47 protein-coding genes and 1 pseudogene are annotated in these 51,024 nt (G+C 73.0%); 31 read left to right on the forward strand and 17 right to left on the reverse strand.

Going from position 1 to position 51,024, the window contains the following annotated elements; genetic code table 11:
* The first annotated feature begins 12 nt into the window (after nucleotides 1-12).
* From Dsi01nite_RS05755 to Dsi01nite_RS05775, 5 genes are read left to right on the forward strand one after another with little or no spacing between them, the layout of a single operon-like run.
* Complete coding sequence (locus Dsi01nite_RS05755; RefSeq protein WP_203844977.1) at nucleotides 13-1,077, forward strand: ferritin-like domain-containing protein; 1,065 nt, start codon at nucleotides 13-15, stop codon at nucleotides 1,075-1,077.
* Nucleotides 1,074-1,562 (forward strand): hypothetical protein, encoded by a 489-nt coding sequence (locus Dsi01nite_RS05760; protein ID WP_203844978.1) that lies wholly within the window; start codon nucleotides 1,074-1,076, stop codon nucleotides 1,560-1,562. The genes Dsi01nite_RS05755 and Dsi01nite_RS05760 overlap by 4 nt, the downstream gene beginning before the upstream one ends.
* Entirely contained in the window at nucleotides 1,559-2,476 is a 918-nt protein-coding gene (iolE, locus tag Dsi01nite_RS05765; protein WP_203844979.1) for a myo-inosose-2 dehydratase, read from the forward strand. The genes Dsi01nite_RS05760 and iolE overlap by 4 nt, the downstream gene beginning before the upstream one ends.
* Nucleotides 2,477-2,478: 2 nt before the next feature.
* Nucleotides 2,479-3,489 carry a sugar phosphate isomerase/epimerase family protein gene (locus Dsi01nite_RS05770; RefSeq protein ID WP_203844980.1) on the forward strand — a complete coding sequence of 337 codons (1,011 nt, stop codon included), beginning with the start codon at nucleotides 2,479-2,481 and terminating at the stop codon, nucleotides 3,487-3,489.
* Nucleotides 3,489-4,316 carry an MBL fold metallo-hydrolase gene (locus Dsi01nite_RS05775; RefSeq protein WP_203844981.1) on the forward strand — a complete coding sequence of 276 codons (828 nt, stop codon included), beginning with the start codon at nucleotides 3,489-3,491 and terminating at the stop codon, nucleotides 4,314-4,316. Before Dsi01nite_RS05770 ends, Dsi01nite_RS05775 begins: the two co-directional genes overlap by 1 nt.
* 254 nt (nucleotides 4,317-4,570) lie before the next feature.
* On the opposite strand, the gene Dsi01nite_RS05780 is transcribed toward Dsi01nite_RS05775, so the two are convergent.
* From Dsi01nite_RS05780 to Dsi01nite_RS05795, 4 genes are all read right to left on the reverse strand, one after another.
* Entirely contained in the window at nucleotides 4,571-6,244 is a 1,674-nt protein-coding gene (locus tag Dsi01nite_RS05780; protein WP_203844982.1) for a hypothetical protein, read from the reverse strand.
* Between the two features lie 184 nt (nucleotides 6,245-6,428).
* Nucleotides 6,429-7,985 (reverse strand): CotH kinase family protein, encoded by a 1,557-nt coding sequence (locus Dsi01nite_RS05785; protein ID WP_203844983.1) that lies wholly within the window; start codon nucleotides 7,983-7,985, stop codon nucleotides 6,429-6,431.
* The gene (locus tag Dsi01nite_RS05790) at nucleotides 7,985-8,662 is read right to left on the reverse strand and encodes a DUF4956 domain-containing protein (protein ID WP_203844984.1); all 678 of its coding nucleotides are present in this window, start codon (nucleotides 8,660-8,662) and stop codon (nucleotides 7,985-7,987) included. Before Dsi01nite_RS05790 ends, Dsi01nite_RS05785 begins: the two co-directional genes overlap by 1 nt.
* Before the next feature lie 3 nt (nucleotides 8,663-8,665).
* A complete protein-coding gene (locus Dsi01nite_RS05795) occupies nucleotides 8,666-9,553 on the reverse strand; it encodes a polyphosphate polymerase domain-containing protein (protein WP_203844985.1) in 888 nt (295 codons plus the stop codon).
* A 456-nt stretch (nucleotides 9,554-10,009) separates the two neighbouring features.
* Here Dsi01nite_RS05795 and Dsi01nite_RS05800 point away from each other — a divergent pair, with 456 nt between their 5' ends.
* Nucleotides 10,010-13,006, forward strand: a complete 2,997-nt coding sequence (locus Dsi01nite_RS05800; RefSeq protein ID WP_239135716.1) for an RICIN domain-containing protein — start codon at nucleotides 10,010-10,012, stop codon at nucleotides 13,004-13,006.
* A 36-nt stretch (nucleotides 13,007-13,042) separates the two neighbouring features.
* Here the strand turns inward: Dsi01nite_RS05800 and Dsi01nite_RS05805 are convergent, their stop codons facing one another.
* Both Dsi01nite_RS05805 and Dsi01nite_RS05810 read right to left on the reverse strand, forming a co-directional pair.
* Nucleotides 13,043-13,699: a response regulator transcription factor gene (locus Dsi01nite_RS05805; protein ID WP_203845020.1), complete on the reverse strand. Its 657-nt coding sequence runs from the start codon at nucleotides 13,697-13,699 to the stop codon at nucleotides 13,043-13,045.
* Between the two features lie 8 nt (nucleotides 13,700-13,707).
* Nucleotides 13,708-14,904: a HAMP domain-containing sensor histidine kinase gene (locus Dsi01nite_RS05810; RefSeq protein ID WP_203844987.1), complete on the reverse strand. Its 1,197-nt coding sequence runs from the start codon at nucleotides 14,902-14,904 to the stop codon at nucleotides 13,708-13,710.
* Nucleotides 14,905-14,989: 85 nt separating this feature from the next.
* Here Dsi01nite_RS05810 and Dsi01nite_RS05815 point away from each other — a divergent pair, with 85 nt between their 5' ends.
* From Dsi01nite_RS05815 to Dsi01nite_RS05840, 6 genes are all read left to right on the forward strand, one after another.
* On the forward strand, nucleotides 14,990-15,535 hold the full coding sequence (locus Dsi01nite_RS05815) for a hypothetical protein (protein ID WP_203844988.1): 546 nt from the start codon (nucleotides 14,990-14,992) through the stop codon (nucleotides 15,533-15,535).
* Nucleotides 15,499-16,566: an efflux RND transporter periplasmic adaptor subunit gene (locus Dsi01nite_RS05820; RefSeq protein ID WP_203844989.1), complete on the forward strand. Its 1,068-nt coding sequence runs from the start codon at nucleotides 15,499-15,501 to the stop codon at nucleotides 16,564-16,566. Before Dsi01nite_RS05815 ends, Dsi01nite_RS05820 begins: the two co-directional genes overlap by 37 nt.
* 2 nt (nucleotides 16,567-16,568) lie before the next feature.
* Entirely contained in the window at nucleotides 16,569-17,246 is a 678-nt protein-coding gene (locus Dsi01nite_RS05825) for an ABC transporter ATP-binding protein (protein WP_203845021.1), read from the forward strand.
* On the forward strand, nucleotides 17,239-18,483 hold the full coding sequence (locus Dsi01nite_RS05830; RefSeq protein ID WP_203844990.1) for an ABC transporter permease: 1,245 nt from the start codon (nucleotides 17,239-17,241) through the stop codon (nucleotides 18,481-18,483). Before Dsi01nite_RS05825 ends, Dsi01nite_RS05830 begins: the two co-directional genes overlap by 8 nt.
* Nucleotides 18,484-18,529: 46 nt before the next feature.
* On the forward strand, nucleotides 18,530-18,829 hold the full coding sequence (locus Dsi01nite_RS05835; protein ID WP_203844991.1) for a YciI family protein: 300 nt from the start codon (nucleotides 18,530-18,532) through the stop codon (nucleotides 18,827-18,829).
* A 93-nt stretch (nucleotides 18,830-18,922) separates the two neighbouring features.
* Entirely contained in the window at nucleotides 18,923-19,402 is a 480-nt protein-coding gene (locus Dsi01nite_RS05840; RefSeq protein WP_203844992.1) for a peptidoglycan-binding domain-containing protein, read from the forward strand.
* Nucleotides 19,403-19,445: 43 nt separating this feature from the next.
* Here the strand turns inward: Dsi01nite_RS05840 and Dsi01nite_RS05845 are convergent, their stop codons facing one another.
* Both Dsi01nite_RS05845 and Dsi01nite_RS05850 read right to left on the reverse strand, forming a co-directional pair.
* Nucleotides 19,446-19,649 (reverse strand): hypothetical protein, encoded by a 204-nt coding sequence (locus tag Dsi01nite_RS05845; protein WP_203844993.1) that lies wholly within the window; start codon nucleotides 19,647-19,649, stop codon nucleotides 19,446-19,448.
* A 17-nt stretch (nucleotides 19,650-19,666) separates the two neighbouring features.
* Nucleotides 19,667-21,163: a VCBS repeat domain-containing M23 family metallopeptidase gene (locus Dsi01nite_RS05850; RefSeq protein ID WP_308442015.1), complete on the reverse strand. Its 1,497-nt coding sequence runs from the start codon at nucleotides 21,161-21,163 to the stop codon at nucleotides 19,667-19,669.
* A 413-nt stretch (nucleotides 21,164-21,576) separates the two neighbouring features.
* On the opposite strand from Dsi01nite_RS05850, the gene Dsi01nite_RS05855 reads away from it, so the two are divergent.
* The 8 genes from Dsi01nite_RS05855 (at nucleotide 21,577) to Dsi01nite_RS05890 (ending at nucleotide 30,148) form a co-directional block, all read left to right on the forward strand.
* Nucleotides 21,577-22,374 carry an AfsA-related hotdog domain-containing protein gene (locus Dsi01nite_RS05855; protein WP_203844994.1) on the forward strand — a complete coding sequence of 266 codons (798 nt, stop codon included), beginning with the start codon at nucleotides 21,577-21,579 and terminating at the stop codon, nucleotides 22,372-22,374.
* A complete protein-coding gene (locus tag Dsi01nite_RS05860) occupies nucleotides 22,371-22,967 on the forward strand; it encodes a methyltransferase family protein (RefSeq protein WP_203844995.1) in 597 nt (198 codons plus the stop codon). Before Dsi01nite_RS05855 ends, Dsi01nite_RS05860 begins: the two co-directional genes overlap by 4 nt.
* Complete coding sequence (locus tag Dsi01nite_RS05865; protein WP_203844996.1) at nucleotides 22,967-23,578, forward strand: nitroreductase family protein; 612 nt, start codon at nucleotides 22,967-22,969, stop codon at nucleotides 23,576-23,578. Before Dsi01nite_RS05860 ends, Dsi01nite_RS05865 begins: the two co-directional genes overlap by 1 nt.
* A complete protein-coding gene (locus tag Dsi01nite_RS05870) occupies nucleotides 23,575-26,181 on the forward strand; it encodes a PEP/pyruvate-binding domain-containing protein (protein WP_203844997.1) in 2,607 nt (868 codons plus the stop codon). Before Dsi01nite_RS05865 ends, Dsi01nite_RS05870 begins: the two co-directional genes overlap by 4 nt.
* Nucleotides 26,178-27,308 carry a cytochrome P450 gene (locus Dsi01nite_RS05875; protein WP_203844998.1) on the forward strand — a complete coding sequence of 377 codons (1,131 nt, stop codon included), beginning with the start codon at nucleotides 26,178-26,180 and terminating at the stop codon, nucleotides 27,306-27,308. Before Dsi01nite_RS05870 ends, Dsi01nite_RS05875 begins: the two co-directional genes overlap by 4 nt.
* Nucleotides 27,305-28,138: a UbiA prenyltransferase family protein gene (locus Dsi01nite_RS05880; RefSeq protein ID WP_203844999.1), complete on the forward strand. Its 834-nt coding sequence runs from the start codon at nucleotides 27,305-27,307 to the stop codon at nucleotides 28,136-28,138. The genes Dsi01nite_RS05875 and Dsi01nite_RS05880 overlap by 4 nt, the downstream gene beginning before the upstream one ends.
* The gene (locus Dsi01nite_RS05885; RefSeq protein WP_203845000.1) at nucleotides 28,135-29,148 is read left to right on the forward strand and encodes a polyprenyl synthetase family protein; all 1,014 of its coding nucleotides are present in this window, start codon (nucleotides 28,135-28,137) and stop codon (nucleotides 29,146-29,148) included. The genes Dsi01nite_RS05880 and Dsi01nite_RS05885 overlap by 4 nt, the downstream gene beginning before the upstream one ends.
* A gap of 67 nt (nucleotides 29,149-29,215) precedes the next feature.
* On the forward strand, nucleotides 29,216-30,148 hold the full coding sequence (locus Dsi01nite_RS05890; protein ID WP_203845001.1) for an exopolyphosphatase: 933 nt from the start codon (nucleotides 29,216-29,218) through the stop codon (nucleotides 30,146-30,148).
* Between the two features lie 13 nt (nucleotides 30,149-30,161).
* Here Dsi01nite_RS05890 and Dsi01nite_RS05895 read toward each other — a convergent pair whose 3' ends face one another.
* Both Dsi01nite_RS05895 and Dsi01nite_RS05900 read right to left on the reverse strand, forming a co-directional pair.
* A complete protein-coding gene (locus tag Dsi01nite_RS05895; RefSeq protein ID WP_203845002.1) occupies nucleotides 30,162-30,569 on the reverse strand; it encodes a nuclear transport factor 2 family protein in 408 nt (135 codons plus the stop codon).
* Between the two features lie 175 nt (nucleotides 30,570-30,744).
* The gene (locus Dsi01nite_RS05900) at nucleotides 30,745-31,194 is read right to left on the reverse strand and encodes a MarR family winged helix-turn-helix transcriptional regulator (protein WP_239135717.1); all 450 of its coding nucleotides are present in this window, start codon (nucleotides 31,192-31,194) and stop codon (nucleotides 30,745-30,747) included.
* A 70-nt stretch (nucleotides 31,195-31,264) separates the two neighbouring features.
* On the opposite strand from Dsi01nite_RS05900, the gene Dsi01nite_RS05905 reads away from it, so the two are divergent.
* On the forward strand, nucleotides 31,265-32,701 hold the full coding sequence (locus Dsi01nite_RS05905; RefSeq protein ID WP_203845003.1) for an MFS transporter: 1,437 nt from the start codon (nucleotides 31,265-31,267) through the stop codon (nucleotides 32,699-32,701).
* A 34-nt stretch (nucleotides 32,702-32,735) separates the two neighbouring features.
* On the opposite strand, the gene Dsi01nite_RS05910 is transcribed toward Dsi01nite_RS05905, so the two are convergent.
* Nucleotides 32,736-32,894: a hypothetical protein gene (locus Dsi01nite_RS05910; RefSeq protein WP_203845004.1), complete on the reverse strand. Its 159-nt coding sequence runs from the start codon at nucleotides 32,892-32,894 to the stop codon at nucleotides 32,736-32,738.
* Between the two features lie 191 nt (nucleotides 32,895-33,085).
* Here Dsi01nite_RS05910 and Dsi01nite_RS59265 point away from each other — a divergent pair, with 191 nt between their 5' ends.
* Nucleotides 33,086-33,475 carry a phosphatase PAP2 family protein gene (locus Dsi01nite_RS59265; RefSeq protein ID WP_505661187.1) on the forward strand — a complete coding sequence of 130 codons (390 nt, stop codon included), beginning with the start codon at nucleotides 33,086-33,088 and terminating at the stop codon, nucleotides 33,473-33,475.
* A 93-nt stretch (nucleotides 33,476-33,568) separates the two neighbouring features.
* Here the strand turns inward: Dsi01nite_RS59265 and Dsi01nite_RS05920 are convergent.
* Nucleotides 33,569-34,420 (reverse strand): annotated as a pseudogene (locus tag Dsi01nite_RS05920) (DMT family transporter); the annotation flags it as partial.
* 61 nt (nucleotides 34,421-34,481) lie between these two features.
* On the opposite strand from Dsi01nite_RS05920, the gene Dsi01nite_RS05925 reads away from it, so the two are divergent.
* The 4 genes from Dsi01nite_RS05925 to Dsi01nite_RS05940 all read left to right on the forward strand — a co-directional run bounded on the left by Dsi01nite_RS05925 (nucleotide 34,482) and on the right by Dsi01nite_RS05940 (nucleotide 37,532).
* Nucleotides 34,482-35,411: a LysR family transcriptional regulator gene (locus Dsi01nite_RS05925; RefSeq protein ID WP_203845006.1), complete on the forward strand. Its 930-nt coding sequence runs from the start codon at nucleotides 34,482-34,484 to the stop codon at nucleotides 35,409-35,411.
* 5 nt (nucleotides 35,412-35,416) lie between these two features.
* Nucleotides 35,417-35,980 (forward strand): RNA polymerase sigma factor, encoded by a 564-nt coding sequence (locus Dsi01nite_RS05930; protein ID WP_203845007.1) that lies wholly within the window; start codon nucleotides 35,417-35,419, stop codon nucleotides 35,978-35,980.
* Entirely contained in the window at nucleotides 35,977-36,708 is a 732-nt protein-coding gene (locus Dsi01nite_RS05935) for a hypothetical protein (RefSeq protein ID WP_203845008.1), read from the forward strand. Before Dsi01nite_RS05930 ends, Dsi01nite_RS05935 begins: the two co-directional genes overlap by 4 nt.
* A 77-nt stretch (nucleotides 36,709-36,785) precedes the next feature.
* Nucleotides 36,786-37,532, forward strand: coding sequence for a class I SAM-dependent methyltransferase (locus Dsi01nite_RS05940; protein ID WP_203845009.1), 747 nt, complete (start codon nucleotides 36,786-36,788; stop codon nucleotides 37,530-37,532).
* A gap of 14 nt (nucleotides 37,533-37,546) precedes the next feature.
* Here Dsi01nite_RS05940 and Dsi01nite_RS05945 read toward each other — a convergent pair whose 3' ends face one another.
* Nucleotides 37,547-37,975 carry a hypothetical protein gene (locus Dsi01nite_RS05945; protein ID WP_203845010.1) on the reverse strand — a complete coding sequence of 143 codons (429 nt, stop codon included), beginning with the start codon at nucleotides 37,973-37,975 and terminating at the stop codon, nucleotides 37,547-37,549.
* Between the two features lie 108 nt (nucleotides 37,976-38,083).
* Complete coding sequence (locus Dsi01nite_RS05950) at nucleotides 38,084-41,089, reverse strand: TIM-barrel domain-containing protein (protein WP_203845011.1); 3,006 nt, start codon at nucleotides 41,087-41,089, stop codon at nucleotides 38,084-38,086.
* A gap of 250 nt (nucleotides 41,090-41,339) precedes the next feature.
* Between Dsi01nite_RS05950 and Dsi01nite_RS05955 the strand changes: the two genes are divergently transcribed.
* From Dsi01nite_RS05955 to Dsi01nite_RS05970, 4 genes are all read left to right on the forward strand, one after another.
* On the forward strand, nucleotides 41,340-42,329 hold the full coding sequence (locus Dsi01nite_RS05955; RefSeq protein ID WP_203845012.1) for a LacI family DNA-binding transcriptional regulator: 990 nt from the start codon (nucleotides 41,340-41,342) through the stop codon (nucleotides 42,327-42,329).
* A gap of 106 nt (nucleotides 42,330-42,435) precedes the next feature.
* Nucleotides 42,436-43,347, forward strand: coding sequence for a LysR family transcriptional regulator (locus Dsi01nite_RS05960; RefSeq protein ID WP_203845013.1), 912 nt, complete (start codon nucleotides 42,436-42,438; stop codon nucleotides 43,345-43,347).
* 68 nt (nucleotides 43,348-43,415) lie between these two features.
* Complete coding sequence (locus Dsi01nite_RS05965; protein WP_203845014.1) at nucleotides 43,416-44,228, forward strand: GNAT family N-acetyltransferase; 813 nt, start codon at nucleotides 43,416-43,418, stop codon at nucleotides 44,226-44,228.
* 24 nt (nucleotides 44,229-44,252) lie between these two features.
* On the forward strand, nucleotides 44,253-45,836 hold the full coding sequence (locus tag Dsi01nite_RS05970; RefSeq protein ID WP_203845015.1) for an MFS transporter: 1,584 nt from the start codon (nucleotides 44,253-44,255) through the stop codon (nucleotides 45,834-45,836).
* A gap of 28 nt (nucleotides 45,837-45,864) precedes the next feature.
* Here Dsi01nite_RS05970 and Dsi01nite_RS05975 read toward each other — a convergent pair whose 3' ends face one another.
* Both Dsi01nite_RS05975 and Dsi01nite_RS05980 read right to left on the reverse strand, forming a co-directional pair.
* On the reverse strand, nucleotides 45,865-46,782 hold the full coding sequence (locus Dsi01nite_RS05975; protein WP_203845016.1) for a GH25 family lysozyme: 918 nt from the start codon (nucleotides 46,780-46,782) through the stop codon (nucleotides 45,865-45,867).
* Nucleotides 46,764-47,987, reverse strand: coding sequence for an MFS transporter (locus tag Dsi01nite_RS05980; RefSeq protein WP_203845017.1), 1,224 nt, complete (start codon nucleotides 47,985-47,987; stop codon nucleotides 46,764-46,766). The genes Dsi01nite_RS05975 and Dsi01nite_RS05980 overlap by 19 nt, the downstream gene beginning before the upstream one ends.
* Before the next feature lie 56 nt (nucleotides 47,988-48,043).
* On the opposite strand from Dsi01nite_RS05980, the gene Dsi01nite_RS05985 reads away from it, so the two are divergent.
* Nucleotides 48,044-48,994, forward strand: coding sequence for an ArsR/SmtB family transcription factor (locus Dsi01nite_RS05985; protein ID WP_203845018.1), 951 nt, complete (start codon nucleotides 48,044-48,046; stop codon nucleotides 48,992-48,994).
* 118 nt (nucleotides 48,995-49,112) lie between these two features.
* Here the strand turns inward: Dsi01nite_RS05985 and Dsi01nite_RS05990 are convergent.
* Nucleotides 49,113-51,024, reverse strand: a 1,912-nt coding sequence (locus Dsi01nite_RS05990) for a fibronectin type III domain-containing protein (RefSeq protein WP_203845019.1), incomplete at its 5' end; no start/stop codon positions are given.

Raw genomic sequence — 51,024 nt, forward strand, 5'->3', positions numbered from 1 at the left:
AAGTGAGGACGCATGACCGGGGACACGATCAAGAACCGGGACGACCTCATCGCCTACCTGGACGCCGCGATGGCCCTGGAGCACGCGACGATCCCGCCGTACCTCACCGCGTACTACTCGATCGACTCCACCACGAACTCCGACGCGGCCCACATCATCCGGGTGGTGGCGGTCGAGGAGATGCTGCACCTCACGCTCGCCGCCAACGTGCTCAACGCCGTCGGCGGGCAACCCGACCTGACCCGCGAGGGGTTCGTGCCGCGGTACCCGGCGCGCCTGCCCGACGGCGAGGACGACTTCTTCGTCGACCTGCGGTCGTTCTCCCCGGCGGCGATCGACACCTTCTGCCAGATCGAGCGGCCCGGCAAGGCCCCGGCCGCCGGTTCCCGCCTGGTGCGGACGGACCCGGGCAAGACCATGCTGGCGGCCAGCCCGACCGTCGACGGCATGCACTTCTTCAGCATCGGCGAGTTCTACGCCGAGATCATCGCGGGGCTCGAACGGCTGGCGAAGGCCGACCCGGGGCTGTTCCGCGGTGACCCGGCCCGCCAGGTCGGGCCCGAGTACTTCTACTCCGGCGGCGGCACGATCAAGCCGGTGCACGACCTCGACACGGCGCGCGACGCCCTGCAGTTCATCGCCGACCAGGGCGAGGGCTCCGACAGCGGCCTGTACGACGCCGACGGCGAACTGGCGCACTACTACCGGTTCCGGCAGCTGCAGCTGGGCCACTACTACCAGCCGGGCGACCACTCCGAGCGGCCGTCGGGCCCGCCGCTGAGCGTCGACTGGGACACGGTGTTCCAGGTCAAGACGAGCGCGCGGCTGGCGGACTACCCGCCGGACTCCGAGCTGCGCGCCGTGGCCGAGGCGTTCAACGCCGACTACGGCCGGTTCCTGGCGCTGCTGACCAGGGCGTTCAACGGCGAACCGCCGCTGCTGCAGGAGGCGGTCTGGCACATGTTCCGGCTCCGCGACGGCTTCAACCGGCTGATGCGCAACCCGCTGCCCGGCAGCGGCGGCCTGAACGCCGCGCCGACGTTCGAGGTGCCGGTGTTCGAGGCGGTGACGGCATGACCGCGCCCGCGCCATTGTTGGAGGACTTCCTCGCGCTGTCGGTCGACCTGACCGCATTTGCTGAGACCGACCTGCGCGGCACCGGCCTGAGCGAGCAGTACCTGGAGAAGGTCCGGGCCGCGTGCGGCGACGCGGTGGTCGCCGACCTCCTCGCGGCGCACCGGGCCGCCCGGGCCGACCCCGAAGGCTTCGACCGGGCGCTGCGGCACCAGGTGCTCAGCGACGACCGGCTGGGCCCGGTCGCCCGGGCCGTGATCAAGCTCTGGTTCGCCGGCATGTGGTACGGCCTGCCACCCGAGTGGACCGACCGGTTCGGTGCCCAGGCGGCGGCCGAGGCCTCCGCCGTCACCGCCGCCTCCTACCAGGAGGGGCTGCTGTGGCGGGCGATCGGGGCGAACCCGCCCGGCGCCAAGGCGCCCGGCTACGGGTCCTGGGCCGAACCACCCCGCATCGACGAGCGTTACCTGAAAGGGGCATCGAAATGACGGCAGCACTGGCCGAACGCCTCGGCCCGGACCGGGTGAAACTGGGCGTCTGCTGCACCCTGTGGTGGAACGACGACTTCCCGACCATCGACGCCGACATCTCCTTCGGCCAGGCCGTGAGCGAGATGGCCCTCGCCGGCTTCCAGGGCTGCAGCATCGGGCACAAGTACCCCTCCGACCCGGCCGCGCTCAAGGCCGCGCTCGACCTGCGGGGCCTGGAGATCTCCGAGCCGTGGACCAGCACCTACTTCACGATCGACGAGATGCGGCAGAAGACGATCGACAGCTTCGAGGACACCCTCGCCCGGATCAAGGCCCTCGGCGGGACCGAGCTGGTCGTGGCCGAGTTCGGGGCGTCCTCGCACCTGTTGCCGATCGACGTGTTCGCCAACCGGCCGGTGTTCACCGACGCCCAGTGGGACGCGCTCACCTCCGGCCTGGAACACCTCGGCAAGATCGCCAACTCGGCCGGGATGAAGCTCAGCTACCACCACCACATGGGCACCGGGGTCATGACCCGGGCCGACGTCGACCGGCTGATGGCCTCGACCGACCCTTCGCTCGTACACCTCCTGCTGGACACCGCGCACATCGCCTTCGCCGGCGACGATCCCCTCGACCTGGCCCGGGCGCACGCCGAGCGGATCGGCCACGTCCACCTCAAGAGCATCCGGCCGGAGGTGGTGAGCCGGGTCCGGGAGGAGGGCCTGTCGTTCCAGGAGGGCGTCGAGCTCGGCGTGTTCACCGTGCCCGGCGACGGCGCGATCGACTTCCGGCCGATCCTGCAGGTCCTCGCCGACGCCGACTACCAGGGGTGGCTGGTCGTGGAGGCGGAGCAGGACCCGAACAAGGCGAACCCGCTCGAGTACGCGAAGAAGGCCCGCGCGTATCTCACCGACGTCCTGGGGTGGTAACGATGGAACGACCGGAGATCTACTTCAGCTTCTTCATGTTCACGGTCGATGCCAGGCCCGACGACACGGCCTACACCAAGACCCTGATCAACCACATGCAGGCCCTCACCGACATGGGCTACGACGGCTTCGACCTGCACATCGCCGCGCAGCCGCCGAGCGTCGACCACAAGCTCGAGGTCGACAGCTACCTCGGCCTGAAGAAGGCCTTCGACAAGGCCGGCCTGCGGGACGCGAAGTTCACCACCAACGTCGGCACCACGCGGACCTTCGACCCGACCTCACCGTATGAGGAACAGCGCAAGGAGGCCCTGGCGTATCTCAAGTCGCGGGTCGACATCACCTCGGTCCTCGGCGGCGACTCGATCATGTCGGGGCCGTTCCTGTACCCGTACGGCGCCTTCCCGCTCACCGACAACGGCGACGGCATCTGGAGCGACGCCCTGCTGGACTGGATGGAGCCGCGGTTCCTGGCGGCGCGGTCCGTCTTCCAGGAACTGGGGGAGTACGCCGCGACGAAACACGTGAAGCTCGCCATCGAACCGGTGAAGAGCTGGGAGACGCCGCCGCCCAACATGGTGTCGGAGGCGCTGGACTTCCTCGACGGCGCCTCGGGCGCCGACCGGCTGCCGGGCGGCGTGACCATCGACACCGCCCAGGTGGTGATGGAGAGCCAGGGCCCGTCGGTCTTCAAACGCAACGTGGCTCGGGCCGTGCAACACGACCGGCTGTACTACATCCACATCTCCGCGCCCGACCGCGGCGCCGTGCACGACAGCTGGATCCCATGGGACGCCCTCCTGGGCGAGATCGAGCCGGTGTACGACGGGCCCTACCTGGTCGAGGTGTTCAACGCGATCCCGCCCCTGGACAGCGGCATGCGGATGGCCCGGCGGCGCTTCTGGCGGCCCGGCGAGGACGCCCCGGAGCCGGGCCGCCCCAGCGCCTACGACATCGCGAAGGCCGGCCTGGAGACGCTGCGCGAGCAGCTCGCCCGGTTCGGAGGTGCCTGATGCCGGCGCAGCTGTCGGACCCCATCACGATGGTCGTCAAGCGGGCCGGTGACGTGCGCATCCACACGTTCGTCGCGTCGTTCGAGGACGACAACATCGCCAACGCCACCCACATCGTCGAGAGCCGCAGCGGGCTGGTCCTGATCGACGCGCAGTTCCTCGCCCCCTACGCGCGGCAGTTCCGGGACTACGCGGACGGCCTCGGCAAGCCGATCGAGCGGCTGTACGTGTCGCACCGGCACCCGGATCACTGGTTCGGCTTGGGCACCGCGTTCGGCGACGTCCCGGTCTACGCCCTGGCCGAGACCGCGACCTTCATCAAGGACCACGGCGAGGACTCGAGGAACGACCACTGGAAGCTGGGCAACCTGGCCCCGGACACCGTGGTCGTGCCGCAGGAGCTCGTCAAACCCGGCGAGGACATCGTCGGCGGCGTGACCTACCTCTTCGAGGAGGTGACGGACACCGAGATCGACGCCATGCTCACCGTCAAACTGCCCGAGCTGGGCGTGCAGTTCGTCCAGGACCTGGTGTACAGCGGCACGCACCTCTACCTGACCAGCCACCTGCGCAAGTGGAGCCGGGTCCTGCGGGACATGCTGCTGTCGGACTACGAGCTGTTCCTGCCCGGCCACGGGCTCCCGGCGGACAAGAACGAGGTCGCCCGCAACATCGAGTATCTCGACGCGGCCGGCCAGGCGATCGCGAGCGGCCGGACCGGCGAGGCCTTCAAGGACTTCATGCTGCGCCGGTACCCCGAGCGCAAGTGCCCGGGCATCTTCGACATCTACCTGCCGCGGCTGTTCGGAGGGGCAAGTGACTACTGACCAGCAGTACACTCCGCGGGCACGCTGTGCGCGGCGTCCTCGGGCCAGGTCAAGGACCTGGCCCACCAGTCGGACTTCGTGCTGGCCCTGGGCGTGTGGCTGACCGACATCAACACGCTCGGCTGGGACATCGACTACGACAAGACCGCCTTCGCGTCCTTGGACGCCATCAAGTGGGGCACGGCGGGTTCCAGATGACCGCCCAGTGCCTGTCGACTCTCACCAACGCCACCTCGAAGACCTCGTAGGGGCGCTCAGGCCGTCCTGCTGGTCCATACCGCCTTCTTGGCCGCGGTGTAGAGCACGGCCGAGCCGTCGTCCTGGACCAGCAGGTAGGTGGCGTCCTTGCCGTAGGTCGCGGTGCTCCACAGGACCTTCCCCGCGGGGTCGTAGACCACGAGGTTGCCGTCGGTCTGCATGCGTGTCGACGCGCCGGGATGGCCGCCGGTGCCGCTGCGCCAGACGACGGCCTTCGCGGAGCTCTGCAGCACCAGGTTGCCGTCGGGCTGCTGCAGCAGCGTGTAGCCGCCCTTCGGGGCCGAGCGGGACTGGCCGGACAGGAGGCGCTGGCCGGCGGTCAGCTTGCTGACGCCGTCGGTCGTCGTGGCCCACAGGACCTTGCCGCCGGTGGTGAGGACGAGGTTGCCGTCGGCGTTGAGCACGGCCGCGACGCCGGTGCCGCCGTAGGTGCCCGACGACCACAGGGGCTGCTTGGCGGTGTCGTACACGACGAGATTGCCGTCGTTCTGCATCTGCGTCACGGCGCCGGAGTGGCCGCTGGTCTGCGAGCTCCAGATGACCTTCTTGTCGGCGGTGACGACCACGAGGTTGCCGTCGGGGTACTGCGCGAGCGTGAACCGCCCGTCGGGGGTGCGGCGCTGCTGGCCGGAGATCAGCGCCTGGCCCGGGTACAGCCGTGCCCGCTCGGCCTGGCTGGACCATGCTTCCTGGTTGCCGGCCTGCGACACCACGGCGTTGCCGTCGTCGCGCACCTCGAGCAGGGTGCCCTTGCCGCCGGTGGCGCTGCGCCACAGGACGCCGCCGCCCTTGGCGTGCACGGCCAGGTCGCCGTCGCGCTCGAAGCTGGTGTAGGCGCCGGGGTTCGCGGGCGTCTGCGACGTCCACCGCACCTGCTTGGCGCCGTCGGCGAGGACGAGGTTGCCGTCCGGCTGCTGGGTGAGCGTGTAGTTGCCGTTGGGCGAGCGCAGCGCCTGCCCGGCGTTCAGCCGGAAACCGGGCTTCAGCTGGGCGGGCGGCGTCGAGACGCTCGGCAGCGGCGACGCGGGGTCACGGTCGCCGTTCGCCGGGTCGGACGCGCCGACGGCCTCGTTGCCGCCCCTGGACGGGTCCGTCTCCTGCACGGCGGCCGGCGGGGCGTTTCCGCCGGACCAGGACAGCGTGACGGCCACGACGGTGCCGACCACCACCAGCAACGTCAGCGCGGCGGCGAGGACGAGGCCGGTGCGCCCGCGCCGAGCCGGCGGAGCGTCCACGTCGCCGAACGGCGCCGGGGCCGCGAACGGTTGCGAAGACGTCACGAGCGGCGGCCCGGAGGTCCAGAGCGGCGGCCCGGGCGTCACGAGCGGCGGCGCGGAGGTCATGGGCGGCGGCCCAGAGGTCACGAGCGGCGGCGCGGGCGGCGTCATGGGCGGTGGTTCGGAGGTCGCGAGCGGTGGCGCGGGCGTGGGCGTCGGCTGGGCCGCGGACGGTGGGGCGGGGACGGCGGGGGCCGGTGCCGCGCCCGGCGGCACCACCAGGGGAAGCTCGGCGGTGCCCTGGTCGTCGGCGACCGCAGGGCCCCACACCTGCGTCCGTGCCGGTGCCGGGCCGGACACCAGCCTGCGCTCGACGGTGTCGGGCGGGAACCCGTCCCAGAGCGGCTGCTCCTGCTCGCCGGCCGGCGGCCACCCGTTGCCGTTCCCCGACATCGCACCAGCCTCCAGATCCGCCCATGGCGGGGGAGCGTCCGGTGAGCTCCCCCGTACCCACGTCACCGATCGAGAACCGTATCTCTTCCGGATGGCCCGCTCCACCCCGGCTTCGGGGCCGGCCTGCGGATCAGCCTCGTCGTCGCTGCGGTCGGGTTGAGCGCCATTGCCGTGGTTTCCTCGGTCAGCCTCCGGTGATGACGGCGTCGCCGGCGAGGTGTTCGGTGCGCTGCACGATGAGGTCGCGCAGCGTTTCGGCGTCGGACCTGGTCCTGTCGGCGTTGTTGCCCTCGACGGTGCCGAGGACCTTGGTGATGCCGTCGAGGATGTTCAGGGCGTCCGCGCCGGCGTAGATCTTCTTGTACAGACTGCGGTAGGCGTCGTCGTAGGTCGCCTTGAACGCCGTGCTGGCCAGGAACCGTTCCTTGAGCTTGTTGCCGCCCATCCCACCGAAGCCGCGCCCGCCGCCCATGGAGGTGCTGTCGTGCGGGCCGGTGGTGGCGCTGCCGGAGAAGGAGAGGTTGTAGTCCCAGCCGACGACGGAGAACCGTTTGGTCCTCAGGTCGTACCAGAGGTAGTAGTTGCGGCCCGGCCCAGCCATGTCGTCACCGTTGAGCAGCAGGTTCTGCGCGGCGACGTAGTTGGCGAACGACCCCACGTCGACATGCTCGGCGAGGTGCTTGTCGAAGTCGGCGGCGGAGGCGCTGTTCACCCACTGGATCAGGTCGATGACCGGCTGGAGGTCCTGGCTGCCCTTCTTGGTGATCTGCTTGAAGTCGTCGGCGTAGTCGGTGGGGTCGTCGCCCTGGTCGGTGAACTGGCTGGTGGCGAGGCTCTTGTAGAGCACACCGGACCCGCCGAGGGTGTCGGCGAAGTCCTCGTCGGGGTGTTCCACGATGAGCCGGGCCGTGGTCGGCCGGTCGTTGACGGTGAAACTGGTGTACGCGTAGCGCTGGGCGGTCTGATCGGCGGCGGCGAGGACGTTGAGGGAGACGGCCTCGTTGAGCACGGTGGAGCCGCCGCCCATGCCGGCGACGCGCACGGCGATCTCACGGTGGCCCTGGTAGCGGCGGCCGTCGACGAACTCGTCGAAGCGGATCAGCCACGGCAGGGTCTCCGGCTCCTCAGCCTTGAGCGACGACATGCCGAACCCGCCGCCCGGCCTGAACCCGCCCGGAGCGGCGCCGCCCGGGGCAGCGCCGCCCGGCGCGGCACCGCCCTGCGGGCCGGCACCCGGCAGTCCGCCCGGGAGGCCGCCGCCCGGGAAAACGCCGTTGCCGTTGCGCTGCGGGAGCTGCCCGCCCTGCCTGCCGCCGGGGCCGAACCCGCCCGGGCGGGACTGGCCGTTACGGGTTAGCCCCGAGAGGGTGGAGTTGCCCTTGAGCCGGATGCCGACGCTGTCCAGGCGGGTGCCGTCGATGGTGATGTCGGCCTCGAGGAACTCCTTCTCGCCCTCGTCCCAGAACTCGTCGAGCAACCGCTGGTAGTCGGCGTCCTTGAAGGTCAGCGTGACCGTGTGGGCCTTCGTCTCGTCGAACAGGTCGGTGGTCCCCGCGACGTCCTCGACGACCTGGTCGCCGGTGTTGTCGCTGGGGCTGGTGACCAGCGGCGCGACCCGCACGGTGCTGAACACCACCGCGCACGCGACCAGGAACGCGGCGCAGACCGCGAGCAGCTTCCAGTAGTGCCGTATCCGGACCGGGATCCGGTGCAGCAACCGCTGTGGCAGCCGGGAGCGCATCACAGGTCCGTCTGGTCGTAGCCGGTCAGGACCGTCACCCGCTGCCCGCTGGTGCGCTCGCCGAGCGCGGTGATGAGCTGGCCGGGCTCGTGGCCCTTCTTGAGCCGGACGGTGTACATCAGCTCGGTGAGGGCGCCGCCGCGGATCGACTCCATGCTGACCAGCTCGAACTCGCTGGTGTGGGCGATGAGCACGTCCTGGATGCCCTCGGTGTGGCCGCCGTCCGGCGGGACCTGGACCTTGACGACCTGCCGCTGGACGTTGGCGGCGAACCAGTTGAACCGAAACATCACCACGATGATGAGGCTGATCGCGACCGCCGCGACGACGGCCAGGGTGTAGAAGCGGGTGCCGGCGGCCATGCCGACGCCCATGACCAGGAAGATGAACCCGACGTCGCGGGTCTCCTTGATCGCGTTGCGGAATCGCACCACGGACAGCGCGCCGACGAGCGCGAACGCGCGGGCGATGTTCGAGCCGACCACCAGCATGATCAGGGCGATGAGCATGCCGAGGATGACGAGGGTCTGCACGTAGGACTGGCTGTAGGAGACGTTGCGGTGGGTGAACCGGTACACCCAGCCGATCATGGCGCTGAGCACGAACGACAGCGACAGCGCGATGGCGATGTCGCCGACGCTGAACGTGCCGGACAGGTCCTGGACGTCGAACGGCATGGGTTAGTCCTCTTTCGAGCTTCGGGCGGGGACGTGGAAGATCGAGCGGGGGGCGCGTCCGAACGCCTCGACGCTCTGGCAGTACTTCGAGATCCGCGCGACGGACAGGTTGAGCTCGGCGGCGAGGTCGGTCAGCCAGTACGGGACCCGTTCGTTGGCCTTGAACTCCACGACGGCGAGCCGGGCCGGGACGATGAGCCGGTTCTCGGCGTCGGCGCCCAGGTGGAAGTCCCGGTCCCGGCCGCGCAGCCGCTGGTCGACGGTGACCCGCAGGCCCGCCTCGGCACCGCGGCCGACGAACGCCTCCCGCTGGTAGCCCGTCATGGCCACCGGCCGCAGGTCGAGGCGGCCGACCAGCCCCAGCACCTCCTCGAGGAAGGCCCGCTGGCCCGGCTCGTGCTCGACCATCTCCCGGCCGTCGCACAGCTGCAGCGCCAGCCGGTAGGGCAGCGCGACCCGCCGTTTCTGCGTGACCCGGTTGACCCGCTGCTTGATCTCGACGAACACGTCGGTGTCGTCGTCGACGCCGAACCGGTCGCCGTAGTGGCGGATGCGCAGCTTGCGCCGGAACTTCAGCCCCTCGATCTTCTCCCAGTAGCACCGCAGGTCCCGGGTGTCGTAGTAGGTGCTCCACACGCCGTAGCCGCCGTCGGTGCCGTGGCTGTCCCGGTCGAGGCGGCGGTCCAGCTCCGCGCGCAGCGCCGGCAGGGCGGTGCCCGGCATCAGGTACTTGATCTCGTAGCGGTTGAACGCGTGCAACCTGCTCGGCGCCCGCAGCGCGTGACCGACGTGGTCGTCGTTGCCCACCTCGGCCGGGAGGGTGGCTGCGTCCGGTGCGCCGGCCGGGGAGTGGTCCGGCGGCACGGCGCGTCGTCGGAACGGCCATCGCATGGTGGTCGCCAATCTGAGTACGGCAGCTGACAGCAGGACACAAGCAGCCGAACCTCAGAGCAGCCTTTGAACGCCATCGAAACTGCACATGAACACGAGGTGGACGCCGGGCTGCGCCCGTGGTGATCGACGATGCGGGACCGCTCACACGGCGGCGTCCTTCAGCCGGACTTTCGCATGGTTGAGCAATTGTCCGTCCTCATGGCCGGCACGCCGCACGCATCGGCGGGTTTCGCTTGACACCCGTCATGTGAGCGTTAACTCTGGTGGGGCGAGAACACGGCACGGCGGCCGTGCGTGCACCGACTGGCCGGGCGATCCGAACACCCTCTTCGATCGCGTGGCAGCACGTCACTCCGCTCCTCCGCCAAGGACGCGCCCGCCGTCTCCCAGCGCCGCCGCACGGTGCCACCGGCACCGGCCGAAAGGATCCCCATGCCGCAACACAGTCCCAGGGTGAGCCGTTCCGTCGTCGCCGCCGCGCTGGTCGCCGGAGCCGCCACCGTGATGCTCGGAGCGCAGCACGACGCGTTGGCGGCGGTGCCCGCCGTCGACGGGTTCACGGCCGGCAACGCGGCGGTGGCCTCGGTGGACCTGGCCGGCCAGTGGTCGTTCACCCCGGAGGGGCGGGCGACGACGTCGATCGCCGTGCCGGGCGGCGGCTGGTACAAGCAGGGGTTCACCGACGTCGCGCACGCGGTGTACTCCCGGACGGTCACCGTGCCCGACTCCGGGCAGCCGCAGTCGGCGTGGATCGAGTTCGGCGCGGTGAACCATCAGGCGACGCTGTCGGTCGACGGGCGGGTGGTGGCCACGCAGACGACCGCGTTCACCCCCTCGAAGTTCGACATCACCGCGTTCGCGGCGCCCGGCACGACGCACACGATCACCGTGGACGTGAAGGGCCGCGACGCGTTGAAGAACCCGGCCAACGGCAAGTACCTGGTGCCGACCGCGGCGGAGTGGTCGGAGGCGGTCCCGCAGGGCATCTTCCGCTCCGCGTTCCTGCGCGTCTACCCGGCCGTGCACGTCAGCGACGCGTTCGTGCGCACCTCGGTGGCGAACCAGAGCCTCACCTACGACGTGTCGGTGACCAACACCTCGGCCGGCGCCCGCACGGTCACGCTGGCCGGCGCGCTGTCCTCCGACGGCGGCGGGCCGTTCGCCTACCCGGGCCTGCCCGGCCGCACCGTGTCCGTGCCGGCGCACTCGACGGTCAAGGTGACGGTCGGCCCGGTCGCCTGGAACCTCGGCGCGAGCTCCTACTGGTGGCCGAACGTGCCGTACCGCTCGGGGTACCGGGCCCAGCTGCACCGCCTGGCCGTGCACGCCACGACCGACGACGGACGCGTGAGCGACGCGGTGTACCGGTTCGGGTTCCGGGAGAGCACGCAGAACGGGGAGTACTACTTCCTCAACGGCGTGCGGGTGAACTACCGCGGCGACAACCTGCAGGGCGCGGACTACGACCGGATCAACAACGGTGGTGTCGGCGACGCGTTCGACACGCTGCCGGGGTTCCTGCCACCGTCGGCGGGCAACGGCGGCTGGCCGCAGGCGGTGGACAACTACCAGCGGCTCAACTTCAACGTGGTGCGCATCCACCAGGAGCCGGCCAGCCCGTACATGCTGGACGTCGCCGACGAGATGGGGCTGATGCTCGTCGGCGAGACCGCCATCCGCGGCTCCAACGGCCGCGAGGACTTCCAGGCCGGCCACGACACCATGGTGAACCACGCCCGGGCGTTGACGCTGCGCGACCGTAACCACCCGGCCGTCCTGCGCTGGAGCCAGAGCAACGAACCCGGCCTCAGCGGCGACACCGAACAGTTCCAGCAGGACCTGTACGCCGCCATGAACGGTACCGACGGCACCCGGCCGGTCATCGTCGACGGTGAGGACCCGAACAGGTACCCGAACATGCGGTACGCCAACTTCGCCTCGTTCCCGCACTACCTGGACGGGCTCGGCGCCTACACCGAACGGGTCGTGTCCACGCCCGGCCGCCCCGACGGCGAGACCGAGTTCATCTGGCCGAAGTGCAACACCAGGCAGGGCTTCGAGTGGTTCGCCACGCTCACCGCGGCCAAGCGGGGCAAGGACGCCAGCGACCTGCGGCCGTACACCCTGCTGTCGGGCTGGGCGGGGTTCGTGCCGGGCGTGCGGACCACCGACTTCGTCCCCGAGGAGGGCGGCCGCCCGGTCTACGGCGCGGACAACCTCACCGATCCGTGGAGCAACCCGCAGATCCAGCGCATCCAGGCCGGCTTCCACCCGATCGCGGCGATCGACCTGCCCTACTGGTCGGCGTCCGGGATCTCCGACGCCAACGGCACGTTCCCGCTGCCGCAGGCCGTGGACAACTACGGCTACAACGCGCCGGTGACGCGGAACATCACCGTGTTCAACGACGACTTCAGCAACACCGCCGTCGGGCTGGTGTGGACCGCGCGGCTCAACCAGCCGGACGGCACGGTGATCGCGTCGGGGAACGCGACGCTCACCGTGCCGCTCGGTTCCCGGGTCACCCAGCCGGTCTCGTTCACCACACCCGCCTCCGGCAGCCGCGTGTACCTGACCCTGTCCACCACCAAGAACGGCGCCACCGTGTTCACCGACGCGGTGGAGTACCTCACGCTCGGCGCGAACTCCTCCACTGTGGACGACGCCGATCCGCGGATCGGCTACGGCGGCACCTGGTCGCGGGCGAGCGGCGAGTCCGGCCCGTACGCCGGCACCAACACCTACTCCGACGTCGCCGGCGGCACCGCCACCCTGTCGTTCACCGGCACCGGCGTCGCGTTGCGCGCGGTCACCGACCCCGGCCACGGCATCGTCGCCGTGTCGGTGGACGGCGGCGCGGAAACCCTCGTCGACGAGTACTCCGCGACCCGCCAGGGCGACGTCACGGTGTGGACCAGCCCGCGGCTGGCGTCCGGCACCCACACGGTCCGGGTCCGGGTGACGGGCAACCAGCGGGCCGGGGCGAGCCACAACTGGGCCACCGTCGACCGGTTCGAGATCAGCACCGGTGTGGTGGCCGGGTCGAACTACCGCATCGTCAACCGCAACAGCGGCAAGCCCCTCGCCGTGGCCGGCAACGCCACCGCGGACGGCGCCGCGGTCGTGCAGCAGAGCGGCGCCGGCGCGTGGACGATCGCCACGGCCACCGGCGGCGCGTACACCTTGCGCTACGGGCCGACCGGGAAGGTCCTCGACGTCAACGGCGGCAGCACCACCGAGGGGCTGCCACTGCAGCAGTGGTCGGCCAACGGCGGGGCCAACCAGCAGTGGTTCCTGCGGCCGGCCGCGGACGGCTACTACACGATCGTCAACGTCGCCAGTGGCCTGCTCGCCGACGTCTACGGCCAGTCCGGCAGCGACGGCGCCCAGGTCGTGCAGTGGGGTGCCAACAACGGCACGAACCAGCAGTGGCAGCTGGTGCCGGCGTGACCGGCCGCCTCGGCCGGTCACGGCGGCGGTGGCCGGTCACGCCAGGCGGTAGCCGCGGCCGACGACCGTGGCGATCGGGTCGGGGTCGCCGAGCTTCTGGCGCAGCGTCTTGACCGTGGTGCGCACGGCGGTGGTGAACGGGTCGGCGTGCTCGTCCCAGACCCGGTTGAGGAGGTGCTCCGCGCTGACGATCTCGCCGTCGGCGCGGAGCAGCTCGGTGAGGACACCGAACTCCTTGCGGGTCAGGGTGACCGGCCGGCCGCCGCGGCGGACCTCGTGCCGCCCGACGTCGACGGTGAGGTCACCGCGGTGCAGGACGGTCGGGATCCGGTTCGGCGCCCGGCGGCCCAGCGCGGTCACCCGCGCGATCAGCTCGGCGAACGCGAACGGTTTGGCGAGGTAGTCGTCGGCGCCGAGGTTCAGGCCCTCGACGCGGCTGTCCAGGGACGCGGCGGCGGTCAGCATGAGGATGCGCGCCGGCGAGCCGAGCCGGATGAGCGCCCGGGTCACGTCGTCGCCGTGCAGGACGGGCAGGTCGCGGTCGAGGACGACGACGTCCGCGGCCACGTCGGTGACCCGGCTGACGGCGGCGGCACCGTCGTGCACGACGTCGACGGTCATGTCGTGCTCGCGCAGGCCGGCGGCGATCAGCTGGGCGAGGACCGGGTCGTCCTCGACCACCAGGACCCGCAGGACGGCGCTCATCCGGCCGGCACGGCGACGGTCACGGACAGGCCACCGCCGTCGCGCGGGACGACCGTCACGGTGGCGTCGTGCGCGGCGGCGACGGCCTCAACGATCGCCAGCCCCAGCCCGGCGCCCGACGCGCCGGCCCGGCGCCCCTCGCCCCGCTGGAACGCCTGACGCAGCGCGGGCAGCTCGGCCGGCGCCACGACCGGGCCGGTGTTGTCGACGCGCAGCCAGGCGGTGCCGGGGCCGTTGTCCGTGCCCATGTCATGGCCGGTGCCGGGGCCGTTGTCCGTGCCCATGTCATGGCCGGTGCCGGTGGTCAGCCACACCTCGCCGCCGGCGATGTTGTACCGCGCGGCGTTCTCCAGGAGGTTACGCAGCACCAGCTCCAGCTGGACCGGGTCGCCGGTGCAGCGCGCCGGCGCCAGGCGGTGGTGCAGCAGTGGCCCGTCGGGCGGCCAGGTGGCGATCGCGGCGGCGGCCGCGGTGGCCAGGTCGACGGGCCGGCGCACGGCGCCCCGCTGCGTCTGCGCCAGCTGCAGCAGGCTGGTGAGCATCGCGTCGCTGCGGGCTGCGGCCGTGACGACCGTCTGCAGCGCCTGCCGGTACTGCTCCTCGGTGCGGACCGGGCGGGACAGGGCCATCTCCGCGGCGGTGCGGATGATGGTCAGGGGCGTGCGCAGCTCGTGCGACGCGTTGGCGACGAACAGCCGCTGGCCCTGGAACGCGTGGGCGAGCCGGTCGAGCATCGCGTCGAACGCGACGGCCAGGGTGCGCAGCTCGTCGGGTGGTCCGTGCAGCCCGATCCGGGCGTCCATCGTGTCGTGCGACAGCGCGGCGGCGGTGCTGGTGATCTGCCGCAGCGGGCGCAGCGCCCGCCCGGCGACCAGCCAGCACAACACCAGCGAGACGGCGGCCAGCGCGACGAACACGCCGCCGGTCTCGAACACGATCGTGCGCAGCGCGTCGGTGCGGGCCGTGGTGGTGGCCATCTCGACCGCGGCGATCGGCTCGGCCTCGATGACGGTGCCGGTGGGCACGAGGGTGGTGCCGTCGGCCTCGGTGAGGGTGGCGACCAGGGCGTCGCTGGCGGTGAAGAGCTCGCGCCGCACGAGCAGGTACATCAGCCCGAGCACGGCGGCGCCCGTGCCGGCGAAGACGGCCGCGTACCACAGCGTGAGTCGCCCGCGGATGGTGAGCCTGGTCATCCCCTCATTCTGGCCGTGGCCAGGTGGCATCCGTGTGTGGTCGGACGACACGGTGGTGCCACCCCCGGGTCCCGACGATGGCGGCATGACGAAGTTGAAGGTCCTCGTGCCGGTGCTGGCGCTGGCCGCGGTGCTGCTGGCCGGTGCGGGGGTGTGGTTCGTGGCCGCCCGGCCCGACGGCGCGCCGGCCTCGGCCGGCAGCGATCAGGAGCAGGCGTTGCGGTTCGCGCAGTGCATGCGTGACAACGGCGTCGACATGCCCGACCCCGGTGCCGGGGGCATCGTGACAGGTGGCGGTGGCGGTGGCGGTGACGGCGTCGGCGGGGAAAGCGCGGGTCCGGTGGGGGACGCCGAGGTGCTGGACCTGGGCGCCGACGGGGCGGCGTTCGAGGCGTGTCGCAGGTTCCTGCCCAACGGCGGCGAGGCGCGCAAACCGACCGCCGCGGAGCTGGAGCAGCAGGTGCGCTACGCCCAGTGCATGCGGGCCCACGGCCTGGACTATCCGGACCCGTCCGCCGACGGCATGCAGCAGCTGCCCGGCATCCCGATGGACGACACCGCGGCGATGCGGCGGTTCGAGGAGGCCGCCCGCGCGTGCGACGCCGACAGCAGCCCGGCGCCGAAGCGATGAGCCGGCGCATCGTCACCGGCGTCGTCGGCGGGACCGCCACCGTCGTGGTCGCCGTCCTGGCCACCCTCGGCTACGGCGGGCGCGGCCACGGTGACACCACCCCGTCCGCGCCGCCGCCGAAGACCGCGCCGGTCACGCGCACCACGCTCGTCGACGCCGTCCACCTCACCGGAAGGATCGGCTACGGCGCCGCCGAACCGTTCGCCGGGCGGCTCACCGGCACCCTGACCAAGGTCCCCCCGCCGGGCACCGTCCTGCGGCGCGGCGACGCCGCCTACCGGGTCGACGACCAGCCGGTCCTGGTGCTGCTCGGCGACATCCCCGCCTACCGGGACCTCGCCGTGAACGTCAAGGGCCCCGACGTCAAACAGTTCGAGGAGAACCTGCGGGCCCTGGGCTACCGGGGCTTCACCGTCGACACCGTCTTCGACGCCGCGACAGCGGTGGCCGTGCAACGGTGGCAGAAGAAGCTCGGCCTGGCCGAGACCGGCGCCGTCGAACTCGGCCGGGTCGCCTACGTCGCCGCGCCGGTCCGGGTGGCCGAACAGAAGCAGCGCGTCGGCGAGCCGGCCGCCGCTGGCACGCCGGTGCTGACGGTGACCGGAACCACCCGGACGGTCTCCGTCGAACTGGAGACCCGGCAGGCCGCCGTGGCCAAGGTCGGCACCAGGGTGCAGGTGCGCTCCGCCGCCGGCAGACCCGTCGAGGGCAGCATGACCGCGGTGAACGCGGCGCAGGACGAGGGCCAGCGCAAGACCGTCGTCACCGTGAGCGTGGCGGACCAGTCCGCGCTCACCGGCGACGACGGCGACGCCGTCGACGTCACCGTCGTGCGGGCCGAGAAGAAGGACGTCCTGACCGTGCCGATCGTGGCGCTGCTGGCCGTCGGCGACGGCTACGGCGTGGAGGTGTTCAGCGGCGGCGGGCGCCGGGTCGTGCCGGTCACCGTCGGCATGTTCGCGCAGGGCCGGGTCGAGATCGGCGCCGCCGGTCTCGCCGAGGGCACCCAGGTGGGGGTGGCCGGACAATGAGCATCCTGTCCCTCGTCGACGTCCGCAAGGAGTACCCGGGCGGCGTCGTCGCCCTCGACGGCGTCTCCCTGGACGTCAGCCCCGGCGAACTGGTCGCGATCGTCGGCCCGTCCGGCTCCGGCAAGTCGACCATGCTGCACCTCGCCGGCACGCTCGACCGGCCGACCAGCGGCCGGGTGCGGGTGGCCGGGCACGACGTCGCCGGCCTCCCGGACCGCCGGCTCGCCGGCCTGCGGGCCCGCACCATCGGGTTCGTCTTCCAGCAGTTCCATCTCGCCACCGGCGTCGCGGCACTGGACAATGTCGCCGACGGACTGCTGTATCTCGGCATCCCGCTGCGGCAGCGCCGGGAGCGGGCCCAGGCCGCGCTCGAACGCGTCGGGCTCGGGCACCGCCTGACGCACCGGCCCCACGAGCTGTCCGGCGGCGAACGGCAGCGGGTCGCGATCGCCCGCGCGGTCGTCGGCGCGCCGCCGCTGCTGCTGGCCGACGAGCCGACCGGCAACCTCGACACCGCCGCCGGCGCCGGCGTCCTGCTCCTGCTGCGGGACCTGCACCTGGCCGGCACCACCGTCCTGGTCATCACCCACGACCGCGATCTGGCCGCCGGCCTGCCCCGGCAGGTCGTCATGCGCGACGGGCGGATCGTCGAGGGGCAGACCGGTGGGCACGATGCGTGATCCCGTGACGGCAGCCTCCCGGGGCGGGCCGGATCCCGTCGAGCACGACCTGCGGCCGGCCCGGCTCCGCCCGCTGGACGTCGCCCGGGTCGGCGCGATCGGGCTGCGCACCCGCCCGGCCCGTGCGGTGCTCTCCGCGCTCGGCATCGCCATCGGCATCGCCGCGATGGTGGCCGTCGTCGGCATCACCGCCTCCAGCCGGCTCGACCTGGCGCAGCGCCTCGAGCGCTACGGCACGAACCTGCTGACCGTCACCGCCGGCGTCGACCTGAAGGGGGACCCGGCGCAGCTGCCGGCGGAGGCGGTCGACATGGTCGCCCGCGTCGCCGGCGTCGAGCACGTCTCCGCCACCGGCCAGGTCAAGGCCGCCGTCTACCGGACCGACCGGGTCCCGGTGGGCAACACCAACGGCATCGCCGTCCTCGCCGCCCGCACCGACCTGCGGGCCGCCGTCGGCGCGGCCCTCGCCGACGGCGCCTGGCTCAACCCCGCGACCGAGCGCACCACCGCCGTCGTCCTCGGCGCCACGGCCGCCCGGTACCTCGGCATCGGCGCCCCCGGCCCCGACACGCGCGTCTGGCTCGGCGGTCAGTGGTTCACCGTGATCGGGGTCCTGGCGCCCGTGCCGCTGGCCGCCGAGCTCGACAGCGCCGCCTTCGTCGGCGCGCCCGTCGCCCAGGACCAGCTCGGGTTCGACGGGCACCTGACCACCGTGTACACCCGCATCGCCCCCGGCTCGATCGACGAGGTCCGCGCGAAACTGGGCCGCACGGTGAACCCTTCGCATCCGAACGAGGTCCGGGTCGAGCGGCCGTCCGACGCCCTGCGGGTCAAGGCGGCCACCGACCGGACCTTCACCGCCCTCCTGCTCGGCCTCGGCGCGGTCGCGCTGCTGGTCGGCGGGGTCGGCGTCGCCAACACGATGATCATCTCGGTGCTCGAACGCCGCGGCGAGATCGGCTGGCGCCGCGCGCTCGGCGCCACCAAGGGCCAGATCCGCATCCAGTTCCTCACCGAGGCGATCCTGCTGTCCGCCCTCGGCGGCGCCGGCGGGGTCCTGCTCGGCGTCGCGATCACCACCGGCTACGCCCTGAGTCAGGGCTGGCCGGTCACCGTCCCGGGCTGGGCCCAGGGCGTCGCCGTCGGCGCCACGCTCGCCATCGGTGGGATCGCCGGCCTCTATCCGGCGATCCGGGCCGCCCGCCTCGCCCCGACCGAGGCGCTCGCCCTGCCGTGAACCACAGCGGCGGCGCTGGTGACGGGCACTGTGGGACGATCGGACGATGTCGGAATGGATCTACTTCATTCACCCGCCGCGCCCGAACTTCGCGGCGACCATGACCGACGAGGAGAAGGCGGCGTGGGGGCGGCACTTCGAGCGCCTGCAGCGGCTCCTCGCCGACGGCGTCCTCGTCCTGGCCGGCCCGACGCTCGGCCAGGTCAACACCGGCGTCGCGATCTTCGAGGCCCCGGACGAGGCGGCGGCGCGGCGGATCATGGCGGAGGACCCGGCGATCGCGGGCGGGTTCGCCGAGGGTGAGCTGCGCGAGTTCCGCGTCTCGCTCCTGCGCGGCCGCCCGTGAGCCCGTTTTGACCGCGTGACCGGACATTTCGGATGGTCGATCAGATGTGAGAGACTTTCGTCGATCTTGATCGGCTACGGGGAGGATGTTTCGTTGCGTAGGACTTTTCGGTCGGCGGCCGCCCTGGTCGCCGTGTCGCTCGCGATGAGTGCCGCGGTGGTCGGGCTGACGTCGGGGCCGGCCGCGGCGGCCGGCTGGTGCAACCAGACCGTGTGGGTGGACGAGGTGTACTGGCCGCTCGACCCGACGGTCGACAAGGTGCGGATCCCGTCCACCGGGCAGGACTGGCCGCACGCGCAGTGCGAGCTGGACACCGGCGCGCAGGGAGCGGCCGTCAAGCAGCTCCAGCTGTCGCTGAACACCTGCTACAAGGAGAATCTCGGCACCGACGGCAAGTTCGGCACGCTCACCAAGGCGGCGCTGAAGCGGGCGCAGATCAAGGAGGGCATGTCCACCGCCGACCGCGACGGCCGATACGGTCCCCGGACCCGTGACGCCATCGCACACACCGGCTACGGCGGCCCGAGCGCCTACTGCCGATACGTCGACGGCCCCGGCGGCCTGGGCGTGTAGACCGTGGGTCGGCGGCGCCCGGCAGGAGCCGGGCGCCGCCGGTTCACAGCTGTGGCACCACCCGCAGGACGGTGCCGGTCGCGGTGTCGATGACGACCAGGAGGCCGCCGCCGCGGGCATACCGCGGGTCCCTCAGCAGGACCTCCGCCACCGGCCCGCGGGTGAGCACCTCGGCGTCCGATGTGGACGGCCGGCCCCGCTCGGCCCCGGCCGCCCGCGCGATGTCGATGAGCTCCGCGTCCGTCACCGGACCAACGTAGTGGCTCAGAGCGTGGTCTCGCCGGTGAGGCCGAAGAAGTCGTGCCACTTGGCGCCGCCGGTGAAGGCGGTGCCGGTGGACAGGCCGACGTAGACGTCGTTGGTGGCGGCCTTGGTGAACACGATGATGTCGTCCTTGCCGTCGCCGTTGACGTCACCGAGGTACGGGAACTCCCCAGCGGTGCAGAAGAAGTCGTTCCACTTGACGGTGGTGCCGACGAACGCGGTACCGGTGGACACGGCGGCGTAGACGTCGGCGTCGGCGTTGCAGGTGAACGTGACGATGTCGGCCTTGCCGTCGCCGTTGACGTCGCCGACCCGGGGCTGCTCGGTGCCGACCGCGAACAGGTCGTGCCACTGCTGTGCGGCGCCGAACGCGGTGCCGGTGGACAGCGCGACGATCACGTCGGCGGCGGTGGCGGGGCCCTGGGTGAAGGTGATGATGTCGGCTTTGCCGTCACCGTCGACGTCGCCGACGGCCGGGTACTCCCCGGGGATGGAGAAGTACTCGTGCCATTTGACGCCGGGGCCGAACGAGGTGCCGGTGGACAGGGCGACGTAGACATCACCAAGAGCGTCGTGGGTGAAGGTGATGATGTCGTCCCTGCCGTCGCCGTTGACGTCGCCGACCGCTGGGACCTCCGTGCCCGGGGCGAACCAGTCGTGCCACTTCGCGCCGCCGGCGAAGGACGATCCGGTGGACAGGCCCACGTACACGTCACCGAGCGACCCGCCGGTGAACGTGATGACGTCATCCTTGCCGTCGCCGTTGAAGTCGCCCGTCATCAGCGTCTCGCCGGTGAGGCCGAAGAAGTCGTTCCACTTCACCGAGGTGCCGGCGAACGCGGTGCCGGTCGAGGTCGAGACGTACACGTCGTTGAGGGTGCCCTGGTTGAACGTGACGATGTCGTCCTTGCCGTCACCGGTGAAGTCCGTCGGTGACCCGGCCAGGTAGCGGCCGCCCGGCGCCTGCCCGCAGTTGTCGCTGACCAGGAACTTCTGGTTGTACTGCCCGGGGTAGGGCGCGAGCGAGACGCCGTTGATCGAGATGACCTGACCGACCCCGTTGAACAGCTGCTCGTAGTGCAGGTGCGGGCCGGAGGAGTTGCCGGTGCTGCCGGTGATGCCGATCTGCTGGCCCTGCTGCACGTACGCGCCGTCGGGCACCGAGTAGGCGCTCAGGTGGAAGTGGTACGTCATCCAGCCGCCGCCGTGGTCGATGGAGATGTAGTTGCCGGCGCCGCCGGGCTGTGACAGCCGGTGCGCGACGCCGGCCGCCGTCGCGACCTGCGGGGTGCCGTTGGTGGTGCCGTCGGTGCGCACGAAGTCGAGCGCCTGGCGCACCTCGGCGCTGTGGTGGTCATAGGTCCAGCGCTGCCCGCAGGGGAAGGGCGCCTTGAACAGCGGGGCCGCGGCGGCGGGGGAGGCCGACACCAGCACGGCGGTGATCGTGGATGCGGTGAGGGTGAGGAGGGCGACGAGCAGTCGCCGGACAGGGGACATGTAAATAGATTGCCGTCTGTATCGAGTTCCCGGAAGGAAGTTGCGGGAAATCGATTTCTCGCCTACGCTCGGCCGTGACGACCATCCAGTCGAGTCGATGGGTAGGGCGAGCCGTCGCCGATGGGCGACGTCAGTCGCGCACCATCGCAAATAATGTGCACTGGCCGTTTCATTTGCCGGATGCTAAACAGTTCATACGTCGGACGTCTCGGTGCCAGGTTACCGCGCTGTTTCGCATTCGTGGCAACCGATGCACGGTAATCGGCCGAACACCGTCACGATGAATGCTAATCGCCTGAAACCATACCCGGTCGGTGAATTCCTCAAACTTTTCTTCCCAGATTGACGGCTGCCAGTTTCGAAACAATAATTCGATGCTTCACGCCGCTCCCTGGAGATGAATGGGGGAATTGATGCGTACGGCTCCGTTGCGGGTAGACCGGCACCACCCGTTCTTCTTCGACCACCCGGTCGACCACTTACCCGGCAACCTGCTGGTCGCGGGTCTGCTCGGGCTCGCCGACGACGTCACCGGCGGCGCGCTGCGGCGAGCGGACCGGCGGCTGCGGCTCGCCTTCGCGTTCCCGGCGTTCGGCGAGCTCGACGGGCCGGTCGAGCTGCGCTGCGACCGGGCCGGTGACACCCTCGGCCTCACCGCCACCCAGTCCGTCGGCGACACCGTCCGGGACATCTGCCGCGGCACCGTCACCGTGCTCGCCGACGCGACCCGGCCGGCGGTCCCCGCCTGGCCCGGCCGCGGCGGGACCGCGACGCCCGCCGGCCACGCCGAGCCGAAGCTCGTGCACCGCGCCGACCTCAGCACCGTCATGCTGGGCCCGCCCACCGAGACACCGGCCGGCGAGTTCACCTGCCCCGTGCTGCGCTGCCCGGCCCTCGCCGCCACCGGTGACCTGCGCGACCCGATCGAGGTGATCGAGGCGGCCCGGCAGCTGGTGCTCATGCTCGGGCACATCGCCAACGGCCACCCGCTCGACGTCCACGTGGTGTGGATCGAGCTGACCGCCGACATCCCGGCCGCTCCGCCCGCCGACCTGCCACTGCGGGTGAGCTGGCGCCGGCCGGTCGGCAGACCCCGGGCGCGGACCGCGTTCGACATGGGCCTGCACGCCGGGACGGCCGACCTCGGCACCGTCCGGCTCGTCACCCACACGATGTCCCCGGTCGCCTACCGGAAGGTGCGGTCCGCGTGAGAGCCGCTCCCTGGATCATCTTCGGCACCGCGGTCGGGATCCTCGCCGGCGGCGCCTCCGTCCACCGCGCCGACCCGGCCGCGCTCGTCGTCATCGGCCTCTACGCGCTGTGGCTGCTCGTCGAGGCCCCGGTCGCGCTGCGGGCCACCAGCGCGCCGCAGGACGCGTGGACGATCGTGCCCTACGGCGCGGCCCGGCTCGCCACCCTCGCCTGCTGCCTGCTGGCGGCGGGGGAACGCCCCGCCTGGTTCTGGGCGTCGGCGGCGGTGTTCGCCGGCGGCGTCGGCCTGCGGGAGGTCGCGATCCGGACCCTGGGCCGGTTCTACTCCCACCACGTGGTGCGCCGCAGCGACCAGGTCGCGGTCACCCACGGGCCGTACCGCATGATCCGCCACCCCGCCTACGCCGGCATGATCCTGGCCCACGTGGGGCTCGTCGGCTGCTTCCCCGGCCCCGCGGGAGTCCTCGCGCTGTGCGCCCTCGTCGCGTCGATCGTGTGGCGGCTGCGGGTGGAGGAGCAGGTGCTGTGGGACATGCCCGGCTACCGCGACTACGCCGTGGGCCGCAAGCGCCTGGTGCCGGGCGTGTGGTGATGGACGCCGCGGAGGTGCTGACCACCACGCGCTCGGTGCGCCGCCGGCTCGACCTGACCCGTCCCGTCGACCTCGCCGACATTCGCGCCTGCCTGGAGGTGGCCGTGCAGGCGCCGACCGGAGGGGGTCGCCAGCACTGGCGGTGGCTGGTCGTCACCGACCCGGCGCTGCGTTCGGCGATCGGGCGGGTGTACCGGCAGGCCTTCGAACAGCGGTATCCGCCGGACGTCACCGACGCGGGCGTCCCGCCCCGGGACCTGGCCAGCGCCCGGCACCTCGCCGAGCACCTCGGGCGGGTGCCCGTCCTGGTCGTGCCGTGCCTGGAGCTGCGGCACGGTCTCGGCACCGGCAACCAGGCCGGCACCTGGGGGTCGCTGCTGCCGGCCGCGTGGAGCTACATGCTCGCCGCCCGCGCCCGCGGTCTCGCCACCGCGTGGACCACCGTGCACCTGGACCGGGAGGCCGAGGTCGCCGAGCTGCTCCGGCTGCCCGGGGACGTCCGGCAGGGCGCGCTGATCCCGACCGCGCACCCCATCGGCGGCGACTTCCGCCCCGCCCGCCGCGCCCCACTGGACGACGTCATCCACTTCGACGGCTGGACCGGGACATGACGATCCAGACCGTCACCGACCCGGCGCTGGTGGGGCACAAGTTCGCCCGCCTGCACCGGATGCGGGCCGCCGGCTTCCCGGTGCCGGACCTGATCACGGTGCCGGCGACCGCGTTCGACGCGGCGTGGCAGGAGGTCGACCCCGGCGACGGCCCGGACCGGTGGGCCAGGGCCCGGGACGCGCTGCGCGCCGCGCCCGTCCCGGCCGGGATCCTCGACGAGGTCGGCGCCCGGTTCGGCCCCGACGCGGTGTTCGCCGTCCGTGCCTGCGCCGTGGCCTCCACAGTGGACGGTGGAGGCGGCGAGGACGGCGCGGACCCGTTCGCCGGGATGAGCGACAGCTTCCTCTACGTGCCCGCGGACCGGGTCGCGGAGCGGATCGCGGCCTGCTGGGCGTCGGCGTTCACGGCCAGGGCGGTGGCCTACCGGCAGCTGCGCGGCCTCGACCCGGCCCGGACCCGGATCGCGGTCGGCGTGCAGCTGATGGTGCCCGGCACCCGCTCGTTCGTGGCGTTCACCCGCGACCCCCGCGACGGCGCCCGCCGCACCGTCATCGCCGCCGCGCACGGCATCGGCGAGGGCGTCGTGCAGGAGAAGGCCGACGTCGACCACTTCCACGTCGCCGGCCCGACCGTGACCGCCGACCTGGTCCGCAAGGAGCGCATGGTCGGCCCGCCGGACGGCAGCGGCGACCTCGCGCTGCTCCCCGTGCCGGCCGGCCTCGCCGCCGCGCCGGTGCTCGACGACCGCACCGCCCGTGCCGTCGCCGCCCTCGCCGCCAGGGCCGAGGCGTTCTTCGGCGGCCCGCAGGACATCGAGGGCACCATCACCGCCGACGGCGTCCTGCACCTGGTCCAGGCCCGGCCGATGGTGCTGCCCGCCGGCCCGCCGGTGTACTGGGCCAACCACAACATCACCGAGAGCTACCCGGGGATCTCCGGCGCGCTCACGTTCTCCCAGGCGCAGGAGTTCTACCGGCGCGCGTTCGGCGACCTGTACCACCGCATGGGCGTGCCGGCGCGCACCGTCGACGCCAACCGGCACCACCTGGAGCAGCTCGTCGCGCACCTCGACGGCCGGGTCTACTACCGCCTCGGCGCCTGGCACGCCCTGCACGGCCAGCTGCCGGTGTTCGACCTGGTGCGCGACGTGTGGCAGGACGGCATGGGCGTCACCGGCGAGGCCCGCCCGCCCGTCACCCGGCCCCGCCGGCGGGCCTGGCTCGCGCTGCCCGGCACGCTCCTGCGGGCCACCCGCCACCCCCGCCGGGCCGCCGGGTTCCTGCGCTGGTGGGACGGTGTCATGGACGAGTCGGGCGACCTGTCCGGGCGCACCCCGCACCAGCTCGTCGCCGCGTACCGGGAGCTGTGGGCGGCGGTGAGCGTCCGCTGGGGCGTCACCCTCACCAACTCCATCTACGGACTCCTGGCCGTCAAGGTCCTGATGCGCCTGCTCGACCGGTGGGCGGGCGGCAAAGGGCTGTTCACCGGGCTGCTCACCGGCGGTCCCGCCAACCGGTCCCTGGAGTCGGTCCGCGCCGCCGTCGCCCTCGCGGAGCTCATCGCCGCCGACCCGGGGCTGCGCGCGGCCGTCGAGGCGGGCGAGCGCCCCCGCGAGGTGTGGCACGACATCAGCACCGGCCGGCACGGCGCGCCCCTCGCCGAGGCGGTCGCCGGCTACCTGCGCCGCTACAGCGACCGCGCCCTGCACGACCTCAAGCTCGAACAGCCGACGCCGCGCCAGCAGCCGTGGCTCCTGCTGGAGGTGCTGCGCCCGTACGTCATCCAGGGCCGCACGGTCGAAGCCCTGCTCGAAGCCGAACGGCTCGCCGTGCACCAGACCGCCGGGGAGCTCGCCGCGCGCTGCCCCGGCCGGCTGCGCCGCACCGCCCTGCGCACCCTGTCGCGATACGTGCGGTTCATCGCCCGGGTCCGCGAGGACACCCGGTTCTGCCGCACGCAGCTGTACGGGCTCTCCCGCGACATCCTCTGGCGGCTCGGCGCCGACCTGCACACCACCGGGCACCTGGACGACCCGCTCGACATCCGCGACCTCACCGTCGCCGAGGTCCTCGGCGCCTACGACGGCACGCTGCCGTGCGCCGCGCTGCGCGACCTCGCCGCCGCCCGGCGCCGCGAACGGCTCCTCGCCGAGACCCGCCCCGCCCGGCCCGGACTGCTGCGCACCCCGGCCACCGGACCCCTCCGCGACGCGCTGTCCAGTGCCCTGGAGGTGACCGCGGTGACCGCGGTGACCGCCGAACCGGCCGCCGGCGGAGTGCTCACCGGGCTCGGCTCCGCGCCCGGCGTTGTGCGGGCCCCGGCCCGCCTCGTCCTCGACCCGGCCGTGGCGCCGGAGACGTGCCGCGACGCGATCCTCGTCGCCCGCGAGACCGACCCCGGCTGGCTGTTCCTGATGATGGCGGCGAAAGGACTCGTCGTGGAGCGCGGCACGCTGCTGTCCCACACCGCGATCACCGGCCGGCTGCTCGGCGTGCCGACGGTCGTCGCCGTGCCGGACGCCACCAGCCGCATCCCGGACGGCGCCCTGATCGAGCTCGACGGCACCGCCGGGACCGTGCGGATCCTGAAGGAATCGGCATGACCACGTTTCCGTTCGTGAGCCGCCCCGGCGTCGCGCTCGACCCCGAGCAGGCGGCGCTGTTCCGCCGCGAGGCGCTCGTCCCGGTCCGCATCCGCGGCAACCACCCGGCGCTGCTCGTCACCGGCCACGCCGACGTGCGCACCGTGCTGTCCGACCCGCGGTTCAGCCGGCAGCAGTGGCACGGCGGCACCATGTTCGCCCGCAGCCCCGACACCCTCGCCCTGGCCACCACCGACGCGCCGCTGCACACCCGCCGCCGCCGGGCCGTGCAGGCGGCGTTCACGCACCGGGCCGCCGAGGCCGACCGGCCGTGGATCGAGCGGATCGCCGAGGACCTGCTCGACGCGGTCGCCGCGAAGCCCGGACCGGTCGACCTGGTCGCCACGTACCTGCGCCCGCTGCCGTACCTCGTCGTCGGCCGCATCCTGGGCACCCCGGACGGCGACGTCGACCGGCTCGCCGCGTGGACCGACGTGATGATGTCCGCGGGCCGCTGCGAGCCGGACGAGGTCACCGCGGCCACGGCCGCCATGCACGGCTACTTCCGCGACCGGCTGGGCACCGGGTTCCTGGCGACCCTCGCCCCGGCCCTCAGCGAGCAGGAGATCGTCGTCATGGCCGCCGGGCTCGTCATGGCCGGCGGGGACGCCACCGCGAGCCACCTGAGCAGCTGCGTGCATCACCTGCTGCACGACGACGAGCTGCGCCGCACCCTGATCGCGCGGCCGGACCTGATCCCCGCCGCGGTCGAGGAGCTGCTGCGGTGGGTGTGGTTCGCCGGCACCGGCGGGCAGCCGCACGTCCTGCTCGCCGACGCGGAGCTGGCCGGCGTGCCGCTCCCCGCGGGGCAGGTCGTCATCCCGCTCACCGACGCGGCCAACCGCGACCCGGCGGTCTTCGCGGACCCGGCCGACTTCCGCCTCGACCGGCCCGCCAACCCGCACCTGGGGTTCGGTCACGGCCGGCACATGTGCGTCGGTGCCCCACACGCCAGGGTCGAGCTTCGCACCGCGATCGGCGCGCTGCTGCGCCGCTTCCCGGACCTGCGCGCCGCATCGGGCCCCGCCGTGTGGCGGGACAGGATGTTCCTGCGCGGCCTGTGGCGGCTGCCGGTGCGGCTGCGATGAGGGCGTTCATCCGCGGCAGCTACCCGCTGGTGCCGTCGGTGCTGTTCGCGGTCTGCTGGGCCTACGGCGTCACCGGGCTGTTCGCCCTCACCGGCCCACCCGCCGGCCCGTGGCGGCCGAGCCCGTGGACCGCGGTCGCGGCGCTCACGATCGCCCTCGACATGCTGCTCATGCGCATCATCGACGACATCCGCGACCTGCCCTACGACCGCGTGCACAACCCGCACCGGCCGCTCGCCACCGGTGCCGTCACCGGGTCGTCGTTGCTGCGCTGGTACGCCGGGATCGCCGCGCTGCTGGTCCTGCTGAACCTGTTCGACGCTTGGGCGGCGCTGGTCGTCGCGGCGCAGCTGGCCTATGCGCTGCTGTTGCTGCTGCCCGGACCGGATCCCGGGCGGCTGGTGCTGACCTTGGTGCTGAGCAGTCCCGTGCAACTGCTGCTGCACCTGTACCTGTACACCGTCCTCCTGCACACGACCGGCGGCGGCTTCGATCCGTCGTTCTGGACCGCGCTCGCCGTGGTCAGCCTCGCCACCCTGCACCTGGAGGTGGCGAAGAAGATCACCCGCGCGCCACGGCCCGGGGAACGCACCTACGTGACCACCTTCGGCCTGCCCGCCACGGTCGCCGTCGCCCTGCTCAGCGCCACGGGTTCGGCCCTGCTGCTGGCCCCCTGGGGTTCGGCGCTGACGCTGCTGCCCCTCGCGTTCCCGGCGGTGGCGTGGTGGCGGTTCCGGCGCGCGGAACGCTGGGACGCGCGGCTGGCCCTGCTCTTCGTCCTGGCCTCGTTCGCCACGTGGGCCCTGATCGCTGCTGGGGGAACATCATGACGATCGACGTCGGCCCGGTCCACGACGACCTGACCGCGCTCGTGGCGAGGCTCCGCCGCAGCGGCGACGTCGCCGACGAGGCCATGGCCGCGTTCCTCGCCGCGTTCCTGGGCAACCTCGCCGCGCGCGGCTCGACCGGCGCGGCCGACGTGATGATCCGGCTGCCGCTGCTGGTGCACGCCGCGGAGACCGGCGACCCGGCCGGCGGCCGCCCGGCGGCGGTCGTCCACCTGCTCTGGTGGGCCGCCGCCCGCTACCTCGACGACCTGGCCGACGGCGGCCCCTACGACCCGGCGCGGTGCAACGCGGACATCCTGGCCGCGCTGGGCGTCGGCAGCCACCTGCCGGTCAGGCTCGTCCGAGAGGCCGGGGTGCCCGACACCACGAAGGTCGCGGCCCTCTCGGAGGTGTCCCGCGGGTGGCTCGACGGCATCAGCGGCCAGCTCCTGGACTACACCGCCCGGCCGGCGGAGGCGACGGTCGGGACGGTGCTGGCCAGCTACGAGGGCAAGACCGGCGCCCCGTACGCCATGGCCACCGCGCTGGCCGCCTGCCTGGCCGGCGCCGACCCGGCCAGGGTCGAGCGCTGGCGCGACGTCGGCCGCCGGTTCGGGGTCCTGCGGCAGCTGACCAACGACCAGCGCGACCTGGTCACCGGCCGGGACGAGGACCTCCGCAACGGCGCCGCCACGTTCCTGGTGATGCTGCTGCTGGACGGCGTGCCCGCGGGGCAACGGTCCGCGCTGCTGGCCCTGCACGCGTCGGCGGCGACCTCGGCGGCGGCCAGGGCCGAGTTCAAGGGGCGGCTGACCGCCCCGGAGCACCTGCACGGCTACCACGAGCGGGTCGACGGGATGCTCGCCGAGGTGCACCGGTCGCTGGACACGCTCGGCGGCGCGGAACCGTTCGCCGAGGCGCTGCACGACCTCATCGACGACGCGATGCTGGCGTTCCCCCTGCCGGGCGCCCCGGTGTTCAGCCGTGGGCGCCGGGTTCCGGCCGGCACATGATCGGCACGAGCGGGGTCAGCGCGCCGATCCGCTCAGGTCCGGGCCCTGGCGGCCGATCAGTGCCGCTGTGAAGTACCGGCTCGTGACCCGCAGCGACTTCGATGGCCTGGTGTGCGCCACGCTGCTCAAGCACCTCGACATGATCGACGAGATCGTCTTCGTGCATCCGAAGGACATGCAGGACGGCAAGGTCGAGATCACCGGCAACGACATCATCACGAACCTGCCGTACGTCGCCGGGGCGCACCTGGTGTTCGACCACCACCACTCCGAGACGGTGCGGGTCGGCCCGCAGCCCAACCACATCATCGACGCGTCGGCCCCGTCGGCGGCCCGGGTCATCTACAACGAGTTCGGTGGTGCGGACTTCTTCGCCGACGTGCCGCTCGATCTCATGGACGCGGTCGACAAGGCCGACTCGGCGCAGTACACCGTGGACGAGATCCTCGACCCGACCGGCTGGGCGCTGCTGAACTTCCTGATGGACAGCCGCACCGGCCTGGGCCGGTTCCGCGACTTCACCATCTCCAACTTCGAGCTGATGATGAAGCTCATCCACGCCTGCCACCAGCTGGACAGCGTGGAGGAGATCCTGGCGATGAAGGACGTGCGGGAGCGCGCCGACCTGTTCCACGCGCACACCGAGCCGTTCATCGACCAGCTGCGGCGGGTGAGCACCGTCCACGACGACGTCGTCGTGGTGGACCTGCGCGACGAGGACGTCATCTACGCCGGCAACCGGTTCATGATCTACGCGCTGCACCCCGAGGCGCGCGTCTCGATCCACGCGCTGTGGGGCCGGGACAAGCAGAACACGGTGTTCGCGGTCGGGAAGTCCATTGTGGACCGCACCTCACCGGTCGACATCGGCTCGATCATGCTCGGCTACGGCGGCGGCGGGCACCGCGCCGCCGGCACCTGCCAGGTGGACAACGCCGACGCCGGACAGGTGCTCGGCGAGCTCATCCGGGCCCTGGCCCAGCCACGCGTCCCGGTGTGATCGGCCTGAGCTGTCAGGCGACGTGCCACGCCTCCGGTGGCGGCACGTGGCCGGCGGTGGCGTGCCAGTAGTCGCGGCTTTCGGTGATGAGGCCGTCCGCGTCGAACCGGGCGACCGCGCTGCCGGCGATCGTCAGCGCGCCGCCGTCGCGGTCGACGACCGTTGCCCAGTACTCCACCCAGGCGCGACGACCGTCGACGACGGGTGGACCGAACCAGACGTCGACCACCGCGGACTCCTCGGCGAACGCCTCGCGCAGGTAGTCCAGCACGGCCGCGCGGCCGGACAGCGGCGGGCGGAACGGCAGCGAGCGGTGGGCGCAGTCCGGCGCGTACAGCGCGGCGACCGCATCGGCGTCGTGTGACCGCCACGCCGAGACCCACGTGTGTGCCCAGGCGGCGGCCGCGATGCGAGTGTCCACGAGCCAAGTATCGCGCGGTCGCGAACGGACTGCGGCGGTCCTTGTTGGCATCACCAACACTTGCTATGTTGGTGATGCCAACATTACAGCGCGCCAGGAGGCATCGCCGTGGACGACACACGCACCGCCCGGATTCCGGTCATCGGCCGTAGCCCGGGCGTGATCCGCGGGTGACTCAGCCGAGCAGCTTCGCCAGCAGTGCGACGAACTGCCGCCGCTGCGCCTCCGTCAGCGGGTCCAGCACCTGCTCCTGCACGCCGTCGACGACGCCGTCGAGCTCCAGGAGCTGCGCCACCCCGGCCGCGGTGACGGTGACGATGTTGCGGCGGCCGTGCGCCGGATCGGCGGACCGCGCGACGAGCCCGCGCGACTCGAGCTCGGACAGCACCGCCGTGACGTCGCTGCGGTCGATCCCGGTCGCGCGGCCGAGGTCGGCCTGACTGGCCGGCCCCCACTCCTCCAGCGCGGCCAGCAGCCGGTAGTGGTAGCTGCGAAGGCCGCCACCGTGTGCTTCGAACCCGGCCGCGAGCAGGCCCGACGAGCGCGCGAACGCCCGGCTGATGAGCCACGTCGGCCGGTCCTTGACCCGGGCGGGGGCGCCGCCCGGCTGATGATCCATCGGCATGACCCGACGGTACCAGTTGTTGGTCGCGCCAACATTTAACTGCCGAACTCTGCCAGAGGAGCTTGCCGACATGCATCAGCAGGAACACACGCAGGCGACCCACGCACCGGCCCCGGCCCGCGGGCTCGGCGTCGCGACCCTCGTCATATCGCTGGCCCGGTTCATCGTCGTGCTGGACGGCACGATCATGATCGTTGCCCTGCCGAGCATCCAGAGCTCCCTGCACATCTCCTTGTCGGACCTGAACTGGGTGGTCAACTCCTACTCGCTGATGTTCGGCGGCCTGATGCTGGTCGCCGGGCGGATCGGCGACAAGTACGGCCGCAAGAACGTGTTCCGCATCGGGCTGGTGCTCTTCGGCGCGGCATCGCTGGCGGGCGGGCTCGCCGACAATGGGACCTGGCTGATCGCGTGCCGTGCGGTGCAGGGCACCGGTGCCGCCCTGGCCACCCCCGGCGCGCTGTCGCTCCTGGTCAGCACCTTCCCGGAAGGCAGGGCCCGGGCCAGGGCGCTCGGCCTCTACGGCGCCGCGACCGGGCTGGCGGCGGTCACGGGCCTGCTGGCCGGCGGCATCCTGACCACGTACGCCGGATGGGAATGGGTGCTGTTCGTCAACGTTCCGATCGTCGTCGCCATCCTGCTGGGGGTCGGCCGCCTGGTCGAGCCGGCACCGAAGCGCATCAGCATCGACATCCCGGGCGCGCTCGCCGGCACCCTCGGGATCGGCGCCCTCATCCTGGGGGTGAACCGGGTCGGCGAACACGGCTGGAGCGACCCGGCCGTGATCGCGTGCCTGGCCGCCGCGACCGTCCTGCTGAGCGGATTCGTGCTGACGCAGCGGATCAGCGCGGCACCGATGATCCCGCGCGAGGTCCTCGCCGATCGCGGCCGGGTCGGCGCGAACGTCGTCACCTTCGTCCAGGCCGCCGGCATGTTCACCACGTACTTCTTCCTCACCCTCTACATGCAGGAGGTCCTCGGGTACTCCGCGCTGCGGACCGGCTTGATGTACCTGCCGTTCGCCGTGGGCACCGGCCTGGCGGCCGGCGTGCTCGGCCCTCAGCTGTTGCAGCGCCTGTCCGAACGGGCCGCGCTGTCGACCGGGCTGCTGGTCGCCGCCGCCGGCACGGGATGGTTCTGCCTCATCACGCCCGGGTCCAGCATCTACGCCGTGCTGATCCCCGCGTCGGTCGTCACCGGTGCCGGGATCGGCATCGTCGCGACCACCGGCACCAGCATCGGGGTCCGCGGCATCGACAGCTCCGAGGCCGGCATCGGATCGGCGATGCTGACCGCCGGCGGGCAGGTGGGCGGCGCGCTCGGCCTGGCCGTCCTGGCCACCGTCGCCGCCTCGACGACCCGGCACGCCGCGGTCGACCATTCCATGAAGGAGGCGCTGACCAGCGGCTACGTCGCCGGCTTCGGCATCGCCGCCGGCCTCTACCTCCTGTGTGTCGCGATCACCCTGGTCACCGTCACACCGCGCCACCCGTCCACGCCCGAGTAGCAGCGTCAGCCCGTCCACGCCCGAGTAGCAGGCCTCAGCCCGGCGCGAACGGGCTGAGGCCGATCCACGACGGGAACGCCGAGCGCAGCGGCGCCGGGCCGGTGAGGTCGACCCGGCCGTCGCGCAGCGCGGCGCGCAGGTTCCGGCCGCCCCGCCGCCCGCGCTGAGCAGCGCGCGGTACGCCCGGGACCACGCCGAGGTGCGCACCCTCGGCGGCGCGACCAGCCCGGCCCGGCCCGGTCCGCGTTCGACGGGCAGACCGCGCAGTTCTGGCAGTCCGCGACGCCGATCGTGCTGTGGGACCCGGTCGCCGCCACGCTCATCACCCGCCACCGCCTCGGCCCGACCGACGCGGCCCGGCTGCTCGCGCAGGTCAACCTCGCCATGGCCGACACCGTCATCGCGGTCTGGAACGCCAAGAACGTCTTCGACACCTGGCGCCCCGTCACCGCGATCCACGGCACCGACCCGACGTGGCAGCCGCTGCTGGACACGCCGGCGTTCCAGGAGTACCCGGCCGGTCACCCCGCGGTCAGTCAGGCCGCCGCGGCCGTCCTATCCCACCGGTTCGGCGACCACACCCGGTTCATGCTGAAGGCCCCCGGCCTGCCCGGCGTCACCCGTACCCTGCCCAGCTGTTCGGCCGGTTTCGCGCAGGCGTCCGACGCGCGGGTCCTCGGCGGCATCCACGCCCGGTTCGCCTGCGACGCCGCCACGGCCATGGGCCGCCAGGTCGCCGCGCACGTCGACGCGACGGCCCTGCGCCGTCGCTGAGAAGGTCGGGCCGGCCTTCCGCGGCGCGGTCTGGAGCACCGCGACGGACGACAGCACCAGGGCTCCGCCGAGCAGCTGGAGCGGCGTGAGGAACTCCCCGAGGGTGAGCGCGGCCAGCGCGGTCGTGACCACCGGCTCGAACGTGGACAGGATCGCGGCCGTCGACGGGCCCGTGCGGCGCAGGCCCGCGAAGAACGTCAGCATCGCCGCGACGGTGGACACGACGGCGATGCACGCGAGCCAGCCCCAGGCCGCCGGGCTGAGGCGCAGGTCGACCCCGCCGGTGACCGCGGCCCGGGCGGCGAGCGTGCCCGCGGCGCCGGTCATCACCAGCGCCGACAGCAGCACGGGCGGCAGCCGGTGCACGATGGTGTCGGCGACGAGGATGTACACCGTGTAGACGACGGCCGAGCCGAAGCCGAGCAGCGCGCCGACCGGGTGGAAGCTGCCGGCGCCGGCCAGGACCAGCAGCGTGCCGGTCGACGCGGTGACCAGCGCGATGCCGCGCCGGGCGGTGAGCCGGTCCCGGCCGAGCAGCACCGCGCCGACGGTGACGAGGACCGGAAACGTGTACAGGATGAGCGACAGCGGCGACGCGTCCATCAGCCGCAGCGCGGCGAAGAACAGGCTCGCCTGCGCCGCGTAGCCGACCGCGCCCAGCCCGACCGCGATCGCGAAGACCCGGACGCCCGGCGCCGGCGCCGCCGGATCCCCGCCTGACCCCGGCGCCGGATCCCCGCCCGACCCCGGCGACCGGTCCGTCCGGCGCAGCTCGGGCCGGACCAGCAGCACCAGCCAGAGCAGCGCGGCGGCGAGGGCGAAGCGGACCAGCAGCAGCGCCGATGGCGAGACGCCGGCGTCGTAGGCGAACTTGCCGAAGATCGCCAGCGCGCCGAAGCACGCCGCGGAGACGAGACACAGTGCCGGACCCATGCGGTCGAGCATCGGGCACGGCACCGTGCAGGTCCAGCGATGAATCCCGGCGCTGATTCGTTAGGATTTCCGCATGGTCGGGTTGGATCTGCGCCGCCTGCGGTTCCTGCGTGAGTTCGAGGAGCGGGGCACCCTCGCCGCGGTCGCCGTGGCCCTCGGCTACAGCCCGTCCACGGTCTCCCAGCAGCTGGCACTGCTGGAGAAGGACGCCGGCACGCCGCTGCTGGAGAAGGCGGGCCGGGGCGTGCGCCTCAACGACGCCGGGCGGCTCCTGGCCCAGCACGCGCGGGTGCTCCTGACGGCGGCCGAGGCGGCGGAGGCCGACCTCGCCGCGCTCGGCGGCGACGTCCGCGGCACCGTGCGCGCCGGCGGCCTGCAGTCGGCGGCCCGCCGCCTGCTGGTGCCCGCCGTGGCGCGCATGCAGGTGGACCGCCCGCGGGTCCGGGTGGAGATCTTCGAACTGGAGCTCGAAGCGGCGCTGCCCGGCCTGCGGCTCGGCACCGTCGACCTGGTCATCGGCGACGAGTACGACGGCCATCCCCGCCCGCGCCCGGCCGGGATGCGCTTCTCGGTCCTCCTCGAGGAGCCGATCAGGGTGGTGCTGCCGGCCACGCACCCCCTCGCGGCGTCCGGCGCGCCCGTCGCGATCAGCCGGCTGCGGTCCGACGTGTGGACCTCGTCCGCCGAGGGCACCGGCCACCACGCCATGGTCGTCGGCACCTGCCGGACGCTCGGCGGCTACGAACCTGACGTCCGGCACCGCTCCAACGACGCCGACGTGCAGCTCGAGCTCGTCCGCGCCACCGGCGCCGTCGCGCTCATGCCGCCGCTGGCGCTGCCGGCCGGCGACACCGGGCTGGCCGTCCGGGACCTCGCGGAGGCCACCCTCGAACGCCGCCTCGTCACCGTCACCCGTGACGCCCCGCCGGCCCCCGCACTGACCGCGTTCATGGCGGCGGTGACAGCGGCGGCCGTAACAGCGGCCGCGGTGCCGGACAGGTAAGGGATGTGAGCACACCGCAACCAGATCGGGAGCGGCGTTTCCGGACGCTGCACGACGACACCTACGTCGACGTGCTGCGCTTCGCCCAGCGCCGCGTGCACCCGAGCCACGCCGAGGACGTCGTCGCCGACGCGTTCCTCGTCGCCTGGCGCCGGCTGGACCAGGTCCCCCGGAAACCGGACGACGCGCGGGCCTGGCTGTTCGGCATCGCCAGGCACTGCCTGCTCAACGCCCAGCGGGGGCTGAAACGCCACGACGCCCTCGCCGTGCGGATCGCGGAGACCGCACCCGCCGTCGCCGCCGGCCCCGCGGAGGACGAGGGTGTCGTCCGGCGGCTGGAGCTCGCCGCCGCCTGGCACGCGCTCAGCCCGGCGGAGCAGGAGACCCTCGCCCTGTGCGTCTTCGACGACCTGACCTCCGCGCAGGCGGCCAGGGTCCTCGGCATCACCGCCGCCGCGTTCCGCATCCGCCTGCTCCGGGCCCGCCGCGCCCTGCGCCGCCGGCTCGAGCCCGCACCAACCCCGCCGGTCCCCGCACCGGCCCCGACCCGGCTGGAGGCCCGATCATGAACCACCTCGCCGACCTGCGCGCGCTGGACGCCGCCACCCCGCCGACCGCGGACCAGCTCCGCCGCGCCGAAGCCACCCTGGATCGCATTCTGGCGGTGGTACCCCCAGCGAAACGCCGGCACCGTGCCCTGCTGCTCGTCCCCGCGGCTGCCGCCGCGGCGGCCGTGGTCGCGGCGGCGTTCCTGGTGGGCGCACCGGGACCCGCGTACTCATCGTGGACCTCCGAACCCACCCCGTTGACCGCCGAGGAGACCGGCCTGGTGGGACCGGCCTGCCGGGACGCCCTGGACGGCGGGAGCCTCGACCTGCGCCGGGCCCGGCTCGTCCTGGCCGAGCGTCGCGGCGACTTCGCCGTCCTGCTGTTCCGCACCGAGGACCCCGACATGTCCGGGTCCTGCCTGGCCCGCCAGCCGCGCGGCACCGACGATGTCGACGACGTGCAGGCGGCCGTCGGCGGCGGCGACGGCCCCGCGATGACCGCGCCCCCGCGCGGCTACACCCAGGGCGCCCTCGCCGGCTACCGCCACGCCACGATCACCGACGGCGCGGCCGGCAGCGACGTCACCGGCGTCACGATCCGCGCCGGCGACCTGACCGTGCACGCGTCGGTCCGCGACGGCCGGTACGTCGCCTGGTGGCCGGCGCAGACGACCGGCGACCTCAGCTACGACCTGACCCTGACCGACGGCACCGTCATCCGCGACGCCCGGCCCACCAGACCGAGCTGAGCGGTCGCCGCGTCGAATCCGGATGCGTCCCGTGAATGCCACGGGATAGCGTCGACGCGAGGCGTGGGGGCGGCCGGATGGTCTACGACGAATCGATGGCGGCGGGATACGACCGCGGCCGGCGGCTGCGGACCGGCGACCTCGACACGTGGATGGCCGCGGCGCGCCCCTACCTGCCCGGCGCCGGCGGCTGGATCCTCGACCTCGGCGCGGGCACCGGCCGGTTCGGCCCGGCGCTGGCCGGCGCCACCGGCGCGACGGTCGTCGCGCAGGAGCCGTCGGCCGCGATGCGGGCCGTGTGCCGGGCGAACTGTCCGGGGCTTCCGATCGTCGGGGGAACGGCGCAGGCGATGCCGTTCCGCGATCACGCGTTCGACGCCGTCTGGGCGTCTCAGGTGATCCACCACATCACCGACCTGACCGCGTTCGCGGCGAGCCTGCGGCGCGTCCTGCGGCCCGGCGGCCACCTGCTGCTGCGCGGAGGATTCGGCCCGCCCGACGAGCTGCCGCTGTTCCGCTGGTTTCCCGAGGCCTGGGCGACGGGAGCGGTGGCCGCCTCCCTGGCCGAGATCGGCGACGTCCTCGCCGCGGCCGGCCTCACCCAGATCGATCACGTGCGGGTGCAGCAGATGTCCGCCGCGAGCCCGGACGAACTGCTCGACAAGGTCCGCGCCCGGTCGTTGAGCCACCTCGCCGCGCTCCCCGACGCCGTCTTCCAGCGGGGGCTGCGGGCGATGGAGCGGGACACGCGGACCGGCGCCGTCCCGCACCACCTCACCGAGCACCTCGATCTCGTGGTGTTCCGCGCCGTGCCCCGTAGCTGAGGCGTGTCTTGCCCTCAGCGCCGCGGCGAGTCGCGTTCCAGGCGCTCCAGGTCGCGCTGCCAAACAGCGATCAGCTCCTCGTTGACGGCTTCCTCGATCACGCCCCGCCGTATCCGGCCGATGTCACGGTCGTCGTACCGGATCGCAAACACCAGTCCATGGTCGCCTGAGACCTGCCCCAGCCATGCCACCAGCCACCGGACCTCGGCGAGCAGCCGCCGTTCCACTGCCGGCGTCACCCACGGCCCAGGCCTGGGGAACGTATGGGTCAACCCGACAAGGCGCGCGCCGTCCTGATCGACTTCGTCGAACGCCTCCGCGCTGTCGCTGACCCAGTTCACCGTGGCGCGGTCGCGCTCGTAGGACTGCAGGAAATGCTGAGCGGTCTCGTCGTCAAGGCGTCCCTCGACATGAGCGACCAGTTCAACCAGCGGCGCGGCCATCGAGCGACCCTACCGAACGCCGCGAGCCGTCCGCGGCATACACAAGCTCTGGCGGTCGATTCGTGCCGGGCCCGGCAGGTCCCGGAGCCCGGCGCGAATCGGCTGCGGTCAGGTGACGGTCAGGCTGTCGAGGTTCGCGCCGTTGGCGCCGGTGGTGGTGGCCCGGACCGTGACCTGGCTGCCGGCGGGCAGGTTGGCGGTGAGCGAGGTGGTGCTCCAGGTGTCCCAGGAGCCGGTCGGGTTGAAGGCGAGGGCGCCGTTGACGGTGCCGCCGTTGACGGCGATGGCGAGGGGCCGGTTGGCGCCGCCGCCGTTGGCGTAGCGGAACGTCAGGGTCCTGGTGCCGGCGGTGGGGACGTTGACGGTCCACTGGACGTAGCCGCCGCTGGCCGAGGTGTCGGCGAAGTCGACGAAGCCCGTGCCGGTGTAGTCCGGGTGGCGGGTGTCGATGACGGCGCCGCTGAGCACGGCCCGTTCCGCCGGGTAGGCGGTGCCGCCGGTCGCGGCGGGGAGGGCCGATCCGCTCGGCTCGACCGTGGCGGCCACGCCGCCGCCGGTGACGACCGGGATGGACGCGGTGACGACGGTCAGGATCTTCTTGGCGGCGTCCCACACGGTGCCGCCGCCGCTGGTGACGGCGGTCGCCTCGGTGGTGAAGGACGGCAGGGTGCCGCCGCCGTTGACCCGCATGCCGACGGGCGCGGTGAGGCCGTGGATCCGCACGACGTAGCGGCGGGTGGCGGGGGCGCCGGTGTAGGTGCCCTGCGGGTGCCTGATGACGGTCCTGGTCGCGGCGTCGGTCCAGGTCAGGGCGGTGACGCTCCTGGCGCCGGAGACGCGGTGCGACTCGGTGACGCCGTCGTCCTCGACCAGGTTGAAGGTGCCGTCGGCGCCGGCGTAGACCTCCAGCTCCAGCTGCCGCTTGTTCAGGAACGCCGTGCTCTGCGCGTACTGGTACCTGGGCAGGATCGCGCCGGCCTTGACGAACAGGACGATCTCGCCGGTGTGGGTGACGTAGGGCAGGTCGGCGGCGTCGGTGCCGACGTGCTTGATGTCGGCCCAGAAGTTGTACCAGGTGTCGCCGGCGGGCAGCCACACGTTCTGGGTGGCCCCGCCGTCCTGCGTCACCGGCGCGACGAGCAGCGACGGCCCCCACAGGTACTGCAGGTCGTGGCTGTAGGCGTTCGGCCGGTTCTGGTAGTCGATGACCATGGCCCGGGCCATCGGCATGCCGGTGGTGGCTGCCTCGTGGGCGATGCTGTAGATGTACGGCAGCAGCGTGTAGCGCAGCTCGCCGTACTTGCGGAAGTCGGCCTGGATGGTCGCGTTCTGGTCGAGGGGCCAGCGGGACGCGATCGGGCCCTGCGAGGTGGTGCTGGCGCCGCTGTGCGGGCGCCAGATCGGCGACAGGCTCGACCAGGCGGCCGCCCAGTTGCGGTAGAACGGCTCGGAGATCAGGCCGCCGGCGCCGCCGTGGAAGCCGCCGCCGTCGATGTTGGAGAACGGGAACGCGCCCAGCCCGCCCGCGAGCATGCCCCGGATCTGCTGGCGCATCTCGTCGTAGGTGGAGGCGATGTCACCGGTCCAGTAGTGACCGTAGCGCTGCTGCCCGGCCGACGCGCCGCGGCTCCAGGTCCACGGGCGCTTGGCGACGCCGAGGTGACCGGCCGCCTGCGGGTCCCAGCCCTCCTCGCCGATGCCCTTGTGCAGGTAGAAGAAGTACGCGTTGCGCAGCTCCGACCACTTCTTGCCGCCGGCGCTGTCGGCGTTGAACGGGATCGGGCCCAGCTCGTCGACCTCGTCGAGCCACAGCCCGTCGCCGGGGTAGTGCAGCGCCGGGTTGAGGGCCTTGGACCAGAAGACGCTCCACACCCACGCGCGGGTGGCCGGGTTGCTCCAGTCGGGCACGGATCCGCTGTCCGCGACCCCGGTGAGGTCGGCGGCCTTGAAGCTGTAGCCGGGCGGCGGCCCGCCGACCCAGCCGGCCATGAGGTTGGAGTTGTTGCGGTTGTAGTCCAGGGTCATCGTCACGCCGTTCTCGGCGGCCCACGCCTGGTAGCCCGCCGGGTCGGGCCACCGGGTCGGGCTGAACTCGAACCACGAGCCGCCCCAGGCGCCGCTGCCGTTGCGCCAGCGGTTGTCGTTGACGTGGTGGTCGAACGGGAAGCCCGCGTTGCGGTGCTGGGTGATCTTCGTCCGCCACCAGTTCTGGTCGCTGACGTCGGGGAAGCCCTTGTCGGTCATGTGCAGCCCGAAGATCGACAGCTGCGGCAGGCGTGGGCGGCCGGTGAGCTGGGTGTAGCGGTCGAGGAGCTTGGCGAACTCCGGGCCGTTGATGAGGAAGTAGTCCAGCTGCGGCCGGGCGCCGGTGGTGTTGTGGTCGTCGGCGGAGAAGGAGTAGTCCCGGGCGGCGCCGCTGGCGAAGGAGAACGTGGTGTCGAAGGTCGTGTTGAAGAAGACGCCGTAGCCCTTGGTGGACAGGTAGAGCGGGATGATCGCGGGCGCCTGGTCGCCGCGGAGCGTGCCGTAGTTGTGCGACACGACGTCGCCGGTGCGGTCGACCCTGGGGGAGCGGCCGTAGAGCCCGTGCCCGGCCTTGACGAAGTGCTCGTCGGTGGGCGGCGGGACGAACGCCTCGGTGATGACGCTGTTGTTGGTGCCGCCCCAGGTGATGCTGCGGGTCGCGTCCTCCTTGGCCAGGAGGGCGCCGGTGCCGCGGTGGTAGAACTCCAGCCGCAGCGGGTTCTTCTGCAGCACGATCCGGACGCCGTCGGCGGCGCCGGTGACGATCGTCAGGCTGTTGGCGTCGCTGGTGACGGTGAGGGTGCCGCCCATGCCGGCGTGGTTGGCGGGGACGACCATCTCATAGCGGCTGTCGGCGAAGAACGTCTCGCCGCCACGGATCGCGCGGACCCGCACGATCTGGTTGCCGTACGCGGTGATCCGCAACCGCTGGCCGGTGCTGCTGGTGACGGTGACGCTGCGGGCGTCGGTGACGTGCGAGGCGTAGTTGCCGAGCTGTTCCCCGACCGCGGCGTCGGCCCGGGACGGCACGCCGGCGACGGCGCCGATCGACAGCCCGGCGGCGGCGCCGAGCAGATTTCTTCTCTTCATCGCATCGACTCTCCTCGACAGTGGCGGGCTGCCTTCGGCCGTTGCAGGGCGCGCGACAGCGCGCGGCGACTTGGGTCTCCAGGGCGGGTTGGCGGTCCGTCCTGACTGGAACCGGTTCCCACAGTGGTCCGCTCGAATCAGTTTTGTCAATACCTTGCAATAGGCCGGTTCTGCATCGACGAACTTCGTGCTACCGTCGTCGCACTGACAAGATCTGGAACCGATTCCAGAAGCGCTTGAGGAGCTGCGGATGGCGGCGACGATCAAAGACGTCGCCCGGCTCGCCGGGGTGTCCCAGTCGTCGGTGTCCCGTGCCCTCGCCGCGCCGGACCAGGTGCGCGCGGCCACCCGTGAGCGGGTCGAGCGGGCCGTCGCGCAACTCGGCTACGAGCCGAACCGGATCGCCCGCGGCCTCAGCACCGGCCGCACCGGCACCATCGGGTTCCTGGTGCCCGACATCGCCAACCCGCTCTTCGCCGGCATCGTCAAGGCCGCCCAGCGCCGGGCCCGCGACTTCGGCCTCGCGGTGCTCCTGGCCGACTCCGACGAGGACCCGGCCACCGAGATCGACCTCATCCGGACGCTGACCAAACAGGTCGACGGCTTCGTGCTGTGCGCACCCCGCGCCGGCGACGACGAGCTGCGCTCCGTGTGCGGCGACCTGCCGGTGGTCCTGCTCAACCGGCGGGTCGGCCAGCTGCCGTCCATCATCTTCGACAACGCCGACGGCATCCGCCAGGCCCTCGCGCACCTCGCCGCGCTCGGCCACCGGCGCGTCGCCTACGTCGCCGGCCCCCGCACCTCCTGGGTCAACCGGGAGCGGCTGCGCGCGGTGCGGTCCGGCGCGGCCGGCCTGGGCCTCGAGGTGGTCGAGGCCGGCAACGTGTCACCCGACTTCGAGGGCGGCGTCGCCGTCGCCGACCTGGTCCTGGCCGCCGCCGTCACCTCGGTCATCGCCTACAACGACATGATCGGGCTGGGCCTCGTCAGCCGGTTCGGCGCCCGCGGCGTCACGGTGCCCGGCGACGTCAGCATCATCGGCTTCGACGACATCCCGGCCTCGGCGCTCGTCAGCCCGGCGCTGACGACCGTCAGCCAGCCGAAGGACCAGTGCGGCCGGGCGGGCATCGACCTGCTCGCCGACCTGCTCAACGACCGCGAGCGACCGGGCAGCTCGCGCGCGTCCCTGCCGACCCGCCTGATCGTGCGCGCCTCCACCGGCCCGGCCCCGAAACTGTAGACTCCCTGGTCGCGCGGGTGCTGACCGGAAGGAGCGGTCGAGCGGCGCCGCATGACGTCAGGCCAACGATCAGTGTCCTGGTCCGGAACCGAAGCTGGGTACGAGCGTGGAACTACGTGACATCGAGATCTTCCTGACGCTCGCCGACGAGTTGCACTTCGGGCGCACGGCCGAGCGGCTGCACGTGACGCAGGCCCGGGTGAGCCAGGCGATCAAGTCCCAGGAGCGCCGCATCGGCGGGGCGTTGTTCGAGCGCACCAGTCGCGCCGTCACGTTGACGCCGCTGGGCGAGCAGTTGCGCGACGACCTGGGCACCGCCTATCACGCGATCCACCGCGGCGTCGCCAAGGCGACCGAGTCGGCCCGGGGCATGACCGGGACGGTGCGGCTCGGTGTCATGGGCGCGGTCGGCAACGAGCTGCGCGAGGTCTTCGACGCGTACCGGGCGCGGCACCCGGGATGCGACGTGGCGGTCCGGGAGATCCATTTCAGTGAGCCGTTCGCCGGCGTGCGGACCGGCGACCTCGACCTCGCGGTGCTGTGGCGGCCGGTCCGCGAGGCCGACCTGACCGAGGGGCCCGTCCTGCTCACCGAGGGGCGCCTGCTCGCCGTCGGCACCGGCCACGAGCTGGCCGGCCGGACCGCGGTCACGCTGGAGGACTTCGGCGGGCAGACCTGCGTCGGCGTCCCTCCCGGCGTGCCCGGCTACTGGATGGAGAGCATGGTGCCGGCCCGGACCCCCGGCGGCCGGCCGGTCGGTCGCGGGCCGGTCGTCACCACCTTCCACGAGGTGCTGCACGCGGTGTCCAGCGGCCTGGCCGTGTCGGCGCTGAACGAGCACGTCGTGCAGTACTACTCGCATCCGGGCATCGTCCTGCTGCCGGTCGTGGACGCCCCACCGACCGAGTGGGCGCTCGTGTGGCGCACCGACGACCTCCACCCACGGGCCCGCGCCCTCGTCGACCTGGCCGCGGCGCTGGGTCCCCGGGCCTACACGGCCCCTGACGTCGCACCATAACCGGCGGCTAATGCCACGGTTCGATCTTGCGCGTTGTTCCGGGCCGGCGGCACGGCGATCGTGGGTGCATGAGCGACACCAAGATCGACATCGCCGTGGTGTCGGATCACCCCGGGATCGCGCGGTGGCACGCGATGGCGCCACCGGGCCGCGTGGCCGGGGTGGCCGGCCTGCGGCCGATCGTCCCGTTCCGCCACGACGTCCTGCCGCCGCCGGCCGGGCCCGGTGTCGCGGAGCTCAGCCTGTACGTCGCCCCGCAGTGGCGGCGTCGCGGCATCGGCTCGCGCCTCCTGGATGCCGTGCGTCGCCGGGCCGCCGAAGGACGGGCTGCCGAGCGGCGCGTGGTCGTGGACGTGGTGGCGGGCTCGCCGGGCGAGGCGTTCAGCCTCCGGCACGGTTTCCGGTACGCCCGGAGCAGGCGGCACGATCTGCTCACGTACCACGACGTCCACCAGGCCTGGCTCAGTGAGCTGGTCGACGCCGAGCGCCCCGGCTACCGGCTGACGCACTGGACCGGCGCTGTGCTCGACTCGCCCGGCGTCAGGGACCTGCTCCGCAGCCCGAGCCGCCTCGGCGGCGCCGTGCTGATCGCCGCGGACGCCGAGGGCGACCTGGCGGCCTACGCGGCGGCGGTCGCCGGCGCGCCCTGGCAGCCCCGAGCCCGGCAGTACGGACCCGTGGTGCTGCCCGGCCATCACGGCCGGCACCTGGATCGGTGGGTGAGCGCCGCCCTGATCCAGCGGCTGCGCGAGGTGCACCCGCACGTCCAGGAGATCGAAACCACCACCGCCGACGACGACGCGGACCTGCTCGCGGTGCGTGCGGGCCTCGGCTTCCACCTGCTGCGACGCACCCGGCTCTACGAACTCACCCAGCCCTAGAAATCCCCTCCGGAGGCACAACACATGCAACGTCGAGAACGATGGCTCATCCTGGTCGTGCTCTGCCTGAGCCTGCTGGTCCTGGTCGTGGACAACATGGTCCTCAACGTGGCGATCCCGCCACTGACCCGGGATCTGGGCGCGACCGCCCAGGACATCCAGTGGATCCTGGACTCCTACATCCTGGTGTTCGCCGGCCTGCTGCTGATCGCGGGCAGCCTGTCGGACCGGTACGGCCGCCGCCGGATCCTCGTCATCGGACTGGCGGTCTTCGGCGCGGCGAGCCTCGCGGCCACCTTCGCCGATTCCCCGCTGGAGTTGGTGGCCGGCCGGGTGGCGATGGGCGTCGGTGGCGCGCTGATCATGCCGTCCACGCTGTCGATCCTGATCACCGTCTTCACCGACGAGAAGGAGCGCCGCAAGGCGATGACCGCCTGGTCCGCCGTGGCCATGGTCGGCCTGGTCGGCGGGCCCGTCGTCGGCGGCCTGCTCATCGCCGAGTTCTGGTGGGGCGTCGCGTTCCTCATCAACGTCCCGGTCGCGATCGTGGCGATCATCGCGGCGCTCGTGCTGATGCCGGAGTCCAAGGGCCCATGGCGCAAGCCCGACCCGGTCGGCGCGGTCCTGTCGATCGTCGGCATGACGGCCCTGGTGTGGGCGATCATCGAGCTGCCCACGACCGGCATCACCGACCCCGCCACCCTCGCCGCGGCGGCGGTCGCCGTGGCGTCCCTCATCGGCTTCGTCATCTGGGAGGCCCGGTCCGCCTCCCCGATGGTGCCGATGGGCCTGTTCCGCAACCGCAACTTCTCCGGCGCGAGCTTCTCCATCGCGTTCCTCAGCATCTCCAACGGCGGCCTGCTGCTGGTGCTGACCCAGTACCTGCAGTTCGTGCACGGCTACAGCCCGGCCGAGGCCGGTCTGGCGTTCCTGCCGTTGGCCGCGATGTCCCTGCTGTTCAACGTGATCGGCGCCGGCCTGACCGGCAAGGTCGGCAACCGGGTCATGGTCACCGCCGGCATGCTCGTCATGGCCGCCGGCGTCGGCATCCTGGGCACCGTCGACGCCGCGGACGGCTCCTGGCTGGTCGCCGTCGCCCTGGGCATCGTCGGCATCGGGAGCGGCCTGGCCGTCCCCACCGCCATCAACGCCCTCATGAGCACCGTGCCGGCCGAGCACGCGGGGGTCGGATCGGCGGTCAACGACACGATCCAGCAGGCCGGTGCCGCGCTGGGCGTGGCGATCCTGGGCAGCGTCCTGGCCGCCACCTACACCGGCAACATGCCCGCCGACGCCCCCGAGGCCGCCCGGCACAACATCGGCGACGCGCTGCGCCTCGGCGACGCGGGGCTGGCGACCGCCGCGCGGGCGGCCTTCACCGACGGCATGGCGCTCACCTTCACCGCCAGCGCGTGCGCCGTCGTCCTGGCCGCCGTCACCGCGTTGGTCGTCCTGCGCGACACGAGGCCCGCGCCGGCCGAACCGGAGCCGGCCGAACCGGAGCCGGCCGAACCGGAGCCGGCCGAACCGGAGCCGGCCGGAGCGGAGCCGGCGGGAGCGGACCCGGCGCCCGGGGAACCGCGCGAACTGGCGGTCGTCGACGTCTGACCGGTCGCCTGGCCTCCTCCGCCCGTCTTCAGCTGCCCGGCGGGGGAGGCCAGGCGAGGCCCCGGAGTGCCGCCGGGCCGCCGTTGACGACGTCGCGGTCGTGGCTGTGCCGGCGGTCGGGGTCGCCGGGCTGGTACTGCCAGAGTGCGAACGTGCTCCACCCGGCGGGCAGCTTCGGGCTCGTCGCGGTGTATCCGGCGATGTCGAGGGGGTACCCGCCGAAGGACGTGTCGTTGCCGGTGCACGGGTTCCACCAGTGGGTGTTCGTGTAGATCATCGGCTTGCGGCCGATGCCGGCCTCGATGCGGCCGACGAACGCGCGGATCCAGGCGCGCAGCTGGGCCGGGGCGAGGTCGTAGCAGTCGTCGGTGCGCACGCCGGAATACGGCCACTCCAGGTCGACGAACGGCACCAGCGTCCGCGCGTCGCGGCTGAAGCGGGCGTTCCGCAGGAAGTGTTCGGCCTGGCCGACCGGGTCGCCGCGGTCCGGGCGGGCGTACACGTAGGCGCCGACGTAGCGCCCGGCCCGGCGCGCCGCCGCGTAGTCCGTGGCGAAGTGCGGGTTGACGTAGGTGCTGCCCTCGGTCGCCTTGATGTAGACGAACTCGCTGCCGGCCGCGACCTCGGTCGGCCAGTGGATGCCGAACCGCCGGTGGTCATGACTGGACACGTCGATCCCACCGACCGGGAACCCGGCCGGGCGTCCCGCCTCGATCGCGGCGACCGCCGCGAGCACCGGCGGTTCGACGGGCAGGGTGATCACCGGCGGCACCGCGGACGCCACCGCCCATACCGGCGCCGTCACCATCAGCAACCCCAGCGCGACCGCCCGTCGCTGCCCGGGCGTGAGCCCGGCGGCGAACCGCCGCACCCGCCGCGCCGCCGGCACCAGGCCCGCGGCGACGTCACGGACCCGGCGCCACACCGTCACCGCTGGACTCGACACGGCTCCAGTGTGCCCGGCGGCCGCACCTCCGGCACGCCGGCGACCGGTTCGGCCCGCTGGGCCCGGGTGACCGTGAGGTGGATCAGCGCGATCGCGGCCAGCACCCCGACCAGCACGCAGACCCCGGGCCAGCCGAAGGTCTGGTAGCACCGCAGACCCAGCCACGAGCCCCCGGCGCCGCCCGCGTAGGCGCAGGTCATGTAGGCGGTGTTGCGGCGGCTCCGGGCGCTGTCGCTGATCGCGTAGACGCGCACCTGGTTGGCCACCATGCCGGACTGCATCGCGACGTCGAGCACGAGCGTGCCGGCGACCAGCCAGCCGATGCCCCCGGTGGCGCCCAGCGCCAGCAGGGCCGCGGCGGCGACGACGGCGGCCGCACAGATCAGGTTGACGCGGTCGGGACCGTGCCGGTCGGTGCGGCGGCCGGCGACCGGGGCGAGCAGCATGGTCGCGGCGTTCACCAGGGCGAGCAGGCCGACGGCCCGGGCGTCGTAGCCGTAGGCCGGGCCGGTGAGCAGCAGCGCCACGCACGTCCAGGTGGCGCAGAACGCGGCGAAGACGCTTGCCTGGTAGAGGCAGGAGCGACGCAGGTCCCGCTCGCGGGCCAGCAGGCGCAGCGGCTCGAGCAGCAGCGCCGGGTAGGGCCGGCGGGTGGCCGGGAGCGTCGGCGGCAGGGCGCGGCGCAGCAGGGCCGCGAAGACCAGGAGCAGGACGGCGGACAGCACGTACGGGACCCGCCAGCTCCACCACTGCGCCAGGTAGCCACCGAACGTCCGGGACAGCAGCATGCCGCCGGTGCCGCCGCTGAGCAGGAGTCCGGCCGTTTCGCCGCGCCGTTGCGGTGGCACCATCCCGGCCACCAGCGGGCCGACGACGGGAGCGATCACCGTGGCGGCGCCGATCAGCACACTGAGGCCGATCAGGGGCGGCAGGCCGGGCGCCGCCGCGGCCAGCAGCAGCGCCCCGGAGGTGATCACCAGCAGGGTTGTCAGCAGCCGGCGGTGCGGGATCCGGTCGCCCAGCGGGACGAGCAGGAACAGCCCGGCGGTGTAGCCGGCCTGACCGGCGGTGACGATGCCGGCCGCCGCGCCGGCGGAGACGTGCAGCCCCGCGGCCACCGCCGGGGTGATCGACTGCGGGAAGTACACGTTGCCGACGGCGACACCGCAGACCGCGGCGAGCAGCAGCACGAGGCGAGGGCTCATGCCCCGTAGCCCACCGCCCGGGCGGCATCCCGCCAACGGATATAGCCTGGGGCTAAATGATCCGGTATGAACTGAGCGCCGAGGACCTCGCCGACACCCGCTTCGCGATCTCGCCGGTCCAGGAGCTGGTCTGCAGCGTGTGGGCGCTGCGCGACCCGGGCCGCTACACGCTGCACCTGCCGTGGCGCCGGGCCGCGCTGGCCGCGCTCGATCCGGACGACCTGGCGCTGCTGCTGTCGCTGGTGGGCAACGACCGTGGGTTGCCGGACTTCCTGACGCCCCGCCCGGCGACGTTCGCCCCGGACCTGGCCGAGCAGCTCGACGAGATCCGCCGCACGCCGCCCGACCTGGTGGAGCGCGACATCGTGGCCACCCACGCGCCGGGCCCGGTGCCCGCCGTCCTGCGGGCCGCGACCCTGAGCGACCTCGCCGATCTCCTCGGGCGCTACTGGTCGGCCGCGATGGCCGGGGACTGGCCGCGGATGCGGCTGGTGATGGAGGCCGACACGACGTACCGCGCCCGGCAGCTCGCCGTGGGCGGTGCGCGCCTGCTCTTCGCCGACATCCACCCGAACGTCAGCTGGGCCGACGGCGCGGTGCGCATCGAGCGGATGATCGGCCGCTACCGGGTCTCCGCCGCCGGTCGCGGGCTCCTGCTGCTGCCGTCGGTGTTCGCCTACAAGGCGGTCCCGCCGATGAGCTCGGCGGAGGCGCCGTGGCTGGCCTACCCGGCCCGGGGCGTCGCGACCCTCTGGCACCGGGCCGTCCCACCCGGCCCCGACGTGATGGCCGCCCTGCTCGGCCCGCCCAAGGCGACCCTCCTGCAGCTGCTGGCCGAGGCGCTGCCGACGGTGGAGCTGGCCCGCCGGCTGCGGGTCACCCCGGGCGCGGTCTCACAGCACCTGCGGGTGCTGCACGCCGGCGGCCTGGTGACCCGCGTCCGCGACGGCCGGCACGTCCTGTACCGCCGCAGCGACCTCGGCAACCGCCTGGTCGAGGGCGCCTGACCGCGCCCCCGACCTGGTCGATCAGGACGCGGCGCCTCGGGACGGCGGCTCGCCCCGAAGCGTCGTCGCCGGCCCGATCGTCCGGCGGGGCCGGCGACGATCGGGCCGGGGAACGTGCTCAGCGTGCGTACGCGGATCCGGGTGGCAGCAGGCCCGGGCGCCGGCGGCGGCCCGCGCGGGTGGTGCGGACGAGCAGGACACCGGCCGCGATCGCGAGCAGCCCCACCACCGCCAGCCGGGCGGCCGCGGCACCGGTGACCGGGAGCGCGCCGCTGGAGGAGCGGGCGCCGACGGTGACGGTGAGGTCCATGGCGCGCAGGCTGCCGTCCGGGGCGGCGCCGAGCGCGACCACCGTGTGGACGCCGGCGGCCAGGGCGGCGGGGACGGTCACCGGGACGCTGAAGTTGCCGTTCTCGTCCGTGACGACCGTGCCGAGCTGGGTCGGCGTCGAGTAGATGGTGATGGTCGCGGTGGAGTGCGGGGCGAAGCCGGTGCCGATGACCGTGATCTGCTGGCCCGGCACGGCGGTGGAGATGTCGCCCCGGTCGGTGGTGAGGGTGAGTTCCGTCGGGGGCGGGGTGGCCGGCGTCGCCGGTGCGGCGACCGTGGTCGCGGTGCTCGGCGGGGAGGCGGGCGACGGGCCGCTGGTGGATTCGGCGGTCACCGTGTACGTGTACGTGGTGCCGGCCACGCCGCCGACGACGCAGCTGGTCGGGTTCGGGTCGGTCACGCGGGTGGTGCACGTGGCCGGGCCGGGGCTGGCCGTCACGGTGTAGCCGGTGACGTTGGCCGCGGCGGACGCCGTCCAGGTGACGGTCACCGCCGACGCGCTCGCCGTGGCCGTCGGCGACGCCGGGGCCGGTGGCGCGGGCAGCGGGGTGACGGCCGCGCCGGCCGCCGACTCGGGCGAGTCGCCCTTGGCGTTGGTGGCGCGGACCGTGAACGTGACCGGGTCGCCGTTGCTCAGCCCGGTGACGGTGCACGGCGGGGCGGCGCAGGCGACGGTGCGGCCGCCCGGCGCGACGGTCACCGTGTAGCCGGTGATCGGCGTGCCGCCGGTGGCGGCGGGCGGGGTGAAGCTGACGGTTGCCGTGCCGTCGCCGGGGACCGCGGTCACGGCGGTCGGCGCGCCGGGCGCCACGGCGACGAGGAGCGCCGCGGACGGGGTCGACTCGGGCGAGGAGCCGGCGCCGTTGGTCGCCCGGGCGGTGAACGTGTAGCTGGTGCCCACCGTGAGGCCGGTGACGGTGCACGGCGAGGAGGCGCAGGTGCCGGTGCGGCCGCCGGGCTGGGCGGTGACGGTGTACCCGGTGATCGCCGATCCACCGTTGGTGGCGGGCGCGGTGAACGTCACGGACACCGAGCCGCCGGTGTCGGTGGTGGCGGCGACGCCGGTCGGGGCGCCCGGCGCGGTCGCGGCCGGGGTGGCCGTCGCCGAGTCGCCCGAGGCGGGACCGGTGCCGACGCCGTTGGTCGCGGTGACCCGGAACGTGTACCCGGTGCCGTTCGTCAGGCCGGAAACCGTGCACGTCACCGCCGGTGGGCTCACCGCGCAGGTCCGGCCCGCCTGCAGCACGCCGCCGGCGTACGCCTGCACCGTGTAGCCGCTGATCGGCGAGCCGTTGGCGGCCGGGGCGGACCAGGTCACCGCGACCTGGCCCTGACCCGCGGTCGCGGTGCCGATCGTGGGCGCGCCCGGCGCGGTCGCCGCCGGGGTCGCGAGCGGGGAGTCACCCGACGCGGGACCGGTGCCGACGCTGTTGGTCGCCGTGACGCGGAAGGTGTACCCGGTCCCGTTCGTCAGGCCGAGGACCGGGCACGTCAGCGGCGGCGTGAACGGCGAGCTCAACGTGCACGTCTTCCCCGCCTGCGGCACACCCCCGGCATAGGCCTGCACGGTGTACGACGTGATCGCGGCCCCGCCGTCGGAGCCCGGCGCCGTCCACGTCACGTCCGCCTGGCCCTGGCCCGCGGTCGCCGTGCCGATCGTGGGTGCGCCGGGCGCGGTGTTGCCCGGCGTCGCCGTCGGC

The sequence above is a fragment of the Dactylosporangium siamense genome, from assembly GCF_016862795.1.
Classification (GTDB): domain Bacteria; phylum Actinomycetota; class Actinomycetes; order Mycobacteriales; family Micromonosporaceae; genus Dactylosporangium; species Dactylosporangium siamense.

What these genes read in the sequence shown, in the direction of transcription:
- Dsi01nite_RS05755 (WP_203844977.1), top strand. Translation starts at nt 13, where the DNA reads ATGACCGGGGACACGATCAAGAACCGGGACGACCTCATCGCCTACCTG.
- Dsi01nite_RS05855 (WP_203844994.1), top strand. Translation starts at nt 21,577, where the DNA reads ATGCGTACGGCTCCGTTGCGGGTAGACCGGCACCACCCGTTCTTCTTC.
- Dsi01nite_RS05875 (WP_203844998.1), top strand. Translation starts at nt 26,178, where the DNA reads ATGACCACGTTTCCGTTCGTGAGCCGCCCCGGCGTCGCGCTCGACCCC.
- iolE (WP_203844979.1), top strand. Translation starts at nt 1,559, where the DNA reads ATGACGGCAGCACTGGCCGAACGCCTCGGCCCGGACCGGGTGAAACTG.
- Dsi01nite_RS05970 (WP_203845015.1), top strand. Translation starts at nt 44,253, where the DNA reads ATGCAACGTCGAGAACGATGGCTCATCCTGGTCGTGCTCTGCCTGAGC.
- Dsi01nite_RS05780 (WP_203844982.1), bottom strand. Translation starts at nt 6,244, where the DNA reads ATGTCGGGGAACGGCAACGGGTGGCCGCCGGCCGGCGAGCAGGAGCAG.
- Dsi01nite_RS05790 (WP_203844984.1), bottom strand. Translation starts at nt 8,662, where the DNA reads ATGCCGTTCGACGTCCAGGACCTGTCCGGCACGTTCAGCGTCGGCGAC.
- Dsi01nite_RS05955 (WP_203845012.1), top strand. Translation starts at nt 41,340, where the DNA reads ATGGCGGCGACGATCAAAGACGTCGCCCGGCTCGCCGGGGTGTCCCAG.
- Dsi01nite_RS05830 (WP_203844990.1), top strand. Translation starts at nt 17,239, where the DNA reads ATGCGTGATCCCGTGACGGCAGCCTCCCGGGGCGGGCCGGATCCCGTC.
- Dsi01nite_RS05870 (WP_203844997.1), top strand. Translation starts at nt 23,575, where the DNA reads ATGACGATCCAGACCGTCACCGACCCGGCGCTGGTGGGGCACAAGTTC.
- Dsi01nite_RS05850 (WP_308442015.1), bottom strand. Translation starts at nt 21,163, where the DNA reads ATGTCCCCTGTCCGGCGACTGCTCGTCGCCCTCCTCACCCTCACCGCA.
- Dsi01nite_RS05935 (WP_203845008.1), top strand. Translation starts at nt 35,977, where the DNA reads ATGAACCACCTCGCCGACCTGCGCGCGCTGGACGCCGCCACCCCGCCG.
- Dsi01nite_RS05945 (WP_203845010.1), bottom strand. Translation starts at nt 37,975, where the DNA reads ATGGCCGCGCCGCTGGTTGAACTGGTCGCTCATGTCGAGGGACGCCTT.
- Dsi01nite_RS05815 (WP_203844988.1), top strand. Translation starts at nt 14,990, where the DNA reads ATGACGAAGTTGAAGGTCCTCGTGCCGGTGCTGGCGCTGGCCGCGGTG.
- Dsi01nite_RS05775 (WP_203844981.1), top strand. Translation starts at nt 3,489, where the DNA reads ATGCCGGCGCAGCTGTCGGACCCCATCACGATGGTCGTCAAGCGGGCC.
- Dsi01nite_RS05905 (WP_203845003.1), top strand. Translation starts at nt 31,265, where the DNA reads ATGCATCAGCAGGAACACACGCAGGCGACCCACGCACCGGCCCCGGCC.
- Dsi01nite_RS05985 (WP_203845018.1), top strand. Translation starts at nt 48,044, where the DNA reads ATGATCCGGTATGAACTGAGCGCCGAGGACCTCGCCGACACCCGCTTC.
- Dsi01nite_RS59265 (WP_505661187.1), top strand. Translation starts at nt 33,086, where the DNA reads ATGGCCGACACCGTCATCGCGGTCTGGAACGCCAAGAACGTCTTCGAC.
- Dsi01nite_RS05810 (WP_203844987.1), bottom strand. Translation starts at nt 14,904, where the DNA reads ATGACCAGGCTCACCATCCGCGGGCGACTCACGCTGTGGTACGCGGCC.
- Dsi01nite_RS05900 (WP_239135717.1), bottom strand. Translation starts at nt 31,194, where the DNA reads ATGCCGATGGATCATCAGCCGGGCGGCGCCCCCGCCCGGGTCAAGGAC.
- Dsi01nite_RS05795 (WP_203844985.1), bottom strand. Translation starts at nt 9,553, where the DNA reads ATGCGATGGCCGTTCCGACGACGCGCCGTGCCGCCGGACCACTCCCCG.
- Dsi01nite_RS05925 (WP_203845006.1), top strand. Translation starts at nt 34,482, where the DNA reads ATGGTCGGGTTGGATCTGCGCCGCCTGCGGTTCCTGCGTGAGTTCGAG.
- Dsi01nite_RS05785 (WP_203844983.1), bottom strand. Translation starts at nt 7,985, where the DNA reads ATGCGCTCCCGGCTGCCACAGCGGTTGCTGCACCGGATCCCGGTCCGG.
- Dsi01nite_RS05965 (WP_203845014.1), top strand. Translation starts at nt 43,416, where the DNA reads ATGAGCGACACCAAGATCGACATCGCCGTGGTGTCGGATCACCCCGGG.
- Dsi01nite_RS05940 (WP_203845009.1), top strand. Translation starts at nt 36,786, where the DNA reads ATGGTCTACGACGAATCGATGGCGGCGGGATACGACCGCGGCCGGCGG.
- Dsi01nite_RS05865 (WP_203844996.1), top strand. Translation starts at nt 22,967, where the DNA reads ATGGACGCCGCGGAGGTGCTGACCACCACGCGCTCGGTGCGCCGCCGG.
- Dsi01nite_RS05980 (WP_203845017.1), bottom strand. Translation starts at nt 47,987, where the DNA reads ATGAGCCCTCGCCTCGTGCTGCTGCTCGCCGCGGTCTGCGGTGTCGCC.
- Dsi01nite_RS05770 (WP_203844980.1), top strand. Translation starts at nt 2,479, where the DNA reads ATGGAACGACCGGAGATCTACTTCAGCTTCTTCATGTTCACGGTCGAT.
- Dsi01nite_RS05885 (WP_203845000.1), top strand. Translation starts at nt 28,135, where the DNA reads ATGACGATCGACGTCGGCCCGGTCCACGACGACCTGACCGCGCTCGTG.
- Dsi01nite_RS05760 (WP_203844978.1), top strand. Translation starts at nt 1,074, where the DNA reads ATGACCGCGCCCGCGCCATTGTTGGAGGACTTCCTCGCGCTGTCGGTC.
- Dsi01nite_RS05950 (WP_203845011.1), bottom strand. Translation starts at nt 41,089, where the DNA reads ATGAAGAGAAGAAATCTGCTCGGCGCCGCCGCCGGGCTGTCGATCGGC.
- Dsi01nite_RS05835 (WP_203844991.1), top strand. Translation starts at nt 18,530, where the DNA reads ATGTCGGAATGGATCTACTTCATTCACCCGCCGCGCCCGAACTTCGCG.
- Dsi01nite_RS05880 (WP_203844999.1), top strand. Translation starts at nt 27,305, where the DNA reads ATGAGGGCGTTCATCCGCGGCAGCTACCCGCTGGTGCCGTCGGTGCTG.